This is a genomic window from Streptomyces nogalater (assembly GCF_039532885.1).
GTDB classification, from domain to species: domain Bacteria; phylum Actinomycetota; class Actinomycetes; order Streptomycetales; family Streptomycetaceae; genus Streptomyces; species Streptomyces nogalater.
Genome location: NZ_BAAASM010000074.1, coordinates 1 through 57,163, shown reverse-complemented (window position 1 = coordinate 57,163; position 57,163 = coordinate 1). Strand labels below are relative to the sequence as shown.

Annotated in this window: 51 protein-coding genes, 1 pseudogene and 2 riboswitches (1 of these 54 cut by a window edge); of the genes and pseudogenes, 26 read left to right on the top strand and 26 right to left on the bottom strand. The window is 72.5% G+C overall.

Annotated elements, in window-relative coordinates:
* Positions 1-991 carry the 5' portion of a tRNA 2-thiouridine(34) synthase MnmA gene (gene mnmA / locus ABD350_RS35940; RefSeq protein WP_344353332.1) on the bottom strand. Its footprint begins 137 nt before the window's first position, so 991 of the gene's 1,128 nt are visible here — the first part of the coding sequence; its start codon is at positions 989-991; its stop codon lies beyond the left edge, outside the window.
* 82 nt (positions 992-1,073) lie between these two features.
* Here mnmA and ABD350_RS35935 point away from each other — a divergent pair, with 82 nt between their 5' ends.
* Positions 1,074-1,808, top strand: coding sequence for an N-acetylmuramoyl-L-alanine amidase (locus tag ABD350_RS35935; protein WP_344353331.1), 735 nt, complete (start codon positions 1,074-1,076; stop codon positions 1,806-1,808).
* On the opposite strand, the gene ABD350_RS35930 is transcribed toward ABD350_RS35935, so the two are convergent.
* The 3 genes from ABD350_RS35930 to ABD350_RS35920 all read right to left on the bottom strand — a co-directional run bounded on the left by ABD350_RS35930 (position 1,801) and on the right by ABD350_RS35920 (position 3,608).
* Positions 1,801-2,970, bottom strand: coding sequence for a cysteine desulfurase family protein (locus ABD350_RS35930; RefSeq protein ID WP_344353329.1), 1,170 nt, complete (start codon positions 2,968-2,970; stop codon positions 1,801-1,803). The genes ABD350_RS35935 and ABD350_RS35930 overlap by 8 nt on opposite strands.
* Positions 2,971-3,105: 135 nt before the next feature.
* A complete protein-coding gene (locus ABD350_RS35925; RefSeq protein WP_344353328.1) occupies positions 3,106-3,387 on the bottom strand; it encodes a DUF4190 domain-containing protein in 282 nt (93 codons plus the stop codon).
* A gap of 56 nt (positions 3,388-3,443) precedes the next feature.
* Entirely contained in the window at positions 3,444-3,608 is a 165-nt protein-coding gene (locus ABD350_RS35920; RefSeq protein ID WP_344353326.1) for a hypothetical protein, read from the bottom strand.
* Between the two features lie 145 nt (positions 3,609-3,753).
* Between ABD350_RS35920 and ABD350_RS35915 the strand changes: the two genes are divergently transcribed.
* Positions 3,754-4,380, top strand: a complete 627-nt coding sequence (locus ABD350_RS35915; RefSeq protein ID WP_344353324.1) for a TetR family transcriptional regulator — start codon at positions 3,754-3,756, stop codon at positions 4,378-4,380.
* A gap of 97 nt (positions 4,381-4,477) precedes the next feature.
* On the opposite strand, the gene ABD350_RS35910 is transcribed toward ABD350_RS35915, so the two are convergent.
* Positions 4,478-5,458: a helix-turn-helix transcriptional regulator gene (locus ABD350_RS35910; RefSeq protein ID WP_344353322.1), complete on the bottom strand. Its 981-nt coding sequence runs from the start codon at positions 5,456-5,458 to the stop codon at positions 4,478-4,480.
* A gap of 163 nt (positions 5,459-5,621) precedes the next feature.
* On the opposite strand from ABD350_RS35910, the gene ABD350_RS35905 reads away from it, so the two are divergent.
* A complete protein-coding gene (locus tag ABD350_RS35905; RefSeq protein WP_344353319.1) occupies positions 5,622-6,203 on the top strand; it encodes a TIGR03086 family metal-binding protein in 582 nt (193 codons plus the stop codon).
* Here the strand turns inward: ABD350_RS35905 and ABD350_RS35900 are convergent.
* Positions 6,190-7,050 carry a thioesterase family protein gene (locus ABD350_RS35900; protein ID WP_344353317.1) on the bottom strand — a complete coding sequence of 287 codons (861 nt, stop codon included), beginning with the start codon at positions 7,048-7,050 and terminating at the stop codon, positions 6,190-6,192. The genes ABD350_RS35905 and ABD350_RS35900 overlap by 14 nt on opposite strands.
* Positions 7,051-7,202: 152 nt before the next feature.
* On the opposite strand from ABD350_RS35900, the gene ABD350_RS35895 reads away from it, so the two are divergent.
* Positions 7,203-8,453 carry an alpha/beta hydrolase gene (locus tag ABD350_RS35895; RefSeq protein ID WP_344353315.1) on the top strand — a complete coding sequence of 417 codons (1,251 nt, stop codon included), beginning with the start codon at positions 7,203-7,205 and terminating at the stop codon, positions 8,451-8,453.
* On the opposite strand, the gene ABD350_RS35890 is transcribed toward ABD350_RS35895, so the two are convergent.
* From ABD350_RS35890 to ABD350_RS35850, 9 genes are all read right to left on the bottom strand, one after another.
* On the bottom strand, positions 8,362-9,021 hold the full coding sequence (locus tag ABD350_RS35890; protein ID WP_344353314.1) for a trimeric intracellular cation channel family protein: 660 nt from the start codon (positions 9,019-9,021) through the stop codon (positions 8,362-8,364). The genes ABD350_RS35895 and ABD350_RS35890 overlap by 92 nt on opposite strands.
* A 221-nt stretch (positions 9,022-9,242) precedes the next feature.
* Positions 9,243-10,787 carry an ABC transporter ATP-binding protein gene (locus tag ABD350_RS35885; protein ID WP_344353312.1) on the bottom strand — a complete coding sequence of 515 codons (1,545 nt, stop codon included), beginning with the start codon at positions 10,785-10,787 and terminating at the stop codon, positions 9,243-9,245.
* Positions 10,784-11,875: an ABC transporter ATP-binding protein gene (locus tag ABD350_RS35880; protein WP_344353311.1), complete on the bottom strand. Its 1,092-nt coding sequence runs from the start codon at positions 11,873-11,875 to the stop codon at positions 10,784-10,786. The genes ABD350_RS35885 and ABD350_RS35880 overlap by 4 nt, the downstream gene beginning before the upstream one ends.
* Entirely contained in the window at positions 11,872-12,879 is a 1,008-nt protein-coding gene (locus tag ABD350_RS35875) for an ABC transporter permease (protein WP_344353310.1), read from the bottom strand. The genes ABD350_RS35880 and ABD350_RS35875 overlap by 4 nt, the downstream gene beginning before the upstream one ends.
* Positions 12,880-12,951: 72 nt before the next feature.
* Positions 12,952-14,703, bottom strand: a complete 1,752-nt coding sequence (locus tag ABD350_RS35870; protein ID WP_465270418.1) for an ABC transporter substrate-binding protein — start codon at positions 14,701-14,703, stop codon at positions 12,952-12,954.
* A gap of 55 nt (positions 14,704-14,758) precedes the next feature.
* Positions 14,759-15,757, bottom strand: a complete 999-nt coding sequence (locus tag ABD350_RS35865; RefSeq protein WP_344353308.1) for an ABC transporter permease — start codon at positions 15,755-15,757, stop codon at positions 14,759-14,761.
* 349 nt (positions 15,758-16,106) lie between these two features.
* A complete protein-coding gene (locus ABD350_RS35860) occupies positions 16,107-16,898 on the bottom strand; it encodes an enhanced serine sensitivity protein SseB C-terminal domain-containing protein (protein ID WP_382466884.1) in 792 nt (263 codons plus the stop codon).
* Positions 16,899-17,096: 198 nt separating this feature from the next.
* Positions 17,097-17,876: an enhanced serine sensitivity protein SseB gene (locus tag ABD350_RS35855; protein ID WP_344353306.1), complete on the bottom strand. Its 780-nt coding sequence runs from the start codon at positions 17,874-17,876 to the stop codon at positions 17,097-17,099.
* Between the two features lie 66 nt (positions 17,877-17,942).
* Complete coding sequence (locus tag ABD350_RS35850) at positions 17,943-18,611, bottom strand: AAA family ATPase (protein WP_344353304.1); 669 nt, start codon at positions 18,609-18,611, stop codon at positions 17,943-17,945.
* A 177-nt stretch (positions 18,612-18,788) separates the two neighbouring features.
* A riboswitch (glycine riboswitch) is annotated at positions 18,789-18,893 on the top strand.
* A riboswitch (glycine riboswitch) is annotated at positions 18,894-19,007 on the top strand.
* Positions 19,008-19,048: 41 nt separating this feature from the next.
* Here ABD350_RS35850 and gcvT point away from each other — a divergent pair.
* From gcvT to ABD350_RS35810, 8 genes are all read left to right on the top strand, one after another.
* Positions 19,049-20,167 (top strand): glycine cleavage system aminomethyltransferase GcvT, encoded by a 1,119-nt coding sequence (gene gcvT, locus ABD350_RS35845; protein WP_344353303.1) that lies wholly within the window; start codon positions 19,049-19,051, stop codon positions 20,165-20,167.
* Between the two features lie 136 nt (positions 20,168-20,303).
* Positions 20,304-20,690 carry a glycine cleavage system protein GcvH gene (gene gcvH, locus ABD350_RS35840; RefSeq protein ID WP_344353301.1) on the top strand — a complete coding sequence of 129 codons (387 nt, stop codon included), beginning with the start codon at positions 20,304-20,306 and terminating at the stop codon, positions 20,688-20,690.
* Between the two features lie 4 nt (positions 20,691-20,694).
* Positions 20,695-21,960: a serine hydroxymethyltransferase gene (gene glyA / locus ABD350_RS35835; RefSeq protein WP_344353300.1), complete on the top strand. Its 1,266-nt coding sequence runs from the start codon at positions 20,695-20,697 to the stop codon at positions 21,958-21,960.
* Positions 21,961-22,062: 102 nt separating this feature from the next.
* Entirely contained in the window at positions 22,063-23,430 is a 1,368-nt protein-coding gene (locus ABD350_RS35830; RefSeq protein WP_344353299.1) for an L-serine ammonia-lyase, read from the top strand.
* A 70-nt stretch (positions 23,431-23,500) separates the two neighbouring features.
* Positions 23,501-23,908 (top strand): hypothetical protein, encoded by a 408-nt coding sequence (locus ABD350_RS35825; RefSeq protein WP_189756669.1) that lies wholly within the window; start codon positions 23,501-23,503, stop codon positions 23,906-23,908.
* Entirely contained in the window at positions 23,895-25,052 is a 1,158-nt protein-coding gene (locus tag ABD350_RS35820; RefSeq protein ID WP_344353297.1) for a WD40 repeat domain-containing protein, read from the top strand. Before ABD350_RS35825 ends, ABD350_RS35820 begins: the two co-directional genes overlap by 14 nt.
* A gap of 53 nt (positions 25,053-25,105) precedes the next feature.
* Positions 25,106-26,137, top strand: coding sequence for a phosphatidylinositol-specific phospholipase C domain-containing protein (locus ABD350_RS35815; RefSeq protein ID WP_344353295.1), 1,032 nt, complete (start codon positions 25,106-25,108; stop codon positions 26,135-26,137).
* Between the two features lie 37 nt (positions 26,138-26,174).
* Positions 26,175-26,729, top strand: coding sequence for a glycoside hydrolase family 25 protein (locus tag ABD350_RS35810; RefSeq protein WP_344353293.1), 555 nt, complete (start codon positions 26,175-26,177; stop codon positions 26,727-26,729).
* A 16-nt stretch (positions 26,730-26,745) separates the two neighbouring features.
* Here ABD350_RS35810 and ABD350_RS35805 read toward each other — a convergent pair whose 3' ends face one another.
* The gene (locus tag ABD350_RS35805) at positions 26,746-27,408 is read right to left on the bottom strand and encodes an NADPH-dependent F420 reductase (protein WP_344353291.1); all 663 of its coding nucleotides are present in this window, start codon (positions 27,406-27,408) and stop codon (positions 26,746-26,748) included.
* Positions 27,409-27,559: 151 nt separating this feature from the next.
* Positions 27,560-28,264 (bottom strand): FadR/GntR family transcriptional regulator, encoded by a 705-nt coding sequence (locus tag ABD350_RS35800; RefSeq protein WP_344353365.1) that lies wholly within the window; start codon positions 28,262-28,264, stop codon positions 27,560-27,562.
* A gap of 207 nt (positions 28,265-28,471) precedes the next feature.
* Here ABD350_RS35800 and ABD350_RS35795 point away from each other — a divergent pair, with 207 nt between their 5' ends.
* A complete protein-coding gene (locus ABD350_RS35795) occupies positions 28,472-30,157 on the top strand; it encodes a 2-isopropylmalate synthase (protein WP_344353290.1) in 1,686 nt (561 codons plus the stop codon).
* Positions 30,154-30,942 carry an ABC transporter ATP-binding protein gene (locus tag ABD350_RS35790; RefSeq protein WP_344353288.1) on the top strand — a complete coding sequence of 263 codons (789 nt, stop codon included), beginning with the start codon at positions 30,154-30,156 and terminating at the stop codon, positions 30,940-30,942. Before ABD350_RS35795 ends, ABD350_RS35790 begins: the two co-directional genes overlap by 4 nt.
* 60 nt (positions 30,943-31,002) lie before the next feature.
* Here the strand turns inward: ABD350_RS35790 and ABD350_RS35785 are convergent, their stop codons facing one another.
* Positions 31,003-31,215 (bottom strand): EF-hand domain-containing protein, encoded by a 213-nt coding sequence (locus tag ABD350_RS35785; protein WP_344353287.1) that lies wholly within the window; start codon positions 31,213-31,215, stop codon positions 31,003-31,005.
* A gap of 59 nt (positions 31,216-31,274) precedes the next feature.
* Entirely contained in the window at positions 31,275-32,186 is a 912-nt protein-coding gene (locus tag ABD350_RS35780; protein WP_344353286.1) for a helix-turn-helix domain-containing protein, read from the bottom strand.
* Positions 32,187-32,238: 52 nt separating this feature from the next.
* Here ABD350_RS35780 and ABD350_RS35775 point away from each other — a divergent pair, with 52 nt between their 5' ends.
* Positions 32,239-32,880, top strand: coding sequence for a GNAT family N-acetyltransferase (locus tag ABD350_RS35775; RefSeq protein ID WP_344353285.1), 642 nt, complete (start codon positions 32,239-32,241; stop codon positions 32,878-32,880).
* Between the two features lie 90 nt (positions 32,881-32,970).
* On the opposite strand, the gene ABD350_RS35770 is transcribed toward ABD350_RS35775, so the two are convergent.
* From ABD350_RS35770 to ABD350_RS35755, 4 genes are all read right to left on the bottom strand, one after another.
* Positions 32,971-33,474 carry an ATP-binding protein gene (locus ABD350_RS35770; RefSeq protein WP_344353284.1) on the bottom strand — a complete coding sequence of 168 codons (504 nt, stop codon included), beginning with the start codon at positions 33,472-33,474 and terminating at the stop codon, positions 32,971-32,973.
* Between the two features lie 321 nt (positions 33,475-33,795).
* Complete coding sequence (locus tag ABD350_RS35765) at positions 33,796-34,563, bottom strand: enoyl-CoA hydratase/isomerase family protein (RefSeq protein ID WP_344353283.1); 768 nt, start codon at positions 34,561-34,563, stop codon at positions 33,796-33,798.
* An 80-nt stretch (positions 34,564-34,643) separates the two neighbouring features.
* Positions 34,644-35,867: a L,D-transpeptidase gene (locus ABD350_RS35760; RefSeq protein ID WP_344353282.1), complete on the bottom strand. Its 1,224-nt coding sequence runs from the start codon at positions 35,865-35,867 to the stop codon at positions 34,644-34,646.
* Positions 35,868-36,056: 189 nt separating this feature from the next.
* A complete protein-coding gene (locus ABD350_RS35755) occupies positions 36,057-37,280 on the bottom strand; it encodes a L,D-transpeptidase (RefSeq protein ID WP_344353281.1) in 1,224 nt (407 codons plus the stop codon).
* 163 nt (positions 37,281-37,443) lie between these two features.
* On the opposite strand from ABD350_RS35755, the gene glgX reads away from it, so the two are divergent.
* From glgX to ABD350_RS35720, 7 genes and pseudogenes are all read left to right on the top strand, one after another.
* Positions 37,444-39,687: a glycogen debranching protein GlgX gene (gene glgX / locus ABD350_RS35750; protein ID WP_344353280.1), complete on the top strand. Its 2,244-nt coding sequence runs from the start codon at positions 37,444-37,446 to the stop codon at positions 39,685-39,687.
* A gap of 270 nt (positions 39,688-39,957) precedes the next feature.
* Positions 39,958-40,464, top strand: a complete 507-nt coding sequence (locus ABD350_RS35745; RefSeq protein WP_344353279.1) for a SigE family RNA polymerase sigma factor — start codon at positions 39,958-39,960, stop codon at positions 40,462-40,464.
* 9 nt (positions 40,465-40,473) lie between these two features.
* Positions 40,474-40,953 carry a hypothetical protein gene (locus ABD350_RS35740; protein WP_344353278.1) on the top strand — a complete coding sequence of 160 codons (480 nt, stop codon included), beginning with the start codon at positions 40,474-40,476 and terminating at the stop codon, positions 40,951-40,953.
* Between the two features lie 131 nt (positions 40,954-41,084).
* Positions 41,085-41,831 (top strand): annotated as a pseudogene (locus tag ABD350_RS35735) (dolichyl-phosphate beta-glucosyltransferase); the annotation flags it as partial.
* A gap of 20 nt (positions 41,832-41,851) precedes the next feature.
* Positions 41,852-43,090, top strand: coding sequence for a hypothetical protein (locus ABD350_RS35730; protein WP_344353277.1), 1,239 nt, complete (start codon positions 41,852-41,854; stop codon positions 43,088-43,090).
* 60 nt (positions 43,091-43,150) lie between these two features.
* The gene (locus tag ABD350_RS35725; RefSeq protein ID WP_342447375.1) at positions 43,151-43,246 is read left to right on the top strand and encodes a putative leader peptide; all 96 of its coding nucleotides are present in this window, start codon (positions 43,151-43,153) and stop codon (positions 43,244-43,246) included.
* Between the two features lie 82 nt (positions 43,247-43,328).
* Positions 43,329-44,741, top strand: a complete 1,413-nt coding sequence (locus tag ABD350_RS35720; protein WP_344353276.1) for a sulfatase family protein — start codon at positions 43,329-43,331, stop codon at positions 44,739-44,741.
* A gap of 29 nt (positions 44,742-44,770) precedes the next feature.
* Here the strand turns inward: ABD350_RS35720 and ABD350_RS35715 are convergent, their stop codons facing one another.
* Together ABD350_RS35715 and ABD350_RS35710 are read right to left on the bottom strand one after the other, a co-directional pair.
* The gene (locus tag ABD350_RS35715; protein WP_344353275.1) at positions 44,771-46,639 is read right to left on the bottom strand and encodes an ABC transporter ATP-binding protein; all 1,869 of its coding nucleotides are present in this window, start codon (positions 46,637-46,639) and stop codon (positions 44,771-44,773) included.
* Complete coding sequence (locus ABD350_RS35710; protein ID WP_344353274.1) at positions 46,636-48,474, bottom strand: ABC transporter ATP-binding protein; 1,839 nt, start codon at positions 48,472-48,474, stop codon at positions 46,636-46,638. Before ABD350_RS35710 ends, ABD350_RS35715 begins: the two co-directional genes overlap by 4 nt.
* A 381-nt stretch (positions 48,475-48,855) precedes the next feature.
* Between ABD350_RS35710 and ABD350_RS35705 the strand changes: the two genes are divergently transcribed.
* From ABD350_RS35705 to ABD350_RS35695, 3 genes are all read left to right on the top strand, one after another.
* Positions 48,856-50,910 (top strand): M4 family metallopeptidase, encoded by a 2,055-nt coding sequence (locus ABD350_RS35705; protein ID WP_344353273.1) that lies wholly within the window; start codon positions 48,856-48,858, stop codon positions 50,908-50,910.
* Between the two features lie 252 nt (positions 50,911-51,162).
* Complete coding sequence (locus ABD350_RS35700; RefSeq protein ID WP_344353272.1) at positions 51,163-52,815, top strand: M4 family metallopeptidase; 1,653 nt, start codon at positions 51,163-51,165, stop codon at positions 52,813-52,815.
* Positions 52,816-52,892: 77 nt separating this feature from the next.
* On the top strand, positions 52,893-53,414 hold the full coding sequence (locus tag ABD350_RS35695; protein ID WP_344353271.1) for a DUF1990 domain-containing protein: 522 nt from the start codon (positions 52,893-52,895) through the stop codon (positions 53,412-53,414).
* Between the two features lie 85 nt (positions 53,415-53,499).
* Here the strand turns inward: ABD350_RS35695 and ABD350_RS35690 are convergent, their stop codons facing one another.
* Positions 53,500-56,118 carry a glycosyltransferase family 1 protein gene (locus tag ABD350_RS35690; protein WP_344353270.1) on the bottom strand — a complete coding sequence of 873 codons (2,619 nt, stop codon included), beginning with the start codon at positions 56,116-56,118 and terminating at the stop codon, positions 53,500-53,502.
* Positions 56,119-56,451: 333 nt separating this feature from the next.
* Here ABD350_RS35690 and ABD350_RS35685 point away from each other — a divergent pair.
* On the top strand, positions 56,452-57,163 hold a 712-nt coding region (locus ABD350_RS35685), incomplete at its 3' end, for a maltotransferase domain-containing protein (protein ID WP_344353269.1).

Sequence of the window (57,163 nt, the reverse complement as noted above, 5' to 3'; positions counted from 1 at the left end):
CCACGAGTTCGGCGCTCACCTCGGTCTCGCCGCCGTGCGCGCGCAGCTGGGCGGTGTAGGTGCCGGGGCCGGTGGGGGCGGTGCCGCACCAGCGGGGCCTGATCGCGGTGAGGGCGGTGACGTCCAGGGCCTCGGCCGGGCCGACGGTGACCGTGTTGGTGACCGGGGAGATGTCCAGGACGTAGCGCGGCTTGCCGTCCGGGGCCGGGGTGCCGATCCTGAGGCCCTTGCGCTGGCCGATGGTGAAGCCGTAGGCGCCCTCGTGGGTGCCCAGCTTGCTGCCGGACTCGTCCACGATGTCGCCCTCGGCCTTGCCGAGGCGGCGGGCCAGGAAGCCCTGGGTGTCGCCGTCGGCGATGAAGCAGATGTCGTGCGAGTCGGGCTTCTTGGCCACGGCCAGGCCCCGGCGCTCGGCCTCCGCGCGGATCTCCTCCTTGGTGGTGACCGTGTCGCCGAGCGGGAACATCGCGTGCGCGAGCTGCCTGTCGTCCAGCACGCCGAGGACGTACGACTGGTCCTTGGCCATGTCGGAGGCGCGGTGCAGCTCGCGGGAGCCGTCCTCCTTCACGATCACCTTGGCGTAGTGGCCGGTGCACACGGCGTCGAAGCCGAGGGCCAGCGCCTTGTCCAGGAGCGCCGCGAACTTGATCTTCTCGTTGCAGCGCAGGCACGGGTTCGGGGTGCGGCCGGCCTCGTACTCGGCGACGAAGTCCTCCACGACGTCCTCGCGGAAGCGGTCGGCGAGGTCCCAGACGTAGAACGGGATGCCGATGACGTCGGCCGCGCGGCGGGCGTCGCGCGAGTCCTCGATGGTGCAACAGCCCCGCGCGCCGGTTCGGAAGGACTGCGGGTTCGCGGAGAGCGCGAGGTGGACGCCGGTGACGTCGTGGCCTGCCTCCGCGGCACGCGCGGCGGCGACGGCGGAGTCCACTCCGCCGGACATGGCGGCGAGGACGCGGAGGGGGCGGGTGCGCTGCGGGGTGTCAGTCATAACCCTTCCAGGGTACGGGGCGCGGGAACCGGGGTTACGGGGACGCGGGAACCTGGCCGACCGGCCGTCCGTTGACGGTCACATGGGGGCGACGACGGGTTCGGCGGCGGGGGCGGGCACCGGGCCGCCGGCGGGTGACGGGGACCGGCGGCCGGGGCGGCGGGCCCTGCTGGTGGGCGGGGTCGCGGCGGCCGTGGGCACGGCGCTGCTGGCCCGCCAGGAGCTGTCCCGGTCGTGGTGGCGGCTGCCCGGGGTGGACAAGCCGCGGGTGACGGGCGCGGTGGACTTCCGGGGGGCGCGCTGGGTGGCGGCCTCGGCGGCGAACTACCGGCGGGCGGACCGGCCGGCCGACTACCCGGTGGACCGGGTGGTCGTCCATGTCACCCAGGGCGGGTACGCGTCGGCGGTGCGGGCCTTCCAGGACCCCGGACACGGGGCGGCGGCGCACTACATCGTGCGGGCCGACGGGCGGATCACCCAGCTGATCCGCGAGCTGGACGTGGCCTTCCACGCGGGCAACCGGCAGTACAACGAACGCAGTGTCGGCATCGAGCACGAGGGCTTCGTGGAGGACCCGGCGTCCTTCACGGACGCCCTGTACGCGGCGTCGGCCCGGCTGACGGCCGCGGTATGCGGGCGGTACGGCATCCCCGTGGACCGCGAGCACATCATCGGGCACCACCAGGTGCCGGGCACCGACCACACGGACCCGGGGCGGTTCTGGGACTGGGAGCGGTACCTGCGCCTGGTCGGCGACGAGCGCCCCAAGCCCCCGCCGGCCGCGCCCCCGGCCCCACAGGGCGATACGGCTAGGTGAGCCCGGCCGCGCGGGCGCGTTCCACCGCTGGACCGATCGCCTTCGCCACGGCCTCGACGTCCGCCTCGGTGGAGGTGTGGCCGAGGGAGAAGCGCAGGGTGCCGCGGGCCAGGTCCGGGTCGGTGCCGGTGGCGAGCAGGACATGGCTGGGCTGGGCGACGCCCGCGGTGCAGGCGGAGCCGGTGGAGCACTCGATGCCCTGGGCGTCCAGCAGGAGCAGCAGGGAGTCGCCCTCGCAGCCGGGGAAGGTGAAGTGCGCGTTGGCGGGGAGCCGGCCCCCGGGCGCCGGGTCGCCGCCGAGGATCGCGTCCGGTACGGCACCGCGCACGGCATCGACCAGCCGGTCCCGCAGGCCGCCGACCTCCCGCGCGAACCGCTCCCGCCGCTCGGCGGCGAGCCGGCCGGCGACGGCGAAGGAGGCGACGGCGGGCACGTCGAGGGTGCCGGAGCGGACATGCCGCTCCTGGCCGCCGCCGTGCAGGACGGGTACGGGGGTGTACTCACGGCCCAGGAGCAGGGCGCCGATGCCGTACGGGCCGCCGATCTTGTGGCCGGAGACGGTCATGGCGGCGAGGCCGGAGGCGGCGAAGTCGACGGGGACCTGTCCGACGGCCTGGACCGCGTCGGCGTGCAGCGGGACACCGAACTCGGCGGCGACGTCGGCGAGTTCACGGACCGGCATGATCGTGCCGATCTCGTTGTTGGCCCACATCACGGTGGCCAGCGCGACGTCGCCGGGGTCGCGGGCGATGGCCTCGCGCAGCGCCTCGGGGTGGACGCGGCCGTAGCCGTCGACGGGGAGGTACTCGATGGTGGCGCCCTCGTGCTCGCCGAGCCAGTGCACGGCGTCGAGGACGGCGTGGTGCTCGACGGGGCTGGCGAGGACGCGGGTGCGGGCGGGGTCGGCGGCGACGCGGGACCAGTACAGGCCCTTGACGGCGAGGTTGTCGGCCTCGGTGCCGCCCGAGGTGAACACGACCTCGCTGGGACGGGCGCCGAGCGCTTCCGCGAGGGTTTCGCGGGCTTCCTCGACCGTACGGCGGGCCTGCCGGCCGGACGCGTGGAGGGAGGAGGCGTTGCCCGTGATGCTCAGCTGGGCGGTGAGCGCCTCTGCCGCCTCCGGCAGCATCGGGGTGGTCGCGGCGTGGTCGAGGTAAGCCATGGTGAGGCCGATTCTACGGCTCCCCCGCGGCCGGCCCGGGCCGCGAGGAGGCCGGCCCGCGCCCGCCCGGCGCCGGCCGGGCGGGGAGGGGGTGGCGGGAGTCCCGGCAGCGGGAGTCCCGGGGAGTCCCGTTCCTCACAGGCTCCAGGACACCGTCCCCGTGGCCTCCATCGCCGCGACCAGGACGACCAGGTCGGCGACGCCCAGGGTGAGGCCCAGCCAGGCGCGGCCCCGGCGGGCCGTGCCGCGCCAGAGGGCGGCCACGGCGAGGACGATGGCGACCGGGCCGAGGAAGAGGTTGAGGACGAGCAGGCCGAGGAGTCCGAGGATGAAGGACGCGACGGCCATGCCGTCGGCGTCCCTCGGGCGCGGACGGGTGTCGGTGCGGCCGGTGCCGGCCGGTGCGGTGAGGTGCATGGTGCTCAGCTCCCGAAACTGCGCGACGTTCGGTGGGACGGCGTACTGCGCGACGGTCAGTGCGACGACGTGCGGCGGCGGCCGTGGCGTTCGCGCAGTGCGAAGACGCCGAGCCAGACGGCGATGACGGCGGCCAGGACGGCGCTGACGGCCGGCGGCACGTGGGCCACGGTGCCGAGAGCCACTCCGAGCAGCATGAGCGCGGCGACGAGGAACAGCATGGGATCGAATCCCCCCTCCGATATGCCTCGTGTTCAGCCGGTGTGAAGTTTGGGTGAACAGTTGTAGTAACAGTTGTTCACTGACTTCGAGTCTAGCGCTTCCCGCGGCTTTCCAATTCCGGAGAACAGTTGTTAACTGGATGACATGAGTCACACCCTCGGCATCCGGCAGGCCCAGAAGCAGAAGACCAGGCAGGCGTTCCTCGACGCGGCGCTCGCCCTGCTGGAGGAGCAGAGCCTGAGCAGCCTGGGTCTGCGCGAGGTGACCCGGGCCGTCGGGGTCGCCCCGACCGCCTTCTACCGGCACTTCCGCTCGACCGCCGACCTCGGGGTGGCCCTGGTCGACGAGGCGCTGGGCAGCCTGCATCCGATGGTGCGGACGACGGTGTCCACGACGGGTGACAGCGCCGAACGCATCGCGCGCGCCGTCGAGCTGATCGCCCGTCATGTGGCCGAGTACCCCGCGCACGTCCGTTTCATCGCCCGCGAACGGCACGGCGGCGTCCAGCCCGTGCGGGAGGCCATCCGGGCCCAGCTGCACCGGTTCGCCGAGGAGGTGAGGGCCGAGCTGGCCAAGGACCGGGAGGCCGAGGGCTGGAGCGAGGACGACCTGCTGATGCTCGCGCACCTCTACGTCGACCAGATGCTCATCACCGCCTCGCTGTTCCTGGAGGCGTTGGAGGCCCCCGAGGACGAGCGGGAGCGGGTGACCCGGCTCGCCACCCGCCAGCTGCGGCTCATCACCCTCGGCCGCTCCCACTGGCTGGACTGAACCACCCCGCGCACCGGCCCTGTTCAGCCCTCGCCCACCGCCGCCTCACGGCACGGCCCGGTCCAGTCGGCCCCGCCGCCTTGCGGCACCTCCCCGTTCAGTCCTCCCCCGCCGCCCCCGCCGCCCCGTACAGCGCCAGCACCGAACGTGCCCCTCCGACCAGTTCCGCACGCGCCTCGGGCGGGTCCACGATCTCCACCCGGTCGGAGAACGCGAGGAGTTGGCGGACCGCCCGGAGCGTCGGGTAGGCCAGCCGCGCGGTGACCCACGCACCCTCGCCGTCGTCCTCGGGGGGTGCCGTCAGCTGGGCGGCCGTGATCCGCCGGAACATGTCGGCCAGTTCGCGCGGGACCCGCACGGTGACCTCCACCCCGGCGTCCCGTTCCTCCACCCGCCGCCGCAACCCCTCCCAGACGTCGGCGAGTTCCACGCCGGGCCGGCGCCGTACGGGCTCGTCCAGCAGCCGGGCCGAACGCACCCGGTCGGCGCGGAACAGCCGGGGCCGGCCGCGCCGGTCGGCGACCAGGTACCAGACGCCGGCCTTGGCCACGAGACCGTACGGATCGACGGTGTACGTGCGTGCCTGGCGCTCCCCGCTGTGCCGGTAGCGCAGCCTCAGCCGCCGGTCGGAGAAGACCGCGTCCTGGAGCACCGCGAGGTCGGCGGCCTGCTCCGGGCCGCTCTTCCAGCGGGTGGCGTCGACCAGCACCCGGCGACTGGTCACCTCGGCGGCGGGGCGGTGCGGCGCCGGCAACGCGGCCATGACCTTGCGCAGGGCCGAGGCGAGGGCCGCGTCCAGGCCGAGCGCGGCGTGGGCGCCCTGCGCGGCGAGCACGAACAGGGCCCGGGACTCGTCGGCGGTCAGCCCCGTGACGTCGGTGCGGAAGCCGGCGAGGAGTCCGATGCCGCCGTGCCGGCCGCGCTCGGCGTAGACCGGGACCCCGGCGGCGGACAGCGCCTCGACGTCCCGGTAGATGGTGCGCACCGACACCTCCAGCCGCTCGGCGAGCTCGGGCGCGGGGACCCGGCCCCGGGTCTGCAGGAGCAGCAGGATCGACAGCAGCCGGTCGGACTTCACCGCGCCAGGGTGCCGCCGGGCGGACGACCGTGGCAAACATGACGGCGGATGTCAGGTTTCCGGTGGAGCGTGGTCCCGAACCGCCCCGGTGCGGCAGGCCCCGCGCCCGGACGCCCGCGCCGCCACCGCGGGCGCGGTCCACCCACCCGAGGAAAGGCCCGTCATGACCACCGACCCCCGTCCGCTGTACGCCCGCGCCACCGCCCAGGCGGCCCGGCTCATCCGGACCGTGCGCCCCGAGCAGCTGACCGCCCCCACCCCCTGTACCGAGTACGACGTGCGCGCGCTGCTCGGCCATATCGTCGGCGGCACCCGCCGGGTAGCCGTCGTCGGCGAGGCCGGTGACGGGCAGGGCGAGCCGATGACCGCCCCCGGCGTGCCCGACGACGGCTGGGCGAAGGCCTACGACGAGGCCCGGGAGCTCGCGCTGAAGGCCTGGGCGAGCGACGAGCGGATGGCGTCGTCGGTGACCGTCCCCTGGGGCGAGATCTCCGGGCGGGCCGCCCTGTCGGCGTACGTCATGGAGATCGTGGCGCACACCTGGGACCTGTCCGAGGCGGTCGGCCGGCCCCTCGCGCTCGACCCGGAGCCGGCCGAGTTCGCGCTGGCCGTAGCGCGGGAGGCGCTGCCCGAGGAGCCCAGGGAGGGCCGCCCCTTCGGCGCGCCGATGCCGGCCCCCGAGGGGGCCGGACCCTACGAGCGGCTGGCGGCCTGGCTGGGGCGTGTGCCGCTCAGCCGAGCCTGACCCGGGCCAGCTGGCGGGACTGCGCGACCAGCCGGTCCGCGCTGTCCCAGACCTCGGCGTCCTCCTCCAGGAAGCCGCCGGCCAGGTTGCGGGTGGTGATCGCGACCCGCAGCGGGCCGGGGGCCGGGCGCTGACGCACATGGACGGTGAGTTCCACGGTCGGCACCCAGCCCGTGAGGCCCAGCTCGAAGGCGGTGGGCGGCAGGGCGTCCACGGCGAGGAGCAGCGAGAGCGGGTCGGCGTCGCGGCCGTCGGCGAGGCCGAACCAGGCGCGCATCTCGCCCTGGCCGGAGGGGGCGCCGAGGGCCCAGCCGGCGGTGGCAGGGTCCAGCTTGATCATCAGCCGGTCGGCGATGGCGTTGCTGCCGTCGATCGGGGCCGGGCCGTCCTCGGGGCCGAGGCACCGCTCCAGCGGGGGGATCGGGGGCGGGGTGGCCGCCGTACGGACGTCGTCGGGGAGGGCGGCGAGGTCGCCGTAGGAGGCGAGGACGCGGATGCGTTCGACCTCGTTGCCCTCGTCGTCGTACTGGAAGAGCGAGGCCTGGCCGGTGGAGAGGGTGCGGCCGGTGCGGACGGTCTCGGTGCGGACGACCGCCGGACCGGGCCGCGAGGCGGTCAGGTAGTGGGCGGTGATGGAGAAGGGGTCCGGGTGCGGGAGGGTGTCCGCGAGCGCCCGGCCGAGCACGGCGAGCAGATAGCCGCCGTTGACGGCGCTGATGATGGTCCAGCCTGCCGAGAGGTCGATGTCGTAGACGCCGGGCTCGCGCCGGGTGACCGTGGTGTCGCGGTCGAACTCGCTGTCGCCGATCGCGGCCGGCGAGGCGGGGACGGTAGCTGCTTCTGCCATGCGCGAAACGCTACAACATGAAAATACTAAGCGGTAGCTTTCCTTGTGCGGACCTCGTGTGATCTCTTCTCCGGATGAGGACCGGGCATTTTCTGGGCACGTGTCCGGACACGTCCCACAACCCACTCCCCCGGAATCCCCTCTATGAGGACATGAGCCTCACCGGGACTCCGTTCCTCTGCACCACCCTCGTGCTGTGCGTGGTCGCCCTCATACTGCCCCTCGTGCTGTGGTCGCGGCTGCGCGGACCCAGACCACTGCGGGCGGCGGCCCGCGTACTGATGCTGCTGTTCGCCCAGGGCACGGCCGTCACGCTTGTCTTCGTGCTGGTCAACAACCAGAACAACCTGTACGACACCTGGGCCGACCTGCTCGGCACCGGCAACCACGTACAGCGGGCCGCCGACCTCGGCCGGGACGGCACCGGAGGCATCTCGGTGCAGCGGCTGCCCAGGGTCCGGCAGACCTTCCGGCCCGTCGGCGGGTCCGGCATGCGCGCGGCCGGCCCCGTGCGCGTCACCCGGCTCAAGGGCCGCGTCTCCGGGGTGAACGCCGAGGTCTACGTCTGGCTGCCGCCGCAGTACGACGACCCGGCCTACCGGCACCACACGTTCCCGGTGGTGGAGCTGCTGCCGGGCTACCCGGGCTCGGCGAAGGCCTGGTTCGGGTCGCTGCGCGCCCCCGAGCAGCTGCTGCCGCTGATGCGCGACGGCCGGGTGGCGCCGTTCGTCCTGGTCGCCCCGCGCACCAATCTGCTGCCCGGCGTGGACACCGGCTGCGCCAACATCCCCGGGCAGGTCAACGCCGACAGCTGGCTCAGCGTCGACGTGCCCAAGATGGTCATGGACAACTTCCGGGTCCAGCCAGCGCCGCGCGGCTGGGCGGTGGCCGGGTACTCGGCGGGCGCGCACTGCGCGGTCAAGCTGGCCGTGGCCCACCCCGACCGGTACCGGGCCGCGGTGGGCATGTCCGGCTACAACGACCCGATCGGCGAGCGCGACTCCCTCGCCGCCCGGACCCCGGCCCTGCGCGCCGCGAACAACCCCTGCCTGCTGCTGCGCAAGGCGGCCACACCGCCGCCGGTCGCGCTGTACCTCTCCGGCCAGTCCGGCGACGGCTACCAGGCGGGCCTGGCGCTGAAATCGGCCGCCGCGGCCCCCACCACCGTGCGCGTGGACTTCCTGCCGCGCAGCGCGGGCGGGCACACCATGGCGCTGTGGCGCCCGCAGGTCACCACCGTCTTCCGCTGGCTGACCCTCCAGCTGGGCCGGAGCCCCGCCGAGGGGCGGGACACCCCCGCGGCCGGAGCCGCTACTCCTCCGTCACCGTCGAGCGCCGGTTCCACGCCCGCGGCGCCCGCCAGTGCAGCCGCATCGCGAGCAGGCGCAGCACGAACGCCGTGAGGGCCGCGAAGCCGCTGGTGAGCGGGGTGAGGATGTCGTAGCGGATGCACAGCACCACCATCGCGGAGCCGACGATCGCCGGGACCGCGTACAGGTCGCGGTCCCAGCGCAGCAGCGAGGGCACCTCGTTGGCCAGCACGTCCCGCAGCACACCGCCGCCCACGGCGGTGGCCAGGCCCAGCGTCGCCGACGCGGTCAGGCCGAGACCGTAGCTGTACGCCTTCATCGTGCCGCTGACGCAGAACAGGCCGAGGCCGGCCGCGTCGAAGACCAGCACCGCCGCCTGGATGCGCTCCACGTGCGGGTGCAGGAAGAAGACGACGAGCGCGGCGAGCAGCGGGGTCACGAAGTACCCGAGGTCCGTGAAGGCCGCCGGGGGTACGGCCCCGATGACCAGGTCACGGAACAGCCCGCCGCCCAGCGCGGTGACCTCGGCGAGCACGGCGATGCCGAACACGTCGAAGTTCTTCCGCACGGCCAGCAGGGCGCCGGAGATCGCGAACACGAAGATCCCGATCAGATCCAGCGTGTGCTGGACGGAGGGGCTGAAGAGTTGCTGGAGCTGCACCCTGACATTCTCTCCTGCCAGGGCGCCTGAACCTTACAAACCCAGGTCAGAAGGCAGGTTTCCCTGGCGTGAACAGCCAGGTGTCGAAGGACCCCGAGACGTGCCGAACGGGAGAGTGCCATGAGCCGTCCCCTTTCGAGCGTGCCGATCAGTGGTCGGACACGGACGACTCCGCACTCCCCCGTTCAGGCAGGTGCATGACTTCGCTCAGTCGTGATGCGCTACTTGTCGGACGGCTCCGGGGAGCCGGTCCCGGCCGACGGCCTGCCGGGCGCCTTTCCGGTGGTCTTCCCGGTCGTCTTCGGCGTGGACTTCGCGCCGGGACCGGTCTTGTCCTCCGTCGCCTCCGCCGCCGCGGCGGCCTCGGCGGCTTCGGGAACCGGGGCGGTGTCGGCGGCCTCGGCGACGGCTTCGGCGGCCGCGGCCGCCTTGCCCGACTCCGAGCCGGTCGCCTCGGGGGCCTCTTCTGAGGCGCTCGCCTCGGGGGCCTCTCCGGAAGCGGTGCCGGTGCCCTTCGCGGCCGGCGCCTTCTCGGCCGCCGGTGCCTTGCCGGCCGCCGGTGCCTTGCCGGCCGCCGGTGCCTCCTCGGCCGCCGGTGCCTCCTCGGCAGCCGGTGCCTCGTCGGCCGGACCGGCGGAGACGGCCGCGTCCGGGACCAGCTCCGACGCCTTCTTCGCCGCCGACAACAGGACCGTGTCCTGCGGGGCCTGGTCGGCGAAGTTCTCCGGGTGGTGGCAGGCGACCCGCTGGCCCGGCTTCAGCTCGACGAGCCGCGGCTCGGTCGTCCGGCAGATCTCCGTCGCCTTCCAGCAGCGGGTGTGGAACCGGCAGCCGGAGGGCGGGGCGATCGGGGACGGCACGTCACCGCGCAGCAGGATGCGCTCGTTCTTCTGCCCCCGGCGCTTGGGGTCCGGCACCGGCACCGCCGACATCAGCGCCTTGGTGTACGGGTGCATCGGCGTCTCGTACAGCGAGGTGCGGTCGGCCAGCTCCACGATCTTGCCGAGGTACATCACCGCGATCCGGTCCGAGACGTGCCGGACCACCGAGAGGTCGTGGGCGATGATCACATAGGTCAGGCCCAGCTCCTGCTGGAGGTCGTCCATGAGGTTCACGACCTGCGCCTGGATCGACACGTCCAGCGCGGAGACCGGCTCGTCCGCCACCACCAGCTTCGGCTTCAGGGCGAGCGCGCGGGCGATACCGATGCGCTGGCGCTGACCGCCGGAGAACTCGTGCGGGTAGCGGTTGTAGTGCTCGGGGCTGAGGCCGACCAGGGACAGCAGCCGCTGGACCTCCTTCTTCACCCCGCCCTCGGGCTCCACGCCCTGGAGCCGGAAGGGCGCCGAGACGATCGAGCCGATGGTGTGGCGGGGGTTCAGGGAGCCGTACGGGTCCTGGAAGATCATCTGGATGTCGCGGCGCAGCGGGCGCATCTGCCCGGTGCTCAGCCGCGTGATGTCCCGGCCCTCGAAGGTGATCTTCCCGCCGGTCGGGTCCTGGAGGCGGGTGATGACCCGGCCCATGGTCGACTTGCCGCAGCCCGACTCACCGACCACGCCCAGGGTCTCGCCCTTGCGCACCTCGAAGTCGAGGCCGTCGACGGCCTTCACGGCGCCGACCTGGCGCTGCAGGATGCCCTTCTTGATCGGGAAGTGCTTGGTCAGGCCCTCGACCCTGAGCAGCACCTCGCGGTCCGCCGAGCCCTCGGAAGCCGACGTCTGCTGAGGGATCGCGGCCTCGTCCGTCTTCTTGGTCTCACTCACAGCTTCGGCGCAATCTCTTCGGTCCAGATCCGCTGGCGGTCCTCGGTCGGGAGGTGGCAGGCGGACCAGTGCCCGGTGCTCACCTGCTCCAGCTCGGGGCGCACCGTGCGGGTGACGTTCCCCTTGGGGATGTCCGCGTACGGGCAGCGCGGGTGGAAGGCGCAGCCCGAGGGGACGTTGATGAGGCTCGGCGGCTGGCCCTTGACCGGGATGAGCCGTTCGGAGGTCTCCCGGTCGATACGGGGCATCGAGCCGAGCAGGCCCCAGGTGTAGGGGTGCTGCGGTTGCTCGAAGACCTCGCCGGCCGGGCCGCGTTCCACGCACCGGCCGCCGTACATCACCAGGACCTCGTCGGCGATCTCGGCGACCACGCCGAGATCGTGGGTGATCATGACGACCGCGGAGCCGAACTCCTTCTGCAGGTCGCGGATCAGGTCGAGGATCTGCGCCTGGACGGTCACGTCGAGGGCGGTGGTCGGCTCGTCCGCGATGAGCAGTTCGGGGTTGTTGACCAGGGCCATGGCGATCATGGCGCGCTGGCGCATACCGCCGGAGAACTCGTGCGGGTAGCCGTCGACGCGCTTGGCGGGCTCCGGGATGCCGACCCGGTCGAGCATCTCGATGGCCCGGGCGCGGGCGACCTTCTTGCTGACGTCGTGGTGCACCCGGTAGGCCTCGACGATCTGGTCGCCGACCTTGTAGTAGGGGTGCATCGCGGACAGCGGGTCCTGGAAGATCATCGCCATCTCCCGGCCGCGCAGCCTGCGCACCTCGTCCGGGGAGGCGGAGACCAGTTCCTTGCCGTCCAGCCAGATCTCGCCGGACATCCGGACGTTCTTGCCGCGCGGGCCGAGCCGGTGCAGGCCCATGATGGCCAGCGAGGTCACCGACTTGCCGGAGCCGGACTCGCCCACGATGGCGAGGGTCTTGCCCTTCTCCAGCGAGAAGCTGACCCCGTCGACGGACTTGACCAGGCCGTCGTCGGTCGGGAAGTGCACCTTGAGGTCGCGGACCTCCAGGAAGGCTTCGGAGGGCCGGGCGGGGGCGGGCTCGCCCACCGCGGCACCGGTCTTGGAGAGTTCGGTCACGAGAGCCTCACCCGCGGGTCGGCGGCGGCGTAGAGCACGTCCACCACAAGGTTTGCGATCACGACGAAGAAGGCGGCGAGCAGGGTCACGCCGAGGATCTTGGGCAGGTCGTTGTCGGTGATGCCCTGCACCGCGTACTCGCCGATGCCGTGCAGCGAGAACACGGACTCGGTGATCACGGCGCCGCCGAGCAGCAGACCGAGGTCCATGCCGAAGACGGTGATGATCGGGGTGAGCGCGGAGCGCAGCCCGTGCTTGACCACCACCCGGCGCTCGACCAGGCCCTTGGCCCGGGCGGTGCGGATGAAGTCCTCGTTCATCGTCTCCAGCATCCCCGAGCGGGTCAGCCGCGCGTAGATGGCGGAGTACAGCAGGGCGAGCGAACACCAGGCCAGGAAGAGGGTGTTGGCCCACTGCGCCGGGTTCTCCGTGAGCGGGACATAGGTGCGCCCGAAGATCGGGATCTGCACGGTGAAGAGCAGCTGCGCCAGCTTGCCGGTGAAGAACATGGGCAGCGAGACACCGGCGAGCGCGACGCCCATGAAGAGGCGGTCGAAGAACGACCGCGGCTTCAGCGCGGAGATCACGCCGACCACCACACCGGACAGGAGCCACAGCACGGCGGCGCCCGCGGCCAGCGAGGCGGTGACCGGGATGCGGGAGGTCAGCTCCGGCCAGACCGCCTGGTGGTTCTTGAAGGAGTAGCCGAAGCACGGCGCGTCGCAGTGCACCGTGGTCGGTCCGAGGTCGTACGTGGCGCCGGCCACGATCCCCTTGATGAAGTGCCAGTACTGGACGTAGACGGGCTGGTCCAGACCGAGGTTGTGCTTGACCGCGGCGATGTCCGCCTTCGACGGGCTCTTGCCGATGTACTGCTGTGCCAGCTGGTCCGCCGTCTGGCCGGCGAGTCGCGGCAGCAGGAAGAAGATGGCGAAGGTGACCGCGGAGACGACCAGCAGCAGGATCACTGCCGCGAACGTCCGGCGGAGGATGTACGAGATCACGGGGGCCGGCGCTGGTGCCCGCGGGCGGTAAGGCCCGCGGGCACCAATGCCTTCACCTGCCTTCCGGGGCTGCTACTTCGACGCGACGCCGATGTTGAGGTAGTCGTACTGACCGCTGAAGGCCGCCGTGGAAACCAGGTTGGTGTAGTTCTGCGGACGGCCCAGCAGGACCTTGAAGTAGGTCAGCGGGACGAGGACGGCGTCGTCCATGGTCTTCTTGTCGATCTCGGTGTAGAGGCTGTTGCGCTCACCGGTGTCCTGGGTGGCGATCGCCTTGCCCAGCAGATCGTTGACGGCCTTGTTGTCGTACAGCGACAGGTTGGTGTTGCCGGACTGGCTGATCGCCTTGCCGTTCAGGATCTGCTGCAGGAAGCCGTAGCCGGAGGGCCAGTCGGCGCCCCACTGCATCATCATCAGACCGATGTTCTGCTTCTCGATGAACTTCGGCACACCCGCGTAGTCGGTGAAGTACTTGCCCGACGGGTACTGCTTGAGGCTGGCGTTGATGCCGACCTTCTTCAGCGAGTTGATGATCGCCGTGGCGGCGTCGATCTCCTGCGGACGGTCCGAGCGGGCCGTGATGTTGGTGGAGATCGAGGTCTGGCCGCAGGCCTTCAGCTGGTCCTTGGCCTTGGCGATGTCGCCCTTGTTGTCCTTGGTCGCGTAGGCGTCGGACTTGGCGTAGCCCGGGATGTCCGGGGGCAGGACGGTGGAGGCGATCTCACCGCGGACCGGGCCGCCCTCGGCGGTCTGCACGGAGACCTTGTCGATGGCGTACTGCACGGCCTTGCGGCACTCGGGCTTGTCGAACGGCTTCAGCTTGCTGTTGATCGCCAGGTAGACGAGACGGCCGCCGTAGGTGTTGTCGGTGTTGGCCTTCTTGGCGGGGTCGGTGAGCACCTCGGCCTGGGTGGAGGCCTGGACACCGGTGCCGACCAGGTCGATGGCGTTGCCGGCCGCGACGTCCTGGTCGATGGTCTCCGGGTTGACCTTCAGCTTGACGACGATCTTGTCCGGGAGCTGCTTGCGCAGCGGGTCGGTCTTCGGGTCCCAGTTCTCGTTGCGCACGAGCACGGCCTGCTTGCCGTCCTCGTAGCTCTGGAACTTGTACGAGCCGGAGGACACGATGTGCTTGACGTAGTCGACGCCGGTGTCCTTCGCCTTCGGCACCGGAGCCGTCTGCGGGGTGGCGACCAGGTAGTCGAACTCCTGGAAGGCCTGCTTCAGGTGGAAGACGATCGTGGTGTCGTCCGGGGTCTCGATGGAGGACAGGCCCTTGTCGCTCTTGTCCTTGTACGGGCCCTTGTACTTGTCGCCGTCGGCCATGAACTGCTGGAAGTAGTTCGGGCCGAGGGAGAGCACGTCACGCGCGAAGTTGGAGCGCTCGACGGCGTACTTGACGTCCTTCGCGGTGATCGGCGTGCCGTCCTCGTACTTCAGGCCCGGACGCAGCTTGTACGTCCAGGTCTTGCCGCCGTCGCTCGGCTGGCCCTTGCTCGCCGCGAGGTCCGGGACCAGGGTGTTGCCCTCGTCGCCCGGGCCGGGCTTGAAGGTCATCAGCGGACGGGCGTACAGCCGGCTGAGGTTGTACATGTACGCGTAGTACGTGTTGCCCGGGTCGAAGGAGTCCGGGACGTCGGACATCTCGTAGGTGACCGTGCCGCCCTTCTTGTCCGACGCGTTCACGACGCCCTTGGTCGCGGCGTTGGCCCCGGCCGACTTGGTGCCGTTGTCGTTGGTGTTGTCATCGGCCTTGCTGCAACCCGAAAGAAACAGGCTGGCGGAGCCGATGGCCGCGATCGCGGCCAGCGCTGACCTTCGCATGATGGGCGCTTTCCCCTCCATTGATTGGAAACTTGTCGGACTCTCGCGGCAGGCTTCAGCGGCTGCGCGGGTCGAGAGCGTCGCGGAGACCGTCACCGAGCAGGTTGAACGCCAGGACGGTGACGAAGATGGCGAGACCGGGGACGATCATGTACTGGGGGTCCACCTGGTAGTAGGTGACCGCCTCGCGGAGCATGCCGCCCCAGGACGCCTGCGGGGGCTGGATGCCGACGCCGAGGAAGCTCAGCGACGCCTCGAAGATGATGTTGGTCGGGATCAGCAGCGTCGAGTAGACGATGATCGGGCCGACCAGGTTGGGCATCAGTTCCCGGAACAGGATGTACGGCGCCTTGGCGCCCATCCCCCGGGCCGCGTCGACGAACTCGCGCTCGCGCAGGGCCAGGGTCTGGCCGCGCACGATCCGGCCCAGATAGGGCCAGTTGAAGAAGCCGATGACGAAGATGAGCACGCTCAGGTGGAGCGGCAGGCCGGTGAGGCCGAAGGCGCCGCCCTGGAGGGTGGCGGAGATGGCGATCGCGAACAGCAGGAGGGGAAAGGCGAGGAAGGTGTCCATCAGCCGGCTGATGATCGAGTCCACCCGGCCGCCGTAGTAGCCCGCGACGACACCCATGATCGCACCGATGACGTTGGACAGGACGGTGGCGCCGAAGGCGACCACCAGCGACACCCAGGAGCCCTCCAGGATGCGGGTGGCGATGTCCCGGCCGAACTTCGGGTCCACGCCGAGCGGGTGGTCCGCGCTCATGCCGCCCCAACTGCCCGTGGGCAGCGAGGTGTCCGGGGTGATCAGGTCCTGGTTGAAGGCGTTGGGGTCGAGGCCGAACACGGCCTGGATGGGGCGCGAGAGGACGGCGAGGAGGATCAGCAGGATCACGATGACACCGCCGGCGACGGCGGCCTTGTCCTTCTTGAACCGGGTCCAGGCGATCCGGCCCAGGGAACGACCCTCGATCTGCCCCTTACCGGCACCCTCCAGCACAGCCTCCGGCTGCGCCTCGGCTGCCGCCCCGGTGGTCTCGATCGGTGCGGTCACGGTGAGCGACCCCTCTCGCCGGTGGTGACCGGCCTGCGCCTGCCGCGGATTGCGGCTTTGTCGACTTGCCATCGATCACAAGGCCTCGGCCTCGTGTCTGAGTCGCGAGTCTTCAGCGTGGCTGTGATCACCCGCCAGAGCTGACGGTGAAAGTATGCGCAACCGTGATGCAGTGCGGGGGATTCCGTTATCCGAACAGTGGGTAACGGCCCTCGGACGCGGGCCAGTTGGGGCAGAACGGCGAATCTACGCGGTTCGGGAGGTACGGCCGATGTCTACGCGCGCAGAAGCGTCCCGGTGCCGTGCATTGTGCGCTTCGGTCAACAAGCCCGCCGGCGAGCCCCGTTGGTCAGTAGCCGCCGAGCGCCGGCGGATAGCCGTACCCGCCGGCCGGGGCCTGCGGCGGGGCCGGCACCTGGAGCGGGGGGTGCGGCGGCGGCACCGGGGCGTGCGCCTCGCGGTCGTAGAAGGGGCGCGCGTGGGCCCGCATCCACATCACCACAGGGTCGTAGTCGTCGGCCATGGCGACCGTCGAGACCGGCAGGCCCTCCGGGACCGCGCCGATGGACTGCTGCATCATGGCGCGCACCGAGTCGACCGCGGCGGGCGAGGTGTCGTACACGTCCAGGCCGATGGCGAGATAGGGCGCCCCGAGCGCGGGCTGCACCCAGGCGCGGCGCAGCGAGCGCAGCGCGGGGGTGCGGTGCGCGTTCTGCGCGAGCAGGGCGTAGAACTGCGGGATCTCGATGCCGGGTTCGGACAGGCTCAGCGGGCCGGCGGGCTGGCGGTCCAGACCGGTGGCGATGCGGCGCAGGTCCGGCCAGGGGATGCCGACGCCGCCGCCCGGCGCGTGCGGGTTGAGCCAGAGGCCGTAGTGGTCGGGGTAGAGGGTGCGGGCCACGTCCAGGCCGTCGGCCACCTCGTAGGAACGGTTCCAGCCGCTGGCCGACAGCTCCTGGGCGGAGGTCACACAGGGGGCGTAGTGGAAGCCGTCCACCTCCATGTTCCCGTACTGGGCGTCCGGGGTGCCGGCCTGGCCGTGCCACAGGAGCATGAAGATCTGGCCGGTGGAGGGGGTGGCGAGGGCGCGCAGCAAGGCCTCGTAGGCGTCGTAGCGTCCGGGCGTGACCTGGCGCAGCATGTGCTCGACGCTGCCGCTGTGGCTCGCGCTCACCTGGTGTGCCCCTTCTTTTTTGTGACCCGGCGTATGAGCACAGCTTATGCGCCTGGCAGCTCGGGGCCTTGGCGTCGTACGCGTGTGCGGGTGGGTAGTTGGTTCTCGCGCCCCGCGGCGGAACCGCATATCAGACACGGCCCCGCGCCCTTTCGGGGGCGCGTTTCAGTGGGCGTATGTGTAGAACGGGCGGACGTTCGTCTTCAGCCAGGTCGCCACCGGGTCGTCCGTCACGTCCAGCAGGAGCAGGTTGACCGGCCACTTGACGGGGACCTCCGCCAGGGCCTTGCCGAGGGCCTGGAGGGGCAGGGCGCGCAGGTCGCCCTCCCACTGGGAGAGTTCGACGCCGACGAACAGGGCGGGGTCGGCCGTCTCGACGGCGGCCAGGCAGCGGCGGGCGGTGAGGACCACGCCGGTCCCGGCGAACTCCGCGGAGGCGGCGGCGAGGAAGTCGACCGGGTCGTCCTGCCAGTCGGGTTCGAAGAGGCGGACCCGGCCGCCGGTGCCCGGACCGTCCAGCGGAGTGCGGCCCACCCGGCACAGCTCGGCCACGGCCTGGGGCGGCAGCGGTATGCCGACCACGCCCTCGGGGTTGACGGCGATGCCCACCTGCGGGGGCAGGCCGCGGGCGAACTCCACCGCCGGGGCGATGGTGTACGCCATGTGGGAGCCGGCCACCTGGCGGAGCTGTTCCTCGGAGCTGAACACCGGGACGTACGCCTGGCCGCCGATGTCCAGCGTCGGCAGGTCCAGCGGGAGGCTGTCGGGGCCCCCGCCGCCCGGCAGCGGGATCCACAGGAGGCTGCGGCCGAGGACCTCGATGATCCGGCCGCCCGCCGCGGGGATGCCGAGGGAGGCCGACAGCACCTCCTCCAGCTCGTTGCCGGGCCAACCGCCGTGCGGGTGCGGGTGCGCCTGTGCCGGGAAGTCCGCCGGGAAGTCCATGTGCCTACCGCCTGCTGGGAACCACTGCTGTGACCATGAAGGCTAGCGGGTGGCGCCGACAGTGCCTCACCGAGTGAAGCCGACGCGGGCGAGGACGTCCGCCGCGTCCCGGTCCAGCAGCACCGCCGCGCCGCAGCCGGCCGGCAGCTCCCCCCGCTCCACCGCGCGCAACAGCCGGGCGGTGGCGCGGCGGTGACGGCGGAAGGCGTAGCGGGAGACGCCCCGGCCGCGTTCGCGCTGGCCCTGCCGGGCCGTCTCGGGGCTGACGTCGAGGAGGAGCAGGTGCAGGGTGCCGCCCCGGCGCCGGGCCGCGCGGGCCAGCCAGGCGCGCACCCACGGCTGGGTGCCGCAGTCGTGCACGACGAGCCCCTCCCCGGTGCGCAGGGCCCGGCGCAGGCCGGTGTAGTGGGCGAGGCGGACCAGGGGGCGGTAGAGCGCGTAGGGCAGGAAGCCGGGGAGGCGGGCCTGCCAGCGGTCCCGGGTGTCCTGGGAGTCGACGCGGCGGCCGGTGACCGCGCGGCGCATCAGGGTGGACTTGCCGCTGCCGGGCAGGCCGGTGACGACCACCAGGTCGCGGGGGCCGAAGAGCAGGGCGTGCGGGCTGCGGCCGGCCCGGTCGCGCAGATCGCGGACGACCGGCGCGGGGCGGTCCGCGCCGCGCTCGCGGGCCGCAGCGGAGGGCTGTCCCGGCACCGCGAGGCCGGCGTGGGCGGCGTAGGCCGAGGTCCTGTTCACCGTGATCGTCCTCCCAGGGGCTTGGTCGATCCCATGCCCGTTCTATGTAAAGGGAAGGTAATGGACAAGGCCCGGCGGTTCATGCGGGTACGGCCACAGGTCGGTCACAAGCGGTGGGCTCTGGATGGCCGGGGTGCGGCGTGCAATGATGAGCCCGCCAACTGCATACCGGCCGTTTGAATCCGCGCGGGAGAGTTCCCGGGCCCCCTCGGGGCCGCCTGGGGCGCCGAAGGAGCAAGTCCCTCCCTTGAATCTCTCAGGCCCCGTTACCGCGCGGGCGAGGCACATCTGAAAAGCGGGCCGCCGTCGCCGGCGGCTCCACCCAAGGTGCAAGCCGTGATCGTCCCCGTGGCGGTGGCGGCGAACCTCTCAGGTTCCGATGACAGATGGGGAGGAACGTTCCTCGCCCGTCCTTTGCCCTGGGAGACGACCGACCGATGAGCAGTACCGAACTCCGTCATACCGCGCTCGACGCCGTGCACCGCTCGCTGGGCGCGACGATGACCGACTTCGCCGGCTGGGACATGCCCCTGCGCTACGGCTCCGAGCGGGACGAGCACACCGCCGTGCGCACCCGGGCCGGTCTGTTCGACCTCTCCCACATGGGCGAGATCACCGTGACCGGCGCCGACGCCGCCGCCTTCCTGAACCACGCCCTGGTCGGCAACATCGCCTCCGTCGGCGTCGGCCGCGCCCGCTACACCATGATCTGCCAGGCCGACGGCGGCATCCTGGACGACCTGATCGTCTACCGGCCGGCCGAGACCGAGTACCTGGTCGTCGCCAACGCCTCCAACGCCCAGGTGGTGCTGGACGCCCTCACCGAGCGTGCGGCCGGGTTCGCCGCCGAGGTCCGCGACGACCGGGACGCCTACGCGCTGATCGCCGTGCAGGGCCCCGAGTCCCCCGGCATCCTGAAGTCCCTGACCGACGCCGACCTGGACGGCCTGAAGTACTACGCCGGGCTGCCCGGCACGGTCGCCGGCGTCCCGGCGCTGATCGCCCGCACGGGGTACACCGGCGAGGACGGCTTCGAGCTGTTCGTGAAGCCGGAGCACGCCGTGGCGCTGTGGCAGGCGCTGACCGAGGCCGGCGAGGGCGTCGGTCTGGTCCCGTGCGGGCTGTCCTGCCGGGACACGCTGCGCCTGGAGGCGGGCATGCCGCTGTACGGGCACGAGCTGACCACCTCCCTGACCCCCTTCGACGCCGGGCTGGGCCGCGTGGTCAAGTTCGACAAGGAGGGCGACTTCGTGGGCCGCGCGGCACTCGCCGAGGCCGCCGCCCGGGCGGAGCAGAACCCGCCCCGGGTCCTGGTCGGGCTGGTCGCCGAGGGCCGCCGGGTGCCGCGCGCCGGGTACGCCGTGGTGGCCGGCGGCGAGGTGATCGGCGAGGTCACCTCCGGCGCCCCCTCCCCCACCCTGGGCAAGCCGATCGCCATGGCCTACGTCGACGCGGCGTACGCGGCGCCGGGCACCGAGGGCGTCGGCGTGGACATCCGGGGCACCCACGAGCCGTACCAGGTCGTGGCGCTGCCGTTCTACAAGCGCCGGAAGTAACCGCCGGGCGCGCGCACCGGCCCGGGGCCCCCGGCCCCAGGGCGGCGCGTGACCCTGCGCACATTCGCCCGCTCACCAGCGGTTTCTCTAGTCCCCCCGTCACCATCACTCCCGCGCGTACAGGAGAATTCAGGCCATGAGCAACCCCCAGCAGCTGCGCTACAGCAAGGAGCACGAGTGGCTGTCGGACGCCGAGGACGGCGTCTCGACGGTCGGCATCACGGAGCACGCGGCCAACGCGCTCGGCGATGTCGTCTTCGTCCAGCTCCCCGAGGCCGGCTCCACGGTGTCCGCGGGCGAGACCTGCGGCGAGCTGGAGTCGACGAAGTCGGTGTCCGACCTGTACTCGCCGGTCACCGGTGAGGTCACCGAGGTCAACGAGGACGTCGTCAACGACCCGTCGCTGGTGAACTCCGCCCCCTTCGAGGGCGGCTGGCTGTTCAAGGTACGCGTCACAGAGGAGCCGGCCGGCCTGCTCTCCGCCGACGAGTACACCGCCTTCAGCACCGGCGAGGAGTCGTAGCCCCATGACCGTCCTGAACACGCCCCTGCACGAGCTGGACCCGGAGATCGCCGCCGCGGTCGACGCCGAGCTGAACCGCCAGCAGTCGACGCTGGAGATGATCGCCTCCGAGAACTTCGCGCCGCTCGCGGTGATGGAGGCGCAGGGCTCGGTCCTCACCAACAAGTACGCCGAGGGCTACCCGGGCCGTCGCTACTACGGCGGCTGCGAGCACGTGGACGTGGCCGAGCAGATCGCCATCGACCGGGTCAAGGAGCTGTTCGGCGCCGAGTACGCCAATGTGCAGCCCCACTCCGGCGCCTCCGCCAACCAGGCGGCCCTGTTCGCGCTGGCCCAGCCCGGGGACACCATCCTCGGCCTGGACCTGGCGCACGGCGGCCACCTGACCCACGGCATGCGGCTGAACTTCTCCGGCAAGCAGTTCGACGTGGTCGCCTACCACGTGGACGCCGAGACCGGCCTGGTCGACATGGCCGAGGTGGAGAAGCTCGCCAAGGAGCACCGCCCCAAGGTGATCATCGCGGGCTGGTCGGCGTACCCGCGGCAGCTGGACTTCGCGGAGTTCCGCCGGATCGCCGACGAGACCGGCGCGTACCTGTGGGTCGACATGGCGCACTTCGCCGGCCTGGTCGCCGCCGGGCTGCACCCGAACCCGGTGCCGTACGCCGACGTGGTCACCTCCACGACCCACAAGACGCTCGGCGGCCCGCGCGGCGGCATCATCCTCGCGAAGAAGGACTTCGCGAAGAAGCTGAACTCCTCCGTCTTCCCGGGCTTCCAGGGCGGTCCGCTGGAGCACGTGATCGCGGCCAAGGCCGTGTCCTTCAAGGTCGCGGCGGGCGAGGACTTCAAGGAGCGCCAGCGCCGCACGGTCGAGGGCGCCCGCCTCCTCGCCGAGCGGCTGACCGCCGCCGATGTCCGCGAGGCCGGGGTGAACGTGCTCTCCGGCGGCACCGACGTGCACCTGGTCCTGGTGGACCTGCGCGAGAGCGAGCTGGACGGGCAGCAGGCCGAGGACCGGCTGCACGAGGTCGGGATCACGGTCAACCGCAACGCCGTCCCGAACGACCCGCGTCCGCCGATGGTCACCTCGGGCCTGCGCATCGGCACCCCGGCGCTGGCCACGCGCGGTTTCACGGCCGAGGACTTCGCCGAGGTCGCGGACGTGATCGCCGAGACGCTGAAGCCGTCCTACGACGCCGAGGCGCTCAAGGCACGTGTCAAGGCGCTCGCCGACAAGCACCCGCTGTACCCGGGTCTGAGCGAGTAAGTCCGTTTCGCGGGGCACCGCGCACACTGGGAGTACCGGCGTGCGCGGTGCCCGCGCCCCTGTACCGCCCTTTCGCACCACCCCCGTATTGAGGAGTCATCCGTGGCCATCTCGGTCTTCGACCTGTTCTCGATCGGCATCGGCCCGTCCAGCTCCCACACGGTCGGCCCGATGCGCGCGGCGCGCATGTTCGCCCGCCGGCTGCGCAACGAGGACCTGCTCGGCTCCGTCGCGTCCGTGCGCTGCGAGCTGTACGGCTCGCTCGGCGCGACCGGCCACGGCCACGGAACCCCGAAGGCGGTGCTGCTGGGCCTGGAGGGCGCCTCGCCGCGCACGGTGGACGTGGAGAGCGCCGACGAGCGGGTGGAGAAGATCCGGCAGGCGGGCCGGATCGCGCTGCTCGGCACGCACGAGATCCCGTTCTCCTGCGACGACGACCTGGTCCTGCACCGCCGCAAGGCGCTGCCGTACCACGCGAACGGCATGACCCTGTGGGCGTACGACGCCTTGGGCGCCGAGGTGCTGTCGAAGACGTACTACTCGGTCGGCGGCGGTTTCGTGGTGGACGAGGACGCGGTGGGCGCGGACCGGATCGTGCTGGACGACACGGTCCTGAAGTACCCGTTCCGCACGGGCGACGAGCTGCTGCGCCTGACGAAGGAGACGGGTCTGTCGATCTCCTCGCTGATGCTGGAGAACGAGCGGGCCTGGCGCACCGAGGAGGAGATCCGCGCGGGCCTGCTGGAGATCTGGCGGGTGATGCGCGAGTGCGTCCAGCGCGGCATGTCCCGGGAGGGCATCCTGCCCGGCGGGCTGAAGGTGCGCCGCCGCGCGGCCGTCTCGGCCCGCCAGCTGCGCGCCGAGGGCGACCCGCTGGCGCACGCCATGGAGTGGATCACGCTCTACGCCATGGCGGTGAACGAGGAGAACGCGGCCGGCGGCCGGGTGGTGACGGCGCCCACGAACGGCGCGGCCGGCATCATCCCGGCGGTGCTGCACTACTACATCAACTTCGTGCCGGGCGCGGACGAGGACGGCGTGGTCCGCTTCCTGCTCGCCGCCGGCGCGATCGGCATGCTCTTCAAGGAGAACGCCTCCATCTCCGGTGCCGAGGTCGGCTGCCAGGGCGAGGTGGGCTCCGCCTGCTCGATGGCGGCGGGCGCGCTCGCCGAGGTGCTCGGCGGCTCCCCCGAGCAGGTGGAGAACGCGGCCGAGATCGGCATGGAGCACAACCTCGGCCTGACCTGCGACCCGGTCGGTGGCCTGGTCCAGATCCCGTGCATCGAGCGCAACGGCATGGCCGCGGTGAAGGCGGTCACGGCCGCGAAGATGGCGATGCGCGGCGACGGCTCCCACAAGGTGTCCCTCGACAAGGTCATCAAGACCATGAAGGACACCGGCGCCGACATGAGCGTGAAGTACAAGGAGACCGCGCGCGGCGGGCTCGCGGTGAACATCATCGAGTGCTGAACCGGTACGATTTCCGACCACACCGTCACAAATAGCTTTATTCGCATCACCCAGCGCTACCATCGGTGGCGTGATCGACCTGTACCCCGCGCTGTGGGGACTGCTCGGCAGCAGTGTGGCCGAAGCGCTCAACCTCTCGGCGCTGATGCGTCCGACGGGTCCGCGCAGCCGCTGGCGCTGGCCCTGGCGCACCCGTGCCGACCGGCCGGTGATGCTGGTGGCCATCGGGTTGCGGCTGTTCGCCGGGTTCGGTCTCACCGCGGCGCTGGGCAACTCCGGTCAGCTGCCGAACGCGACCGCCGCGTTCGCCGTGGGGGTGACCACCCCGCTGGTCGTGGCGAAGTTCTTCCAGGCGATCCCGATCACCGGCGCGGGCGCGGGTCAGCAGCCCGAGCCCCCGCTGCCCACCGCCCGGCAGGCCGGCGCGGATGCCGAAGAGGCGCTGTCGCAGCCGAGGGGGTCCAGTGCTGCGAGCTGACAGCGCGCTCGGCCGTTTGGTGCTGGCGCTGGCCGCGCGCCCTGCCGACCTGCCGCCGATGCCGCACGCGCGCCCGGGCACGCGGCTGATCGCCGCCCTGGGGACGCGCCCGGTGCCGGTGGCGGCGGCTCCCGCGCGGGCGCCGCTGCGGTACCGGCCGGGGTTCCGGGGCCGGTGGCTGCCGGGGCTGCTCACCACGTGGCTGGTCGCCCTGACGTGCCTGACGGCCGCCGCGGTGCAGGAGGTGCTGCCCGGCCCCTGGCGGGGGGCGGTGCCGGGGCGGGTCCAGGCGCCCGGTCCGGAGCACTGGAGCCTGACCGCCGCCGGCCGGCTCGGTCCGCGCGGGCGGGCGGAGGCGCTGGCGTTCACCCCGGACGGGCGGCTGCTGCTGACGGTCACCCGGTCCTCGGCCGGCACCTGGGACCTGACCGATCCCGGACATCCGGAGCGGGTCCCGGTCCCGGCGGGCGTGCGCCGGGTGACGGCCGTCACGACGAGTCCGGACGGCCGCACGCTGGTGGCGGCCGGGGGGGCCGACGTACGGGCGCTCGCCGTCGGCTCGGGGGCGACCCGGTGGTCCGTCGACGGCGCCCCGATGGAGGTGAAGGCGGTCGCGGCGGGCCGGGACCGGGTCGTCTTCGCCGACTCGGGCACGACCGGCTCCGCCCGGCTCGCGGAACTGCGCCTGGACACGGGACGGCCGCTGCGGCTGACCACCTTGAGCCGGCTGCACCAGGCGGTCGCCGCCGCCCAGTTCTCCGCCGACGGCCACACGCTCGCCGTTGCCGGTGCCGAGGGGTCGGTGCGGCTGTGGGACGTGTCGGATCCCCGGCACCCCGAGGCCGCGGGGCCCGCCTTCGGCGGTCCGGAGGGGCGGACCACCGCGCTCGCCTTCAGTCCCGACGCCCGGCTGCTGGCCACCGTGGACTCCGCGCGGACCGTGCGGCTGTGGGACGTCACCGACCGCGCGCGCCCCCGCCCGCTGGGCCGCCCGCTCGGTGACGGGGCCGAGCGCGTCACCGCGCTCGCCTTCAGCCCGGACGCGCGGCTGGTGGCCACCGTGGGGACCGACGGGACGGCGAGCCTGTGGTGGCGCTCGACCGGTACGGCGGCCGATGTTCCTCCAGGGACTACCACGCGGTAACCGATCACCCCTAGGCTGCCGCCGACTCGGCGTCGGTGAAGGGGAGTTCGGACATGCGCGGATGGATACGGCCGGTGGCGCTCGCGGGAGCCGCCGCGGTGCTGGCGACGGCACCGGTGAACGCCCACGCGGCGTCGCCGAAGTTCTCCGGGACCACGGCCATCGGCACGCACAACGCGTACGAGAAGGACAAGTACCCGTACTTCGCACAGGCGTTGGACTCCGGCGCCTCGCTGCTGGAGCTGGACGTGTACGTCGACAGCATCAGCCACCGCTGGCGGGTCAGCCACGGCAACCCGCTGGGCAACGACAACAACTGCGAGGCCGCCAAGACGCCGAGCGAGCTGTACAGCAAGAGCCGTAACCAGGACCTCGGCAGCTGTCTGGACAACATGGCCGCCTGGAACCGGCTCCACCCCGACCATCCGCCGATCGTCGTCAAGGTGGAGATGAAGGTCGGCTTCAACGACAAGGCGGGCATGGGGCCGGACGAGTTCGACACGCTCGTAGCGCAGAAGCTGGGCGGCGACGTCTACAAACCGGCGGATCTGCTCGGCGGCACGTACGGCACGCTGGACGCGGCGGCGCGGGCCGATGCCTGGCCGGCCCGGGACTCGCTGAGGGGCAAGTTCCTCTTCGACCTGATCCCCGGCACGGTGGAGCAGGCCAACCCGTTCGACAGCTACTGGACGGACGAGGAGTACGGCGACCATCTGCGCGATCTGTCCGCGGCCGGGAACATCTCCGCTGCCCAGGCCTTCCCCGCCGTACTGGGCGCGGCCGCCGGCGACCCGCGCACCAGCCGCTACGACGCCTCGATCCGCCCCTGGTTCGTGTTCTTCGACGGCGACGCGGCGGCCTATGCCAACAACGGCTACGACACGTCGTTCTACTCCGCGAACCACTACGTCCTGATCGCCACCGACGCCCACAACGTGTCCCCGGCGATCTCCTCCACCAACCCCACGGACGCCGAAGTCGCCGCCCGGCTCGCGCTGTTGGCCAAGGGCCATGCGAGCCTGATCACTTCGGACTGGTCGGCGAAGTCCGCGTCCGTACTCGGTTCGGTGACGACCCGGGGCTGAAGGTTCCGGCCACGGGCGCACAGGGCACAACCCCTGCATGCTCCATGGCATCGACGTCAGCGCCTTCCAGTCCTCCTCCTATGCCACGGGCGGCCTGTCCTTCGTCTTCGTCAAGGCGACGGAGGGCCGTTCGTACGTCAACCCCAGACTCGCGGCCCAGACCAAGCGCGGGCGCGACGCGGGCCTGGTCGTCGGTTTCTACCACTTCCTGTGGCCGGGCCACATCACCGCCCAGGCCGAGTACTTCCTGCGCCACGCCCCGGACCGCCCCGGCGACATCCTCGCCGTCGACTGGGAGAACACCGGCGAGGGGACCCACGCGAGCAACGCGGAGAAGGACCGCTTCATCCGCAGGCTGAAGGAGTTGCGGCCGGACAACCGGGTCGTGCTCTACTGCAACCGCCACTTCTGGCTGAACATCGACACCACGTCCTACGCCGGGGACGGGCTGTGGATCGCCGACTACGTCGCCGCGGGCAAACCCCGGATCAAGGCCAAGTGGCGGTTCCACCAGTACACCAGCGAACCCCTCGACAAGAACGTGGCCCATTTCGCGGACAAGGACGACCTGCGCGACTGGGCCACGCCCTAGCCGGGCGGCGGGCCTCTCAGTAGCGGAAGTCCGCCGGGCGCTGCGTGGACGCCTGAGCCAGGGCCGCGCGTACCGCGTCCGCGCCGGCCCGCAGGCCGTAGACCGGGGTGTCCGGCTGCTGGCGCCAGGAGTCGTCGATGCCGCCGGCGTCGACCGTGTCGAAGCCGAGTTCGTCGATCAGGGCGCGCACCTTCGCCTTGGCGGCCTCGTCGTCCCCGGCGACGGGCAGCGCCATGCGGTCGGGGTGGCCGGCGGGCAGCGGGCGGTCCAGGATGTCCTCGGCGTAGGTGCCGTTGAACGCCTTGATCACGGGGTGACCGAGGTGCTTCTCGACCCAGCGGCTCTCGGTCAGCCCCTCGTCCTCGATGGCGTCGATCCGGCCGTCCCGCTGCTTGGGGTAGTAGTTGTTCGTGTCGATCACCGCGACGCCCTCGGCCGCCCCGTCCAGCAGGCCCTGGGGGAGGTCCGGGACCGCCTTCAGGGGGACGGTGACGACGACGACCTCGGCGCCCTTGGCCGCGTCCTCGGCGCGCACCGGGGTGGCTCCGGTCTCCCGCGCCAGGTCCGTCAGCGTTTCGGGGCCGCGGGAGTTGGCGACGGAGACGTCATGACCGAGGGCGGCGAGCCGCCGGGTGAGGTTGCCGCCGATGTTCCCCGCGCCGATGATGCCGATCTTCATGGCCGACCCTCCGATATTTCATGCGCGTGCATCCTTCTGACGCCGGGGTCAACGGCACCGGTGGCCGCCCTATTCCGCCGGCCACCGCGAAATGATCCGGGACCCCGTCCACCCTGACGATCGCCGGTGTCCCGTCGTGGTCGTGGGCCGGCTACGGCATCGCCTCGCCGCCTTTCCGCAGCAGCCGCAGGGTCGACTCCAGTTCGGTGTGCAGGAGGGCCGCCGCCGCCTCCGGGTCGGCGGCGATGACGGCGTCGACCAGGCCGGCGTGGGTGTCGTCGCCGGTGCCGGGGTCGGTCTCGCGCAGGCGGGTGAGGTCCAGGAGGGCGATCAGGCCCTCGCGGAGGACGGGGACGAACTCGGTGAACAGATCGGACAGGACCGGGTTGTGAGCGGCGGTGACCACGGCCGCGTGCAGGGCGATGTCGGCCTCCACGAAGGCCGCGTCACCGCCGCCGGCGGCCGACCGGCGGCCCTGGAGCGCGGCCCGCAGCGCGGTGATGTCCTCGGGGGTGCGGCGGCGCGCGGCGAGCCGGGCGGCCTGGACCTCGACGCCCATGCGGACCTCGTACACGTCGGTGACCGCGGCCCGGCGCAGCCGGGCGGGCCAGTCCTCGGCGGGCTCGGTGGCGGTGACGAAGACGCCGGCGCCGTGCCGGGGCCGGACCAGCCCGGCGCCGGCGAGGGCGCGCAGGGCTTCGCGGACCGTGGAGCGGCCCACGCCCAGCTCCTTGGCCAGCGTGGTCTCGCCGGGCAGTTTGCCGCCGACCGGCCAGTCCCCGGCCGCGATCCGCTCGCGGAGACGCTGCGCGGCCTGTTCGACCAGCGGGCTGGGGCGGAGGGCACCGAGCGGCATCGACGTCACCAACTTGTCCGGGGTGTGAGGGGCTTGCACTTCGAATCTCACTTGTCTGAGGAGCTGAGGAGTCGCTAGCGTACCCGGCATGATCCGCGGTCTGCTTCTTCTCGGCTGCCGCGGCGGGGTCTGACGCGACCGGCGCCCCGCCGCGGGGCTCCGCGCTGCCGGTCACCGTCCGACCGAGCCGAAGGCCACCGCCCGACGATGACCACCGCACCTCCCGTCTGGAACCCGCAGCGGCCCAGCCGCATGCCGTACCACCGCTACCGCCCCTACCAGGACCGCGTGCACGTCCCGGCCGGCGACCGCCGCTGGCCCTCCGCCCGTATCGAGCGCGCCCCGCTGTGGGTCCCCGTCGACCTGCGCGACGGCAACCAGGCGCTCGCCGAGCCGATGGACACCCCCCGCAAGCGCCGCTTCTTCGATCTGCTGGTGGCGACCGGCTTCAAGGAGATCGAGGTCGGCTACCCGTCCGCGAGCCGGACGGACTTCGACTTCGTACGGCACCTCGTCAAGGACGGGGCCGTACCGGACGATGTGACGCCCGTGGTGTTCACGCCCGCCCGGACCGACCTGATCGACCGGACCTTCGACGCGATCGCCGGGCTGCCCCGGGCGGTCGTACACCTGTACATCGCGACCTCGCCGGTGTGGCGGGACGTGGTGCTCGGGCGGGGCCGGGACGAGGTGTGGCGGACCGTGCGGGAGGCGGCCGGGCACATGGCCCGGCGGGCCGGCGACACCCCCGGCGTCCGCTTCCAGTTCTCCCCCGAGACCTTCAACCTCACCGAGCCCGACTTCGTGCTGGAACTGTGCGACGGCCTCACCGAGCTGTGGGACGCGAGCCCCGACCGGCCGGTGACCCACAACCTGCCGGCCACGGTGGAGATCGCCACCCCGAACGTGTATGCCGACCAGATCGAGTACCTGCACCGCAACCTGTCCCGCCGAACGTCCGTCGTCCTCTCCGTCCACCCGCACAACGACCGCGGGACGGGCGTGGCCTGCGCCGAACTCGCCGTGCTGGCCGGGGCGCAGCGGGTGGAGGGCTGCCTCTTCGGCAACGGCGAGCGCACCGGCAACGTCGACCTGGTGACCCTCGCCCTGAACCTCTACGCCCAGGGCGTCGACCCGATGGTGGACTTCGGCGACATCGACGCCGTACGGGAGACCGTGGAGCACTGCAACCGGCTGCCCGTGCACCCCCGGCACCCGTACGCCGGCGAGCTGGTCCACACCGCGTTCTCCGGCACCCACCAGGACGCCATCAGCAAGGGCCTGGCCCACCACGCCCGGCGCGCGGCCGAGGCGGGGCTGAGCGAGCGGGAGGCGCCGTGGGAGGTGCCGTACCTGCCGGTCGACCCGGCCGACCTCGGGCGGTCCTACGAGGCGGTGATCCGCGTCAACTCCCAGTCCGGCAAGGGTGGGGTGGCGTATCTGCTGAACCGGTACGCGGGGATCGACCTGCCGCCGGACATGCGGCCGGAGTTCGCGCGGATCGTGCAGGAGGCGACGGACGACAGCGGACGGGAGGCCACACCGAAGGAGCTGTACGAGCTGTTCCGGTCGGCCTACCTGGCCGAGGGCGCGGTACGGCTGCACGACTGGTCCGCGCACGAGGAGGCACCCGGCGTCCACCGCTTCACCGGCACCCTTCAGGCGGGCGGCCGCGTCGGCGGCCACGAGGGCACGGGCACCGGTGTGGCGGCCGCCTTCGCCGACGCGCTGGCCGGCGCCGGACTGACGGTGGAGATCCTGGACTTCGTCCAGGACTCGGCGGCGGCCTTCGCCAGGTGCCGGGTCGCCGGGGTGACGGCCTGGGGCGCGGGCACCGGCCCGTCGGCGCCGGTGCGGGCGGTGCTGTCCGCGGTGAACCGGGCGGTGCGGTGAGCGAGGTACTGCGCGCCGAGGACGTCCATGTGGTCCGGGACGGGCGGCCGCTGCTCGAGGAGGTGTCGCTGACGGTGCGCGCCGGTGAGCACTGGGCGCTGCTCGGCGCCAACGGCGCGGGCAAGTCCACGCTGCTCGGGCTGCTCGGCGCGGTGGTGCATCCGACCCGGGGCACGGTGGAGGTGCTCGGGCACCGGCTGGGCCGGGTGGATCTGCGGCAGCTGCGGACGCTGGTCGGACATGTCGACCCCCGCCATCCGCTGACCTCGCCGCTGCGGGTCCGGGACGTGGTGCTGACCGGGGCGACGAACTCCGTCGAGCCGGTCCCCCGGTGGCGGCCCACCCCGGAGCAACGGGAGCGGGCCGAGGCGCTGCTGGCCACGCTGGGGCTGGGCGCGCTGCGGGACGCCCGGTGGCCGACGCTGTCGCAGGGGCAGCGGGGCCGGACGCTGATCGCGCGGGCGCTGATGCCCGAGCCGCGGCTGCTGCTCCTGGACGAGCCGGCGACCGGCCTGGACCTGCCCGGCCGGGAACTGCTGATCGAGGCTTTGGAGAAACTGCGCGCGGAGCGGCCGGAGCTGGCGACGGTGCTGGTCACGCACCATCTGGAGGAGTTGCCGGCGGGCACCACGCACGCCGTGCTGCTGCGCGGGGGGCGGGTGCTGGCCTCGGGCCCGGTGGACTCGGTGCTCACCGGCGACCGGGTCGGCGCGTGCTTCGGGCTGCCGCTGACGCTCCAGCGGCACGAGGGCCGCTGGAGCGTGCGGATCGGACGCAGGCGGTGACGGGGTGACGAAGGGGGGTGTCCGGCCCGCTCGGGACGGGCACCCCCTGCCGTCCCGGGGTCACTTGCTCAGGTAGGCCCAGAACTCGTCGAACGACAGGACCTTGTCGCCGTCGAGGTCGCGGGACTTGATGATGGCCTCCGCGACCGTGTCGGTGACGTTCCAGTCACCCTGCTGCGCCAGGGCGGACTTGAACTCCGCAGCGGTGATGAACCCGTCACCGTCCGCGTCCATCCGCTGGAACTGCTTGCGTGCTTCCTCGATGTCCGCCACCGATCCGCCCCTTTTGCTCGTGTTTCTCTTGCCGTACTGGCGTACTGCCGCTGGTCAGATTAACGGCCCGCGCGAGCGCGGAGTGCGGCGACCACCCAGGCGAAGTCCTCGGCGTACGGCGGGGCGGGATGCCGGTTCACCACGGCGAGCAGTTCCCGGTAGCGGGCCACGCGCTCGTCGAAGCCGGCCGTCATGCGCTCCAGCACCTCGGCCCGGTCGGCGTCGCCGAACAGGTCGACCAGCACCTCCTCGGCGCCGGGGCCCGAGGGGTCGGTGCCGCGCTCCCGGGCCGGCGCCACCCGTTCCACGAGCCGCTTGGCGAACCACAGGGACCCCCCGCGCGACTCGCCGGGCCGCCGGTCGGCCGCGTTGAACTCGACGGCCCGGCGCATCTGCGCCCGGAACTCGGGGTCCTGGAGCATCTCGGCCAGCTCCACCCAGGCGTCGACCTCCTCGGGTGTGGGGTCCTCGGCCAGGTGGACGGCGGTGCGCTCGATGCGCTCCCGGATGTCGGGGTCCACGGTGTCCAGTCCGTGCAGCGTCTCCGCCGCGAACTCCTCCACGATCCGCTGCCGTTCGGCGGCGGACAGCCGCGCGAGCTTGTTCACGAGTGTTGTCTCCTCTGCCTGGAAGCCCCGTCGGGCCACGGTCGACAGCACCGCGCGGGTCACCTTCAGCGAGCGGATCCGCGCGTCCAGCGCCGCCACGTGCGTGGCCGCGATCTCCGCCACGGTCCGCTCGCCGGCCAGCACCGTGCGCACCTCGGCCAGGCCGAGCCCGAGTTCGCGCAGGGTGCGGATCAGCTCCAGTCGGGCCGCGCTTCCGGCGTCGTAGAGCCGGTAGCCACCGGACGAGCGGGTCACCGGGGTGAGCACGCCCTCGTCGGACCAGTAGCGGATGGTGCGCACGCTCAGTCCGGTGGCCCCGGCCAGCTCGCCGATGGTGAACAGCCTGGTGCCGTCGTCGTTCATGTCTGGGAGTCTGGGCCTTCCAGTGGGGGGAGACTCAAGAGGGGACGGGGCCGTGGAGACCTTGCGGGACATTCTCGACGCGGTGGCAACGGGCGTCTTCCCGCCGGCCGACGGTGGGACGACGGTGCTGCCGCAGCCCTCGCCACGGGACGCCGGGGTGCTGGCCTTCACCGCGCACACGGTCGTGTTCACCGACGAGGACCCGGCGTGGGTGCGCGAGACCCTGCGCGCGGCGGACGGCGACCCGCTGGCCGCGTCGATGAGCCCGCGCTTTCTGACAGCCCTGCTGGACCGGACGGGGCGCACGGCCGAGACGATCGACGCGGTGCTGGTGGGCGAACCGCTGCCGGGCGAGCCGGCGTGCGCGCTGCGGGAGATCGAGGACCTCGGGCATCCCCGGGTCGCCTATGCCCGCCGGCGCCGGGACGGGGTGCGGGCCTGGGCCGCCGACGGCGGGGTGCTGGCGCTGGGGCGCGGGGTCGCCGGGCGGCTGGAGGTGTCGGTCGAGGTGGACGAGGGCGCCCGGCACCGGGGGCTCGGCCGGCTGCTGGTGACCGCCGCCCGCCAGCTGGCCGGTGAGCCGCTGTGGGCGCAGGTCGCCCCGGGGAACGCCCGCGGTCTGCGGGTGTTCCAGGCGGCGGGGTACCGGCCGGTGGGCGCGGAGCTGCTGCTTCGGCCGAAGACGCCGGTGTGACCGGGGGCGGAGAGACCCGCGTGGGGCGATACGGAGGGAAAGGGGGCTCTCCGGCGCTCCGGCTCGCCGGCCCGGTGCCGTCTGTGCCGTCTACCGGTCGGCGACGCGCATCTCGAACCACGTGGTCTTGCCACGCGGCAGCAGGTCCACGCCCCACCGGTCGGACAGCTTGTCGACGAGGAACAGTCCGCGTCCGCTGATGTCCGTCTCCTGGACCGGCATCAGACAGGGCAGGCCGCGCGAGGGGTCGCGGACCTCCACCCGGATCCAGCCGGTGCGGCGCCGCATGCGCAGGCCGAAGACGCGGGCGCCGGTGTGCCGTACCGCGTTGCCGACGAGTTCCGACACCAGCAGTACGGCGTCCTCGGTCAGCCTGGGGCTGAGCCGCCAGGTGTTCAGGACCACGACCTGGGCGAGCCGGCGGGCGCTGGCCGCGGATTCCGGGCGGGACGGCAGCGGGACCTCCGCCTCCGTCGGGTCGCCGAACAGTTCGAGCGCTTTGAGCGCTTGTTCGTCCGCGACCGCGGGCGACCAGCGTGCCGCGGCTGCACGGCCGTGTCCCCGCGGCTGTTCGTTGCCCTCCAGCCCCGCCATGCCCCCATGATGGCCGTCCAGAGCCGTCTTGGGGGGCGTTCCGCAGGAATACCCCGTCCGGGCATGCTCGACCCGGCCCTGTCCGGCGACATATGCCAATGGCGCGAAAATGTCCGACAGGGCCCCGCTGACCTGCGACGACGGCTCACTTTCCGGCAAGCGTCGGACTCCCTCGGCGACGCGGTTCCAGGGTTGCGCCAAGGCTCCCACGAACCGCCCCAACGGGGGACTCGGGAATAAGACAACACGTCAATCGACGGCGTGACACGGCCGGGTCGGCGGAGCGGACACGCCCCGCTCCGCCGACCGTTCACCCACTCGTCAGACGAAGTTCGCCTTGCCGGGGCCCTCTTCCACGAAACTGCGCATGCCCCGCTCGCGGTCCTCGGTGGCGAACAGGCCCGCGAACCAGTTCCGTTCCACGGCGAGCCCGGTGTCGATGCCGGTCTCCAGACCGGTGTCGATCGACTCCTTGGCCGCGCGCAGCGCGATCGCCGGGCCCTTGGCGAGCCGCGCGGCCCAGGCGTGCGCCTGCTCGTACACCTCGGCCGCCGGGACGACCCGGTCCACCAGGCCGATCGCCAGGGCCTCGTCGGCCTTGACCTGACGCCCCGTGAAGATGAGGTCCTTGGCCCGGGAGGGGCCGATCAGCCGGGGCAGCCGCTGGGTGCCGCCGGCGCCCGGGATCAGCCCGAGCAGGATCTCGGGCTGGCCGAGCCTCGCGTTGTCGGCGGCGATCCGGTAGTCCGCGCACAGGGCCAGCTCGCAGCCGCCGCCGAGCGCGTAGCCGGTGACGGCGGCGACGACGGGCTTGGGGATGCGGGCGACGGCGGTGAAGGCGTCCTGGAGGGCACGGGCGCGCCGGATCATCCCGGCGTGGTCCATGTTCTGCATCTCCTTGATGTCCGCGCCCGCCGCGAACACCCGCTCGCCGCCGTAGACGACCACGGCGCGTACCTCGTCCCGGCGGCCGGCCTCCTCGGCGAGCTCCTTCAGCCGGTCCTGGGTGGCGATGTCCAGCGCGTTCATCGGCGGCCGGTCCAGCCGCAGGGTGCCGACGCCTTCGGCGACTTCGAGAGTGACGGTCATGGGCCCAGGTTAACGGGGACTAACGCGGGCGGGCCCGGTGCCGTAGGTCACAGCACCGGGCCCGTCATGTCGGTCCCAGGTCACTTCTTCCATTCCGCCCAGGACATGTTCCAGCCGTTGAGGCCGTTGTCCGGGGCCACGGTGCGGTCGTGGGAGTTCTTGACGATCACCACGTCACCGACCATCGAGCGGTTGAAGAACCAGGCCGCCGGGACGGAGCTGTCGTAGCCGCCGCGCACGTCGCGCAGGCCCACGCAGCCGTGGCTGGCGTTGTAGTTGCCGAAGGCGCCGCCGCCCCAGTAGTTGCCGTGCAGGAAGGTGCCGGAGGTGGTCAGGCGGATGGCGTGCGGGACGTCCTTGATGTCGTACTCGCCGCCGTAGCCGACGGTCTCGCCGTTCATGCGGGTGACGGTGAGCTTCTCGCTCATGACCATCTGGCCGTTCCAGGTGTCGTAACCGGGCTTGCCGGTGGTGACCGGGATGGTCTTGACGACCTTGCCGTCCCGGGTGACCTTCATCGTGTGCTTGGCCGCGTCCACGATGGAGACCTGGTTGCGGCCGATGGTGAACTTCACGGTCTTGCGCTGCTTGCCGTAGACGCCGTCGCGGCCCTCGACGCCGTCCAGGTCGAGGTCGACGGTGACCTTGGTGCCGGCCTTCCAGTACTTCTCCGGGCGGAAGTCCAGGCGGTCGTTGCCGAACCAGTGGCCCTCGACGTCCACGGCGGGCTCGGTCTTGATGCGGATGGCCTTCTCGACGGCCTCGGGGTGCGTGATGCCCCGGGTGAAACGTATGGAGAACGGCATGCCGACACCGACGGTGGAGCCGTCCTCGGGGGTGAAGTAGCCCACGAAGGTGTTCTTCGGCGTCAGCGTGGTGAATGTGGAGTCCTCGGCGGCCCGGCGGCCCGCGGAGTCCTCGGCGACCGCGTGCACCGTGTACTTGGTGCCGGCCGCCAGATGGGTCGACGGCGTCCAGGACGCGCCGCCCGCGCCGATGGCGCCCTCGACCTTCGTGCCCTTCTCGTCCTTGACGGTGACCTCGGTCAGCTTGCCCCGGGCGACGCCGACCTTGAGGGCGCCGCTGGTGTCCACACCGGTGGCGCCGGTCTTGGGCGCGATGCTGACCGCGGCCGTGGACTGCGCGTCCTTCCCGTCCCCCGGGCCCTGCGCGTTGCCGGAACCGGCCCCGGAACCTCCGCCTCCGCCGCACGCGGCGAGCGACAGCACCAGGGCCCCGGCTATGACCGCCAGTCCCCCACGGCCCCGCCGCCCCCTAGCCGACGCCCCCGGTACAGGCCGCATGTTCAAGTTGTTCTCCCCTCGCCGGACCAGGCATGACCCGGCCCGCTCCCCACCACTTCGGTGCGCGCATATTAACTGCCTGGATGTGGGCCGGGCGTCCGGTGAACGTCACCGTTCCGTCGCAACTTCCCCCCGCCGGCCCGGCCGCCCTTTCACCCGGTCACCCCCGCGCACCGCCCCCGCGCGCCGTCACCGCACCGCGCTGCCCGCCGTCCAGTCCTTCCAGTCCATGTTCCAGCCGCCGAGGCCGTTGTCCGGGGCGACCGTCTTGTCCTTGCTGTGGACGACCTCGACGACGTCGCCGACGAGGCTGCGGTCGAAGAACCAGCCCGCCGGGGTGTCCGAACCGCCGCCCTTGACGTCCCGGAGGCCGACGCAGCCGTGGCTGATGTTGGCCGTCCCGGGGGCGTCCAGGGCCCAGTAGTTGCCGTGCAGGAAGGTGCCGGAGTCGGTGAGCTTCATGGCGTGCGGGACGTCGGGGATGTCGTACTCGCCGCCGAAGCCGACCGTGCGGCTGTTCATGCGGGTGACCTCCAGCATGTCCATCACCACCATCTTGCCGTTGTAGGTGGGGTGCTTGGGGGCGCCGGCGGTGATGGGGACGGTGGCCAGCAGCGCTCCGTCGCGCCGCACCTCCATCATGTGCCGGGCCGCGTCGACCAGGGAGACCTGGCTCCGGCCGACGGTGAAGGCGACCGTCTTGTCCTGGAGGCCGTACACGCCCCGCGCGCCCTCCACGTCCCGCAGGCGCAGGTCCACGGTGACCTCGGTGCCGGGTTTCCAGTACCGCTCCGGGCGGAAGTCCAGGCGGTCCTTGCCGAACCAGTGCGGGCGGATCTCCACGGGCGGCCGGGCGGTGACCCGGACGGCGCGCTCCACGGCGGCCCGGTCGGTGATCTCCCGGCTGAAGGAGAGCGAGACGATCATGCCGGTGCCGACGGTGGCGCGGTTCTCCGGGGTGACGTAGGCGATGAACCGTTCGCCGGGGACGGAGGTGGTGAAGGTGGTGTGCCGGGCCGAGCGGCGGCCCCGGGCGTCCCGCGCCACCACGTCGACGGTGTACCGGGCGGCGAGCGCCAGCCGTTCCTCGTCGGGGAGCCAGGTCAGCCCGTCGGCGGCGACGCGCCCGGGGACCGGCGTCACCCGCGCGTCCTGCTCCTTGACCACGGTCACCTTCTCCAGGCGCCCGCCGGGCACCTTGATCCGCAGCCGCTCGTCCGGGCGTACGGCCCGGCTCCCGTCGTCGGGGGTCACCCGGATGACGTCCTCGGGGGCCGGGGAGTCCCCCCGTGTCCCGCCCATGCCCAGCGGTCCCGGGCCGTCGGCGGAGCAGCCCGCGAGCAGCCCCGCCCATGTCAGTACGGCGGCCAGCGCGGCCCCCGCGCGCCGTGCGCGTCCAGTTGCGTGCCTCACACGGGTCTCAACGACCGGGCACGCCCCGGGGAAACGTGAGTGCGAGCCACCCGCTGGGCAGAACAGAGGGAAGGACGACACGCTGGGAAGCCGCGTGCGCCGGCGGGCACCCCCAGCGCCCGCGCCGGAGCCACGGACGAGCCGCCGGGAAGAGGGGCCGACAGTGACGAGCGCAGCCGAGCAGCGGGCACCGGCCGGGGAGCCGGCCGCCGGGAGCGGGCAACCCGCGGCGGTGTACGGCGCCCGGCGGCCCGTACCGCCCGTCCCCGCCGTGTGGCCGGGTGCGCCCACCCCGCTGGGGGCCCGGTTCCGGACCGGCCCGGACGGGGTCGCCGGCACCAACTTCGCGCTGTGGGCGGCGGGCGCGGAGGCGGTCCGGGTGTGCCTGTTCGACGAGGCGGGGCGGGAGACCCGGGTCCCGCTGACCGAGCTGACGCACGAGATATGGCACGGCTTCGTGCCGGGGGTGCTGCCCGGGCAGCGGTACGGCTACCGGGTCGACGGCCGCTGGGACCCGTGGACCGGCGCCCGCTGGAACCCGGCCAAGCTGCTGCTCGACCCGTACGCGCGGGCGGTGGACGGCGAGTTCGCGCTGCCGCCGGAGGTGTACGGGCACGTGCGGGACTGGCCGGACCAGGCGGTGGCCGACACCGTGCGCGACGAACGGGACTCGGCGCCGTACGTCCCGAAGGGGGTCGTCGTCCACGATGACGACGACTGGTCCGACGACCGCCGCCCCAAGACGCCGTGGGCCGACTCGGTGATCTACGAACTGCACGTGCGCGGCTTCACCAGGCTCCACCCGGACATCCCCGAGGAGCTGCGCGGGACCTACGCGGGGCTCGCGCACCCGGCCGCGATCGAGCACCTGGTGCGGCTGGGCGTCACGGCCGTGGAGCTGCTGCCGGTCCACCAGTTCGCGCACGAGGACCACCTGCTGCGCCGGGGCCTGACCAACTACTGGGGCTACAACTCCATCGGCTACTTCGCCCCGCACGCCGGCTACGCCGCCTCCGGCACGACCGGACAGCAGGTCGGCGAGTTCAAGCGGATGGTGCGCGCGCTGCACGCGGCCGGCATCGAGGTCATCCTCGACGTGGTCTACAACCACACCGCGGAGGCGGGCGAGCTGGGCCCGACGCTGTCCCTGAAGGGCATCGACAACCGCGGCTACTACCGGCTCCAGGACGACGCCCGCCGCTACGCCGACTACACCGGCTGCGGCAACACCCTGCACGTCGTCCAGCCCCAGGTGCTGCGGCTGATCACCGACTCGCTGCGCTACTGGGTGACCGAGATGGGCGTGGACGGCTTCCGCTTCGACCTGGCGGCGGCGCTGGCCCGCTCGATGCACGACGTCGACATGCTCTCGCCGTTCCTCGCGGTGATCGCCCAGGACCCGGTGCTGCGCCGGGTGAAGCTGATCGCCGAACCGTGGGACATCGGCTCCGGCGGCTACCAGGTGGGCGCCTTCCCGCCGTTGTGGACCGAGTGGAACGACCGCTACCGGAACGCGGTGCGGGACTTCTGGCGGGGTGCCCTGCCCGACGTACGGGAGATGGGCTACCGGCTGTCCGGCTCCAGCGACCTGTACGCCTGGGGCGGCCGGCGCCCCTACGCCTCGGTCAACTTCGTCACCGCGCACGACGGCTTCACCCTGCGCGACCTGGTGTCGTACGGGCGCAAGCACAACGAGGCCAACGGCGAGGACAACCGGGACGGCACCGACGACAACCGCTCCTGGAACTGCGGGACGGAGGGCGAGACCGACGACGCGGGCATACGGGCGCTGCGCCGCCGGCAGCTGCGCAACCTGCTCACCACCCTGCTGCTGTCCACCGGTGTGCCCATGCTGGTCGCGGGCGACGAGTTCGGCCGCACCCAGCGCGGCAACAACAACGCCTACTGCCAGGACAACGAGATCGGCTGGGTGGACTGGTCGCTGCTTCAGGAGCCCGGCTGGCGGGCACTGTACGACCTGACCGCGCGGCTGATCGCGCTGCGCCACCGGCACCCGGTGCTGCGCCGGCGGGCCTTCTTCTCCGGCCGCGCGCAGACCGCGGACGGGCTGCGGGACCTGGCCTGGTTCACCGCGCGGGGCGCGGAGATGACCGAGGGCGACTGGTACGCGCCCGCCGCCACGCTCGGCATGTATCTGTCCGGCCGGGACATCCCGGGCCGCGACGAACGAGGCGCGCCGGTGGTGGACGACAGCTTCCTCGCGGTGCTGCACGCGGGCGAGCGGCCGACCGGCTTCGTGCTGCCGGGGCCGCCGTGGGCGGAAGCGTACGAGGTGGTCGTGGACACCTCCGCCGAGGAGCAGACCGGGGCGCCGGGCACGGTCCACCGGGCGGGCGCGCGGATCACGGTGCCGGGGCGGACGGTACTGCTGCTGCGGGCCGCCTGATCCGGTCGGGACCGGCTGGGTCCGGTCGGGGCCGGTCGGGCATCGCGGGTTCCCTCGCCGGTCGGTGTGTGTGACGTCACGGTCCTGTGCGCCGGCCCGGTGCCTGTGTGTCCGCGGGGTTCCTGAGCCGGTCCGGGGCCTGTGTGACACTGCGCGGGGCCTGTGTGCCGGCTGTGCGTGACACGGATCACGCCCGCCGAGTGCAGCGCGGGCCGGGGTCCAGGGCCTTTCTCCTGGTGAAGACAGCCGGCGAGAACGGGGACCGTGGGGATGGAGCAGACCGGGGCCGGTGAGTACGACGCGTTCGTGGCGGCCCGCTGGTCGGTGTTGTTCCATCTGGCCCGTCTGCTCACCGGGGGCGACCGGCACCGGGCCGAGGATCTGTTGCAGGAGTCCTTGGTCAAGCTGTGGTTCGTCTGGCCGAAGGTCGCCGACGAGGCGCCCGAGGCCTATGTGCGCAAGGTGCTGGCGCGGGCCGCGGCCCGCTCGGCCCGCCGTCGCTGGTGGGGTGAGCGGCCCGTGGAGGAGCTCCCGGAGACGGCCGCGGCCGGGGACCTTTCGGCGACCGTCGCCGAACGGTCCCGGCTGGAGGCGGCGCTCGCCCAGCTGACCCCGCGTCAGCGGGCCGCCGTGGTGCTGCGCTACTACCAGGACCTGCCCGACCGGCAGGTCGCCGAGACCCTGGGCTGCCCGGTGGGCACGGCCCGGTCCCATGCCGCACGCGGGGTGGCCCGGCTGCGCCGGCTGCTGGCCGACGTCATCGAGCCGGTGGGGTGAGGAAGAAGCATGGATCACTTCGAGCGGCGGTTGGCCGGGCTGCTGCGGCAGGACCCGCAGCCGGTGCCCTTCGAGGCCCGGCACCGGGAGGCGTTGCGCGCCGGGGTGCGCGCCCGGCGCCGGGCGCGCGCGACGCGCCGGGCCGCCGGCTGTGTGCTGGCGGGGGCCGGGCTCGGTCTGGTGCTGGTGCTGTGGCCGCACGGCCCCACCGACGACCGGCCCGCCGCGCCGCCGCGCCCCGTGACCAGCCCGGCACCGACACCGACACCGACACCGACACCGAGCGTCCCACCGTCCGAGCCGCCGTCCGCGCCGCCGTCCCGGTCGCCGGACGGTACGCCGTCCGCATCCTTCACGCCGTTCGCGCCGTTCGCGCCGTCGACGCCGTCCATGACGCCGACGGACTCCGCGACCCCCGAGGACACCCGGAGCACTTCCTTCCCGCCCACGGCCACCCGCCGGCCGCCGTCCGCCACGGCCACCGGCTAGCCCTCGATCCTCCGCCCGCCCCGGTGTGCCCCCGGCACACCCGACCGACCAGAACCAACGGGGTTCATGTGACGCACATCCGACCGAGCCGGCCGAGCCGGCGCCCCGCCGGCCCGCCGGCGTTCCGCCGAATACCCCGGCTCGCCCCGCTGCCGGCGGCCCACGAGGCGGCCGAGCCCGTCCTGGACGTGGCCGTGCCGGTGTACAACGAGGAGAAGGACCTGGAGCCCAACGTCCGGCGGCTGCACACGCATCTGCGGGACACCTTCCCCTATCCGTTCCGGATCACCATCGCCGACAACGCGAGCACCGACGGCACCCCGGACATCGCCGCCCGGCTGGCCGCCGAGCTGGCCGAGGTGACCTCGCTGCGGCTGCCGGAGAAGGGCCGGGGCCGGGCCCTGCGGGCCGCCTGGACCGGTTCCCGGGCGCCCGTGCTGGCGTATCTCGACGTGGACCTGTCCACCGGGCTGGCCGCGCTGCTGCCGCTGGTCGCGCCGCTGATCTCGGGCCACTCCGACCTGGCGATCGGCACCCGGCTGGCGCCGGGGTCGCGGGTGGTGCGCGGGACCAAGCGCGAGGTCATCTCCCGCTGCTACAACGTCCTGCTGCGCTGGGCGCTCGCCGTGGGCTTCTCCGACGCCCAGTGCGGATTCAAGGCGGTCCGGCGCGAGACGGCCGAGCGGCTGTTGCCGCTGGTGCGGGACGGGGAGTGGTTCTTCGACACCGAGCTGCTGGTGCTCGCCGAGCGGGCGGGCCTGCGCATCCACGAGGTGCCGGTGGACTGGGTCGACGACCCGGACAGCAGCGTGGACCTGGTCGCCACCGCGCTGGCGGACCTGCGCGGGATCGTCCGGATGCGGCGCACCCTGGCCCGCCGCCCGGGGCCGGTGGTCCGGTGACCGCGACCCTGCCCGGCATACGCACGCCGGACAGCGAGGCCGCGCCGCGCTCCCGGCTGCGGGCCGCCGCCCGCCGCCACGGCCCGGTCCTCGCCCTCTTCGGCACGCTGAAACTGGCCGGCTTCTGCTCCTTCATGTACCTGCTGTCCTCCACCGGCGACTACCGCGCCAAGCACCCCCGGTTCGGCGGCGGCGCGCACGCCTGGGACGTGCTGGCCACCTGGGACGGCTGGTGGTACCAGCAGATCGCGCTGCACGGCTACGACCCGAAGCTCGTCCCGGTCCCGGGCGCCACCGGCCTGATCACGCTGGAGGGCAACTCGGCGGCGTTCTTCCCTCTCTACCCGGCGCTGATGCGGGTGACCTCGGCGGTCACCGGCCTCGGCTCCTACGGCGCCGGGCTGCTGGTCTCCATCGTCGCCTCCTTCGCCGCCGCCCTCGGCATCTACGCCGTCGCCGAGCGGTTCGGCGGCCGGCGGGCCGGGCTCGCGGCGGCCGGGCTGTGGGCGGTGTGGCCGGGCTCGGGCGTGGAGTGGGCGGTCTACTCCGACTCCCTGTACGTGGCCCTGGCGGCCTGGGCCTGCCATGCCGTACTCACCCGGCGCTGGCTCACCGCCGGCGTGCTCACCTTCGCGGCCGGCCTGAACCGGCCCACCGCCGGCGCGCTGATCGCCGCGCTCGGCGTGTCCGCGCTGCTGTCCCTGCGCCGCCGGGAGGACGGGGTGCTGCGCCCGGTGCTGGCCATGGCCCTGGCCCCGCTCGGGCTCTTCGGCTATCTGCTCTGGGTCGGCAACCGCATGGGCGACCTGGGCGGCTACTTCAAGCTCCAGTCGGGCGCCTGGGCGCACAGCTTCGACTACGGCGAACAGACCCTGGACGTGCTGGCGTCCGTGCCCGTCGGCAAGTTCGACTACCTCTTCGCGTACCCGTTCGCGGACGTCATCTCGGTCGGCGTCATCCTGCTGGCCGCCGCGCTGCTGCCGCTGCTGCTGCGGCTGCGCCCGCCGGCGGTGCTGGTGCTGTACACCGTGATCACGCTGGCCCTGGTCCTCGGCAGCCAGCAGATCGTCGCCAACATCTCCCGCTATCTGCTGCCCTGCTTCCCGCTGTTCCTGCCGCTCGCGGCCGCGCTGCGCCGGCTGAGCCTGCCGGTGCTGTGCACGCTGCTGGGGATCGCGGCGCTGGCCTCCGGCTCGTACGCCGGCTACGCCCTGTTCGAACTGGGGGTGCCGTGATCCCGCCTGGCGGACAGCGTCTTGACGGCTCTCACGGCTTCCTGGCACCGTCCTGTGATCATGAGGCCTGCCACGGAACACACACACGCGCGCATCGCGCTGGTGGCGCGGCGGCATGTAGACCTGTGCCGGCAGTCCAGCGCCCTGTGTCGCTGAGCCGCACCCTCGCTCCCCTTCTTCTTCCCCCCTTCACCTCGCCGTGCCCCGTCCTGGGGCACGGCCGTTCCGAGGATCCCGCATGTCCGACATATCCCGCCGTGTCTTCGGCGGTCTGCTCGGCGGCGGCGCGGTCTCCACCGTCACCGGTGCCGCGACCCCCGCCCAGGCCGCCCCCGCCGAACGCCCCTTCCGCGCCCGCCCCGCCGCCGCTGCCGGTCCCCGCCCCAACTTCCTGGTCATCCTCGGTGACGACCTCGGCTGGGCCGACCTCTCCTCGTACGGCGCACCGCACATCAAGACCCCGAACCTGGACCGGCTGGCCCGCCAGGGCGTGCGGTTCACCGACGCCTACTCCGGCTCGGCGACCTGCTCGCCGACCCGCTTCAGCCTCTACACCGGCCGCTACCCGGGCCGCACCAAGGGCGGCCTCGCCGAACCGGTGGCCGACCGGTCCCAGGGCCTGGACCCGAACCACCCCACGCTCGCCTCCCTGCTGAAGAAGGCCGGCTACGACACGGCTCTCATCGGCAAGTGGCACTGCGGCTGGCTGCCCGACTACAGCCCCACCAAGTCCGGCTGGGACGAGTTCTTCGGCAACTTCGGCGGGGTCCTGGAGTACTTCTCCAAGCTGGGCCAGCTCGGCGACCACGACCTGTACGAGGGCGACGCCGAATACCACGACCTGCGCTACTACACCACCGTGCTGACCGAGCGGGCCGTCGAGTACGTCGGCCGCCGGCACCGCCGGCCCTGGCTGCTCAACCTCAACTTCACCACCCCGCACTGGCCCTGGCTGGCCGAGGGTGACGCGGAGACCGGCGCGGAGATCGCCGCGCGGGTCCGGGCGGCGAAGAACCCGGCGGAGGCCACCGCGGCCCTGGGCCACCGCGACGGCGGCTCGGTCGCCAAGTACACCGAGATGGTGCAGAGCCTGGACGCGGCCGTCGGCGAGGTGCTGGCCGCGCTGCGCCGCTCCGGGCAGGAGGAGAACACACTGGTGCTGTTCGCCAGCGACAACGGCGGGGAGCGCTGGTCGTACCAGTGGCCGCTGAGCGGCGGGAAGGCCGGTCTGCAGGAGGGCGGCATCCGGGTGCCGGCCCTTCTGCGCTGGCCGGCCCGGATCGACGGCCACCAGGTCAGCCACGAGCCGAACTTCTCCCCCGACTGGACCGCGACCCTGCTGGAACTCGGCGGCGCCCGCCCCGACCCCGCCCACCCGCTGGACGGCACCAGCCTCGCGGGCTACCTGCTGCGCGGCGAACGCCTGCCCGAACGCGACCTGTTCTGGCGGGTCCGGGGCAACCGGGCGCTGCGCCGGGGCCACTGGAAGTACTACCAGGACGCCGCCGGCACCGATCACCTCTACGACCTGGCCGCCGACCTCCGCGAACAGGCCGACCTGGCCGCCGGCCGCCCGGACCTGCTGGCCGAGCTGAAGGGTGCGTGGGAGCGGATAGCGAGCGGCCTGCTGCCGTACCCGGGCCGGGGGTGACCCCGGGCGGCGGTCCGTGAGCCGGGGGGCTAGGCCAGGCTGTCCCGCCATGCGCGGTGAAGGTTCGCGAACCGGCCCGTGCCCGCGACGAGTTCGTCCGGGGTGCCGTCCTCGACGACGCAGCCGTCCTCCATCACCAGGACCCGGTCCGCGATCTCCACGGTGGACAGCCGGTGGGCGATGACCACGGCGGTGCGGCCCCGCAGCACCGTCGCCATCGCCCGCTGCACCGCCCGCTCCCCCGGCATGTCCAGCGAGCTGGTCGCCTCGTCCAGGATCAGCACCGCCGGATCGGCGAGCAACGCCCGTGCGAAAGCGACCAGTTGGCGCTGCCCGGCGGAGATACGGCCGCCGCGCTTGCGGACGTCGGTGTCGTAGCCGTCGGGCAGCGCGGCGATGAACTCGTGCGCGCCGATCGCCTTCGCCGCCCGCTCGATCTCCTCCCGGGTGGCGTCGGGACGGCCGAGGGCGATGTTGTCGGCGACCGTGCCGGAGAACAGGAACGCCTCCTGCGTCACCATGACCACCCCGCGCCGCAGTTCGGCGGTGGACAGCTCGCGCAGGTCCACGCCGTCCAGCAGCACGCGCCCGGCGGAGGGGTCGTAGAACCGGGCGAGCAGCTTGGCCAGGGTGGACTTGCCCGCGCCGGTGGAGCCGACGACCGCGACCGTCTGTCCGGCGGGCAGGGTGAGGTCGAAGCGGGGCAGCACCTCGCCGCCGGTACGGTAGCCGAACCGGACCCCGTCGAACACCACTTCTCGCCCGGGGAAACCGCCCTTGAGCGGCGGGAGTTCACGCGGGGTGGCCGGCTCGGGCACGGTCGGCTCCTGGGCCAGCAGCCCGGCGATCTTCTCCAGGGACGCGGCGGCCGACTGGTAGGAGTTCAGGAACATGCCGAGCCGGTCGATCGGGTCGTACAGGCGGCGCAGGTACAGCACCGCCGCCGCCAGCACACCCAGCTCCAGCGAGCCGGTGGCCACCCGGTGGGCGCCCCACAGCACGATCGCCGCGACCGCCGTGTTGGCCACCAGCCGGGAGCCGACCACATAGCGGGCCATCTCCAGCAGCGCGTCCCCGTTCACCCGCTCGTGCCGGGCGTTCAGCACCGCGAACTCGGCGTCGTTCGCGGCCTCCCGGCGGAAGGCGCGCACCGGGCGGATGCCGTTCATCGTCTCCGTGAACTTCACGATCACCGCCGCCATCGCCGTGGACTTGGCGCCGTACACCCGCCCCGCGCGCCGCCGGTAGAGCCGGACGAGCAGGTACAGCGGCCCGAAGGACGCCACCGCGACCGCGCCGAGGCCGAGGTCCAGCCAGAGCAGCAGGGCCGAGATGGAGACGAAGGACAGGATGACGGTCACCAGTTCCTGGAGCCCCTCGTCGAGGAGTTCGCGCAGCGACTCCACGTCCGTGGTGGCCCGCGAGATCAGCCGGCCCGAGGTGTACCGCTCGTGGAAATCGATGCTGAGCTCCTGCGCGTGCCGGAAGATCCGGCCCCTGAGGTCCAGCAGCACGTCCTGGCTGACCCGCGCGGAGACCTCGATGAACGCGAACTGCACAACGCCCGCGGCGAGGGCGCACAGCAGATAGCCGGCGGCGACCGCGATCAGCGGGCCGTTCCGGTCCTGCCGGAGGGCCGGTACGGCGGTGTCGATGGCGTACGCCACGAGCAGCGGGCCCGCCTGCACCGCCGCCTGCTGGAGCAGCAGCAGGAGCGTGGTGACCGCGACCCGGGCCTTCATCGGCGCGAGCAGCGAGCGCAGCAGGGCGGTGGTGGCGCCGGGCGGGGTGGGCAGGACGTCCCGGTCGAAGGCGTCGTCCGTGCCGCCCGCGCCGTCCGGGTCCCGGGAGCGGGCGGGACCGTCGTCGGCGACGGTGGGGGCGGAGGTGGTGGTCATCGGTGATCCTCCCGTTCCCCGGACATCAGGTGGGCGTACTCGGCGTTGTCGCGCAGCAGTTGCCGGTGGGTGCCGACGGCCGCGATCCGGCCGCCCGAGAGCAGGGCGACCCGGTCGGCGAGCAGCACCGTGGACGGGCGGTGGGCGACGATCAGCGCGGTGGTGTCGGCGAGGACCCTCCGCAGCGCGGCCTCCACGGCGGCCTCGGTGTGCACGTCCAGGGCGGACAGCGGGTCGTCCAGCACGAGGAACTCGGGGCGGCCGACCACCGCGCGGGCCAGCGCGAGACGCTGGCGCTGGCCGCCGGACAGGCTGAGGCCCTGCTCGCCCACGCGGGTGTCCGTGCCCTGCGGCAGCGTGTACGCGAAGTCGGCGCGGGCGATGGCGATGGCCCGGTCGAGTTCGGGCTTCCCGGCCCCGTCCGGGGCGCCCATCAGTACGTTCTCGCCGACGCTCGCCGAGAACAGGGTGGGTTCCTCGAAGGCCACGGCGACCCTGGACCGCAGTTCCTCGCGGGGCATGTCGGTGATGTCCACACCGTTCAGCGTGATCCGGCCGGCGGTGACCTCGTACAGGCGCGGGACGAGGGCGGTGAGCGTGGTCTTCCCACTGCCGGTGGCACCGACGAGTGCCATGGACTCCCCGGACCGTATGTGCAGGTCGACGCGGTCGAGGAGGGGCGGGGAGCCGGGGGGCGCGTCGGGATACCGGAACCGCACCCCCTCGAAACGTATCCCGGACCCGGTCACGACTCCCGCCCCGGACCCGGCCCCCGTTCCGGGCCTGTCTCCGGTTCCGGTGCCGGTCCTTGGTCCATCCCCCGCACCCGACACGGTCCGCTCCCCCTCCGGCGCCTCGTCCGTCACCTCGAAGTAGCGTTCCGTGGCCGTGGCCGCCTCCTGGCTCATGGCCAGCAGGAAGCCGATGGAGTCGACGGGCCAGCGCAGCGCGAGGGCCGTGCCGAGGAAGGCGACCAGTGTGCCCGCGGACAGTTCGCCGTCGGCGACGCGGACCGCGCCGAGGACGAGGGCCGCCCCGATGGCCACCTCGGGCAGTGCCACGATGACGCCCCAGATCGTGGCCAGCAGCCGCGCCTTGCGCAGCTCCGTTCCCCGCAGCCGGCCGGCGAGTTCCCGGAACGCGCGCGCCTGGCTGCGGTGCCGGCCGAACCCCTTGACCACGCGGATGCCGAGCACGCTCTCCTCGACGACCGTGGTCAGGTCACCGACCTGGTCCTGGGCGCGCCGGGCCACCTGCGCGTACCGCCGTTCGAAGACCGCGCAGGTCCACATCACGGGAACGGCCGGGCCGAGGATGACCAGGCCCAGCAGCCAGTCCTGCACCAGCATGATGACCACGCCGACGAGGATCGTCACGCCGTTGACCAGCAGGAAGGTCAGCGGAAAGGCGAGGAACATGCGCAGCAGCATCAGGTCGGTGGTGCCGCGCGACAGCAGCTGTCCGGACGCCCAGCGGTCGTGGAAGGCCACCGGCAGGCGTTGCAGCCGGCGGTACAGCCCCGCCCGCATCTCCGCCTCGACGTGGGACAGGGGCCGGGCCACGAGCCAGCGCCGGACGCCGAACAGGACCGCCTCGGCGATGCCGAGCAGCAGCAGGTACAGCGCGCCGCGCCACACGCCCGCCGGGTCGCGGTGCGCGACCGGCCCGTCCACCAGCCACTTCAGTACGAGCGGGATCACCAGCCCGGTGCAGGAGGCGACGACCGCGACGACCGCCGCGGTGCACAGCCGGGCGCGCACGGGGCGGACGTACGGCCACAGCCGCAGCAGGGTGCGTACGGCGGAACGGTCGGCGGTCGCATGTGTCGTGGGCATCATCGCGAGCGTACGGACCACCGCCGGTCACGCCCATCGAGTTTTGGCCGTACCTCACCGGGACATCGCTCCAGGGACGGGGGCGGAGCGGCGGGACATCCCCGGAACACCGCACCCCAACGGTTCGCATACCGAACATGAACATCCGGTCAACGAACCATTTCCGGCCAACTTCGTGACGCGCTCCTGACAGGCGGCGAGTTCTCCTGCCACTCTTCCCAGGCCGACTCACAGCGACCCCACAGCCCTTCGTACGCCCGCGTGGGCCGGCCGAGCACCCGCACCTGGTTCCGCGTACCGCCCTGTTCTGCCCGGACGCCCGAACCCACCGTCCGGTCTCCCCTGGCCGCGCGATCCGCGGTCCCGCAGAAGGAGTCAGTGTTGAGAAGCAGTTCCTCTCGCGGACGCACCTCCCACACCACCCGGCGCCGCACGGCGCACCGCCGCACCGCCACCGTCGCCCTCGCCGGCGTCGCCGCCCTGATCGCCGCCGCCGTCCAGGCCGGCGCCGCCACCGCCGCCCCGGAGGCTTCGCCGGCCGGCAAGCCGAACCCGGCGCACACGGCGGTCAAGCTGACCCCCTCGCAGCGCGCCGAGCTGATCCGGCACGCCGACGCGGGCCGGGCCGCCACCGCCCGCCAACTGGGCCTGGGCGACCAGGAGAAGCTCGTCGTCAAGGACGTCGTCAAGGACGCCGACGGCACCCTGCACACCCGCTACGAGCGCACCTACGCGGGCCTGCCGGTGCTCGGCGGCGACCTGGTCGTGGCCACCGACACCGCCGGCAAGACCATGGAGGTGGTGCGCGCCACCAACGCCACGGTGAAGGTCGCCGGTCTCACCCCGGCCGTGTCGAGGACGGCCGCCGAGCAGCAGGCCGTGGGCCGGGCGAAGGCGCTCGGCGGGACCAAGCCGGCCGCGGACAGCGTCCGCAAGGTGATCTGGGCGGCGACCGGCAAGCCGGTGCTGGCGTACGAGACGGTGGTCGGCGGGCTCCAGGAGGACGGCACCCCGAACGAGCTGCACGTCATCACCGACGCGGCCACCGGCAAGAAGCTGTACGAGTACCAGGGCGTCAAGAACGGCGTGGGCAACACCCAGTACAGCGGTCAGGTCACGCTGACCACGACCCAGTCGGGTTCGACGTACAACCTCACCGACGGGGCGCGCGGCGGCCACAAGACGTACAACCTCAACCGCGGCACCTCCGGCACCGGCACGCTGTTCTCGCAGTCCTCGGACACCTGGGGCAACGGGACCAGCTCCAACGCGGCCACCGCGGGTGCGGACGCCCACTACGGCGCCGCGCTCACCTGGGACTTCTACAAGAGCGCCTTCGGCCGTAGCGGCATCAAGAACAACGGCGTCGGCGCCTACTCCCGCGTCCACTACGGCAACGCGTACGTCAACGCGTTCTGGACCGACAGCTGCTTCTGCATGACCTACGGCGACGGCTCCGGCAACGCCAAGCCGCTGACCTCGATCGACGTGGCCGCCCACGAGATGAGCCACGGCGTCACCTCGGCCACCGCGAACCTCAACTACAGCGGTGAGTCCGGCGGTCTGAACGAGGCGACCAGCGACATCATGGCCGCGGGCGTGGAGTTCTACGCGAACAACTCCACCGACGTCGGGGACTACCTGGTCGGCGAGAAGATCGACATCAACGGCAACGGCACCCCGCTGCGCTACATGGACAAGCCCAGCAAGGACGGCGCCTCCAAGGACAACTGGTACTCGGGCATCGGCGGCGTGGACGTGCACTACTCGTCCGGCCCGGCGAACCACTTCTTCTACCTGCTGAGCGAGGGCAGCGGCGCCAAGGTCGTCAACGGCGTGAGCTACAACTCGCCCACCGCCGACGGCCTTCCGGTCACCGGCATCGGCCGGGACAAGGCGCTGCAGATCTGGTACCGGGCGCTGACCACCAAGTGGACGTCCACCACCAACTACGCGGGTGCCCGCACCGGCACCCTCGCGGCGGCGGGCGAGCTGTACGGCGCCACCAGCGCCGAGTACAAGGCGGTGCAGGACGCCTGGGCGGGCATCGGGGTCGGGGCCCGCTCGGGCGGCGGTGGCGGGGGCGGCACGTCGTACGAGAGCAGCACGCCGGTGTCCATCCCGGACAACGGGCCGGCCGTCACCTCGGACATCACCGTCTCCGGCCGGACCGGGAACGCGCCGGCCAACCTCCAGGTCAGCGTGGACATCGCGCACACCTGGCGGGGTGACCTGGTGATCGACCTCGTCGGCCCGTCGGGCACCGCCTACCGGCTGAAGAGCTACAGCTCCTCGGACTCGGGGGACGGCGTCAACGAGACCTACACGGTCAACGCGGCGGCGGAGACGGCCAACGGAACCTGGAAGCTGCGGGTACAGGATCAAGCCACCTACGACACCGGGACGATCAACGGCTGGAAGCTGACCTTCCCGTAAACCGCAGCGTGTCGGACCCGAGTTGACGGCGCTGCCCGGGGGTCGGTTCCCCTCGGGCGGCGCCGGTTAACACCCCCGAAACGTTCACCGGTTGGTCGATTTTCGGCCAACATCACTTCAGGGTCCTGACATGTACGCGCCCTTGATGTCACTCTCTCTCCACCCGCCGCAGCAGCACAGCAACTTCACAACGCCACACACTCCGGCCAGTAACCCCACACTGCCCGGACTCCCCCACGAGAAGGAGCTTGCGTGAGCCCCCTCTACGCGCGTCACAAGCGCACCACCCTGGCCATCGCCACCGCTGTCGCCGCCGGAGCCCTGATCTCCACCGGTGTGACCACCAGTGCGAGCGCGCAGACTCCGACCGGAGCCGCCGCCAAGCCCCTGGCCGCCGCCCCGACCGCGCTGACCGCCGCGGCCCGCACCTCCCTGATCCAGCAGGCCCAGTCCGGCGCGGACCAGACCGCGCGGCAGATAGGCCTCGGCGCCCAGGAGAAGCTGGTCGCCAAGGACGTCGTCAAGGACGCCGACGGCACCCTGCACACCCGCTACGAGCGCACCTACGCGGGCCTGCCGGTGCTCGGCGGCGACCTGATCGTCCACACGGCCAAGACCGGCAAGACCCAGGGCGTCACCAAGGCCACCTCCGCGGCCCTGAAGCCGGCCACGCTCAAGCCGCAGATCACCGCCGCCAAGGCCGAGCAGCAGGCGGTGTCCGCCGCCAAGGCGCTCGGCTCCGCCAAGACCGCCGCGGACGGTGCCCGCAAGGTCATCTGGGCCGGCTCCGGCAAGCCCGTCCTCGCCTACGAGACGGTCGTCGGCGGCCTCCAGGACGACGGCACCCCGAACCAGCTGCACGTCATCACCGACGCGGCCACGGGCAAGAAGCTCTACGAGTACCAGGGCATCGAGACCGGCACCGGCAAGAGCCTGTACTCCGGCACCGTCACCCTGAACACCTACAAGTCGGGCACGACGTACCAGCTGTACGACACCGCGCGCGGCGGTCACAAGACGTACAACCTCGCGCACAAGACGTCCGGCACCGGCACGCTGTTCACCGACGCGGACGACGTGTGGGGCACCGGCGCCGCGTCCAGCTCCACCACGGACCAGACGGCCGCCGCCGACGCCGCCTACGGCGCCCAGACCACCTGGGACTTCTACAAGAACACCTTCGGCCGCAACGGCATCAAGAACGACGGCAAGGCCGCCTACTCCCGTGTCCACTACGGCAACGCCTATGTGAACGCGTTCTGGGACGACAGCTGCTTCTGCATGACCTACGGCGACGGCAGCGGCAACACCCACCCGCTGACCTCGCTGGACGTGGCCGGCCACGAGATGAGCCACGGCGTCACCTCCAACACCGCCGGCCTGAACTACAGCGGTGAGTCGGGCGGCCTGAACGAGGCCACCTCCGACATCTTCGGCACGGGCGTGGAGTTCTACGCGAACAACGGCTCGGACGTCGGTGACTACCTCATCGGCGAGAAGATCAACATCAACGGCGACGGCACCCCGCTGCGCTACATGGACAAGCCCAGCAAGGACGGCGGCTCGGCGGACTACTGGTCCTCCACGGTCGGCAACAAGGACGTCCACTACTCGTCCGGCGTCGCGAACCACTTCTTCTACCTCCTCGCGGAGGGCAGCGGTTCGAAGACGATCAACGGCGTCACCTACAACTCGCCGACGTACAACGGCTCCGCCGTCACCGGCATCGGCCGCGCCAAGGCCCTGCAGATCTGGTACAAGGCGCTGACCACGTACATGACGTCGACGACCAACTACAAGGCCGCCCGTACGGCGACCCTGAACGCGGCGTCCGCGCTGTACGGCTCCACCAGCGCCGAGTACAAGGCGGTCGCGGCGGCCTGGACCGCCGTCAACGTCAACTGACCCTCGCCGGACCGGCACACCACGGGGCGGCACCCGGGAACACCACGTTCCCGGGTGCCGCCCTACCCTTGTGACCCATGTCTTCGGCGCCCTTCACCTATGAGCCGGTCGGTGCGACCCGCGACGACCTGACGTTCTGCCCGCCCGGCTTCCGCCCCATGCTCGTGCGCACCCGCCTCGGCGAGGGCCACGCGGTGTTCCGGCGGGCCGCCGAGGCGGTCCTGACCTGGGAGATGCACCGCGAGCTGGGCGTCGGCCTCGACGCCACCGCCGGCCGCGCGGCCCCCGGCGTCGAGGTCACGGTCACCCTGGCCGGTGTCGTCAAGGCACCCTGCCGCATCATCTGGACCACCGAGGAACCCCGCCGCGCCGGCTGGGCCTACGGCACCCTCGAAGGCCACCCCGAGTGCGGCGAGGAGGCCTTCGTGGTCGACCGCACCGGCGACGGCACGGTCTGGCTCACGGTCGCCGCCTTCAGCAAGCCGGCCAAGTGGTACGCCAAGGCGGGCGGCCCGGCCACCAGAGGCTTCCAGCACGCCTACGCCCGCCGCTGCGGAACAGTCCTGAAACGCCTGTGCGAAAACGAGCCGGAGTCATGACCTGCCTCGCCTTGAGGCATCCGGACGGCACGGAAGACGGGCTGGGGGCTGCCGCCCGGGTCGGCGCCCGCGCCCCCGCCCCGCCTCACCGCAGCACCACCCCCGCTCCCTCCACCACCTCCTCCGACGGGATCGTCACCAGGCCCGTCTCCGCGGGGGAGGCGAGGAGGGGGTGGGTGGGGAGGATGCGGATCGTGTAGCCGTAGGGGCCGGTGCGGTCCAGGGAGAGGGGGCCCTCGTAGAGCACGCGGCCCTCCAGGTCGGCGGTGCCGGCCGGCTTCAGGGGGACCACCGTGGCGTCGGTGATGCGGTCCTGTTCGTCCACCCGGCCCGACACCGCCTGGACCTCCACGTCGTCGGGGGTCAGCTCGCCGAGGGCCACCCGGACCCGCAGGCCCACCGTCGTGCCCAGTTCCGCCGTGGGCGTCGTCGCCGTCGTCTCCACGTGGTCCACGCTCACCCCGGGCCAGGCCGCCCGCACCCGGGCCTTCCAGCCGGCCAGGTCCCGGGCGGTGTCCGGGGTCAGCGCGCGGTGGGCCCGGGCCGCGGGGGCGTACAGGCGGTCCACGTACTCGCGGACCATGCGCCCGGCCAGCACCTTCGGGCCGAGCAGGGAGAGGGTCCGGCGGACCATCTGGATCCAGCGGTCGGGCAGACCGGCCCGCCCGCGTTCGTAGAAGCGGGGCGTGATCCGCTGTTCCAGCAGGTCGTACAGGGCGGCGGCCTCGATGTCGTCACGGTGGTCCGGGTCGGTGCCCGCGCCGTCCGCCGTCGGGATGGCCCAGCCGAAGTCCGGCTGGAACCACTCGTCCCACCACCCGTCCAGCACCGAGAGGTTCAGGCAGCCGTTCAGTGCCGCCTTCATGCCCGACGTACCGCACGCCTCCAGCGGGCGCAGGGGGTTGTTCAGCCACACGTCGCAGCCCGGGTAGAGCTTCTGCGCCATCGCCATGCCGTAGTCGGGGAGGAACACGATCCGGTGGCGCACCCGCGGGTCGTCGGCGAAGCGGACCAGTTCCTGCACCAGCCGCTTTCCGCCGTCGTCCGCCGGGTGCGCCTTGCCCGCGACCACGATCTGCACCGGACGGTCGGGGTGCAGGAGCAGCTCCGTCAGACGGTCGCGGTCCCGCAGCATCAACGTCAGGCGCTTGTACGACGGGACGCGGCGCGCGAAGCCGATCGTCAGCACGTCGGGGTCCAGGACGCCGTCGATCCAGCCCAGTTCCGCGTCACCGGCGCCCCGCTGCCGCCACGACGTGCGCAGCCGCTCCCGTACCTCCAGCACCAGCCGTTCCCGCAGGGTGCGCCGCAGTTCCCAGATCTCCTGGTCCGGGATGTCCGCGACCGAGTCCCAGCGCTCGGAGCCGCCGACGCTCAGCGCGTCCTCGGCCCGCTGGGCGCCGACCTGCCGGGTGGCCAGCCGCAGCACCTCCGGCGCCACCCAGGTCGGGGCGTGCACCCCGTTGGTCACCGAGGTGATCGGCACCTCCTCGGCGTCGAATCCCGGCCACAGGCCCGCGAACATCTCCCGGCTGACCTGGCCGTGCAGCAGCGAGACCCCGTTGGCGCGCTGGGCCAGCCGCAGTCCCATCACCGCCATGTTGAAGAGGTTGGGCTCCCCGCCGGGGTACGTCTCCCGGCCCAGCTCCAGCACCCGTCGCACGTCGATGCGGGGCAGCTCGGCGTCGGGGCCGAAGTGCCGGCCCACCAGGTCCCGGTCGAAGCGGTCGATGCCGGCCGGGACCGGGGTGTGCGTGGTGAACACCGTGCCGGCCCGCACCGCCTCCAGGGCCGCGTCGAAGTCCAGCCCGCCGTCGCACAGTTCGGCGATCCGCTCCAGCCCGAGGAACCCCGCGTGCCCCTCGTTGGTGTGGAACACCTCCGGCACGGGGTGCCCGGTGAGCCGGCAGTACGTGCGCACCGCCCGCACCCCTCCTATGCCGAGCAGCATCTCCTGCTGCAGCCGGTGTTCGCTGCCGCCGCCGTAGAGCCGGTCGGTGACCCCGCGTTCGCCGAGGTCGTTCTCCTCCACGTCCGAGTCGAGCAGCAGCAGCGGCACCCGGCCCACGTGCGCCAGCCAGATCCGGGCGCGCAGTGCCTTGCCGCCGGGCAGGGCGAGGGAGACCTGCGCGGGGGCGGAGTCGGCCTCCTTCAGCTGGGTGAGCGGCAGTTCGTTGGGGTCGAGCACCGGGTAGTGCTCCTGCTGCCAGCCGTCCCGGGAGAGGGTCTGGCGGAAGTAGCCGTGCCGGTAGAGGAGTCCGACGCCGATCAGGGGCACGCCGAGGTCGCTGGCCGCCTTCAGGTGGTCGCCGGCCAGGATGCCGAGGCCGCCGGAGTACTGCGGGAGGGCGGCCGTGATGCCGAACTCCGGGGAGAAGTAGGCGATCGCGGCGGGCAGGCCGGCCGCCTGGGTCTGGTACCAGCGTTCACCGGTCAGATAGTCGTCGAGGTCGTCGGCGACGGCGGTCAGGCGGCGCAGGAACCGCCGGTCCCCGGCCAGTTCGGCCAGCCGGGCCGGGCGCACCCGGCCCAGCAGCCGTACCGGGTCGCCACCGGCCGCGGCCCAGGCCTCGGGGTCGACGGACTGGAACAGATCGCGTGTCTCGGCATGCCAGGACCAGCGCAGATTGCGCGCCAGGTCGCTCAGCGGCCGGAGGGGCTCGGGGAGAACGGGACGGACGGTGAACCGACGGATCGCCTTCACATTCCACCTCGGACGCGTCGCGGGGTGAGCCGCACGAAGCCGTGCGTCTCGTCGTCGTCTTCGACGGTAGTGGTTACCGCGCGGTCGGTGGGGACGCACCCGCCGGGGGTGTCGGGTGCGTCAGGTGCCGGTCACCGGGCACCCGGAAAGAGAGGGGAACCGGTCTTGTGTGCGGGCGTACGCATGAGTAGTTAACACAGTGCCGGATTGCCCACCCGAACCCAGGGGGAAGGCTCTTCGGTATCCACCCCACAGGCGTACCACAGCACACCGCAGGACCCACCTCCCCATGTCCATCCGCCCATACCCACGTTGCAGCGGACAGGAGCGGTCATGCCCGCCAGGCACCACTCGTCACCACCCCCGACAAGCAGCAAGGCCAAGGCAGCAGGAAGGAAGCCGACGGGAGGGAAGGGCGGCACGCCGGACCATGCGCCCACCACCGCGGACCCGGGAGCCACCCCGGGCCGCCCCGTCACCGCCCTCGGCCGCATCCCCATCCTCGACGTACGCCCCGTGGTCCAGCACGGACGCAGGCCCGCCAAGGCCGTGGCCGGGGAGTCCTTCGAGGTCACGGCCACCGTGTTCCGGGAGGGGCATGACGCCGTGGGCGCGAACGTGGTCCTGCGCGATCCGGCGGGCCGGCCCGGCCCCTGGACGCCGATGCGGGAACTCGCCCCGGGCACCGACCGCTGGGGGGCGGAGGTCACCGCGGGCGAACCGGGTCGCTGGACCTACACGGTGGAGGCCTGGTCGGACCCGCTCACCACCTGGGGCGAGCACGCCCGGATCAAGATCCCGGCCGGCATCGACACCGAACTGGTGCTGGAGGAGGGCGCCCTGCTGTACGAGCGGGCGGCGGCCGGCGTGCCGGAGGCGGAGCGCGGGCCCCTCCTGGACGCGGTGGCGGCCCTGCGGGACCGTGACCGCCCGGCCGCCTGGCGTCTCGCGTCGGCGCTGGCCCCGGAGGTGGCGGAGGTGCTCGCCCGGTATCCGTTGCGGGAGCTGGTCACCGCCTCCGATCCGATGCCGTTGCTGGTGGAAC

Coding starts and splice junctions, on each gene's coding strand:
- ABD350_RS35710 (WP_344353274.1), bottom strand. CDS start 48,474: ATGCCCACGACACATGCGACCGCCGACCGTTCCGCCGTACGCACCCTG.
- ABD350_RS35860 (WP_382466884.1), bottom strand. CDS start 16,898: ATGCTGCGCCAGGTCACGCCCGGACGCTACGACGCCTACGAGGCCTTG.
- glyA (WP_344353300.1), top strand. CDS start 20,695: ATGACCGTCCTGAACACGCCCCTGCACGAGCTGGACCCGGAGATCGCC.
- ABD350_RS35795 (WP_344353290.1), top strand. CDS start 28,472: ATGACCACCGCACCTCCCGTCTGGAACCCGCAGCGGCCCAGCCGCATG.
- ABD350_RS35815 (WP_344353295.1), top strand. CDS start 25,106: ATGCGCGGATGGATACGGCCGGTGGCGCTCGCGGGAGCCGCCGCGGTG.
- ABD350_RS35695 (WP_344353271.1), top strand. CDS start 52,893: ATGTCTTCGGCGCCCTTCACCTATGAGCCGGTCGGTGCGACCCGCGAC.
- ABD350_RS35900 (WP_344353317.1), bottom strand. CDS start 7,050: ATGGCAGAAGCAGCTACCGTCCCCGCCTCGCCGGCCGCGATCGGCGAC.
- gcvT (WP_344353303.1), top strand. CDS start 19,049: ATGAGCAGTACCGAACTCCGTCATACCGCGCTCGACGCCGTGCACCGC.
- ABD350_RS35810 (WP_344353293.1), top strand. CDS start 26,175: ATGCTCCATGGCATCGACGTCAGCGCCTTCCAGTCCTCCTCCTATGCC.
- ABD350_RS35780 (WP_344353286.1), bottom strand. CDS start 32,186: ATGAACGACGACGGCACCAGGCTGTTCACCATCGGCGAGCTGGCCGGG.
- ABD350_RS35935 (WP_344353331.1), top strand. CDS start 1,074: ATGGGGGCGACGACGGGTTCGGCGGCGGGGGCGGGCACCGGGCCGCCG.
- ABD350_RS35870 (WP_465270418.1), bottom strand. CDS start 14,703: ATGCGAAGGTCAGCGCTGGCCGCGATCGCGGCCATCGGCTCCGCCAGC.
- ABD350_RS35720 (WP_344353276.1), top strand. CDS start 43,329: ATGTCCGACATATCCCGCCGTGTCTTCGGCGGTCTGCTCGGCGGCGGC.
- ABD350_RS35765 (WP_344353283.1), bottom strand. CDS start 34,563: ATGACCGTCACTCTCGAAGTCGCCGAAGGCGTCGGCACCCTGCGGCTG.
- ABD350_RS35770 (WP_344353284.1), bottom strand. CDS start 33,474: ATGGCGGGGCTGGAGGGCAACGAACAGCCGCGGGGACACGGCCGTGCA.
- ABD350_RS35725 (WP_342447375.1), top strand. CDS start 43,151: ATGAGGCCTGCCACGGAACACACACACGCGCGCATCGCGCTGGTGGCG.
- ABD350_RS35905 (WP_344353319.1), top strand. CDS start 5,622: ATGACCACCGACCCCCGTCCGCTGTACGCCCGCGCCACCGCCCAGGCG.
- ABD350_RS35925 (WP_344353328.1), bottom strand. CDS start 3,387: ATGCACCTCACCGCACCGGCCGGCACCGGCCGCACCGACACCCGTCCG.
- ABD350_RS35915 (WP_344353324.1), top strand. CDS start 3,754: ATGAGTCACACCCTCGGCATCCGGCAGGCCCAGAAGCAGAAGACCAGG.
- ABD350_RS35805 (WP_344353291.1), bottom strand. CDS start 27,408: ATGAAGATCGGCATCATCGGCGCGGGGAACATCGGCGGCAACCTCACC.
- ABD350_RS35895 (WP_344353315.1), top strand. CDS start 7,203: ATGAGCCTCACCGGGACTCCGTTCCTCTGCACCACCCTCGTGCTGTGC.
- ABD350_RS35760 (WP_344353282.1), bottom strand. CDS start 35,867: ATGCGGCCTGTACCGGGGGCGTCGGCTAGGGGGCGGCGGGGCCGTGGG.
- gcvH (WP_344353301.1), top strand. CDS start 20,304: ATGAGCAACCCCCAGCAGCTGCGCTACAGCAAGGAGCACGAGTGGCTG.
- ABD350_RS35745 (WP_344353279.1), top strand. CDS start 39,958: ATGGAGCAGACCGGGGCCGGTGAGTACGACGCGTTCGTGGCGGCCCGC.
- ABD350_RS35920 (WP_344353326.1), bottom strand. CDS start 3,608: ATGCTGTTCCTCGTCGCCGCGCTCATGCTGCTCGGAGTGGCTCTCGGC.
- ABD350_RS35930 (WP_344353329.1), bottom strand. CDS start 2,970: ATGGCTTACCTCGACCACGCCGCGACCACCCCGATGCTGCCGGAGGCG.
- ABD350_RS35800 (WP_344353365.1), bottom strand. CDS start 28,264: ATGCCGCTCGGTGCCCTCCGCCCCAGCCCGCTGGTCGAACAGGCCGCG.
- ABD350_RS35855 (WP_344353306.1), bottom strand. CDS start 17,876: ATGGACTTCCCGGCGGACTTCCCGGCACAGGCGCACCCGCACCCGCAC.
- ABD350_RS35715 (WP_344353275.1), bottom strand. CDS start 46,639: ATGACCACCACCTCCGCCCCCACCGTCGCCGACGACGGTCCCGCCCGC.
- ABD350_RS35740 (WP_344353278.1), top strand. CDS start 40,474: ATGGATCACTTCGAGCGGCGGTTGGCCGGGCTGCTGCGGCAGGACCCG.